Origin of the sequence: Duncaniella freteri (assembly GCF_004766125.1) — a bacterium.
Lineage (GTDB): Bacteria > Bacteroidota > Bacteroidia > Bacteroidales > Muribaculaceae > Duncaniella > Duncaniella freteri.
In genome coordinates this window covers 634,387-692,057 of sequence record NZ_SJSA01000002.1, presented here as the reverse complement: position 1 = coordinate 692,057, position 57,671 = coordinate 634,387, and the positions used below count along the sequence as shown (strand labels likewise).

Sequence of the window (57,671 nt, the reverse complement as noted above, 5' to 3'; positions counted from 1 at the left end):
CGCAGTGATATCGGCTGGATTATGCCGAATTCTGTCACGGAGCGGCTGAGCTCTTCGAGAGCCTCTTCGTCAAATATGCTTCGCGGCTGGTCGGGGTTGGGGGATATGCGCGATAGTTCGATCTCGTTGATCGCCGAGGCATCACGTGCCGGCGCGTCGTCCATTGCTATGAGTGAATCGAGTCCGCGTCCGAGCGCGGGTCGCTTGATTACTGCCATGATTGTTTGTTTAATCCGGATGGGTGGGTCAGTGGTCCCGGAGAGAAGGGGTTGTCGTTATGAATTTTTTGCGATGAGTTCTTTTGCGAGTGCGATATGTGATGTGGAGCCGCGCGACAATGGGTCGTAGAGTATCACAGGGAGCCCATGGCTCGGAGCTTCGCTCAGACGTATGTTGCGCGGGATCACGCTGTCGAATACCATTGAGCCGAAGTGTCCTTTAAGCTCCTCGTATATCTGGTTGGCAAGGCGCAGACGTGCGTCGTACATCGTGAGGAGGAAGCCTTCGATCTCAAGAGAGGGGTTCAGACGTGACTTTATGATGCGTATGGTGTTGAGCAGCTTGGTTATGCCTTCGAGAGCAAAGTACTCGGCCTGGACAGGGATTATCACGGAGTCGGCTGCCGTGAGGGCGTTGACTGTGATCAGTCCGAGCGATGGGGAGCAGTCTATGAGGATGTAGTCGTATTTGTCGGTCACCGATGATATCGCCCTCTTCAGCACGTTCTCTCGCGCAGGCTTGTTGATGAGTTCGATTTCAGCTCCGGCGAGGTCGATACGCGAGCCTACGAGATCGAGCCCTTCGCAGCAGGTGGCAACCTGGGAGCCGTCAATAGGATAGTCGTCCACGAGGCACTCGTATATGGACGACGGCATTGTCTTTGGGTCGATTCCGTAGCCTGAGGTGGCGTTGGCCTGAGGGTCGGCATCGATGATCAGGGTACGCTGACCCTCGGCGGCGAGAGACGCCGCCAGATTGATGGTGGTGGTGGTTTTGCCCACACCCCCTTTCTGATTGGCTATAGCGATGATTTTGCCCATATCTTCGGTATATCTGCCATGCTGACGTCAGGTAGGTGGCGAGTCATGGCAATTTCTTTGCAAAGTAACCAAAAATCTTCGGATAATCAATGCCGGGGAGTAACAAAACGTGTTAAAATGTTGAAAACTTTTTGATTTCCTGTCTAACCTCCTTGCGCAGAAGCAGCAGTGTGATCATGGTTGGAAATGCCATAAGGGCATAAAACAGGTCGCAGAATCCTACGGCTATGCCGAGTGGGATGACAGCGAATATCACCATTGTGGCTATGAAGAACCATGTGTAGGCGCGAGCGCGTTTCTCTCCGAACAGATAGGCGGCACACCGGCGTCCGTAGAAACTGTAGCTGAACATTGATGACAATGCGAAACAGAGCACTATGAGCATGAGCAGGTATTCGCCGTAGGGGATCGCCTTGCCGAATGCTCCCATAGCCACCTCAAGACCCTTTATGCCTCCTGCAGCCTCGATATCGCCGCACAGGAGTATGGCGAGAGCCGTGAGGGTGCACACAAGCCCGGAATCTATGCCCGGACCGAGCATGGCTATGAGCCCTTCGCGGGCAGGATTGGTGTTGGTCGATGCTCCGTGCATTATGGTTGCCGTGCCCACGCCTGCGTCGTTGACGAGGGCGGCGCGTCGGGCTCCGATGATGGCGATCCCTGCCAAGGCTCCCCAGCCGGCACGCAGACTGAATGCTTCAGTGAAGATGGAGCGGAACACTTCAGGGACTTCGGATATGTGGGTCACCACTATGTAGAGCACGCTCAGGAAATATAATCCTACCATGAACGGCACAAGCCATGTGGCGACATGGGCTATCCTCCTGACTCCGCCGATGACTACGAGGGTGACAACCACTGCGATTGACAGTCCGACAATGAGGCGGAACACGCTTAGGTGGCTCCAGCCTGATGCCGAAGCGAGTGTACTGATGAAGTGATTGCTCCCAAGCCATTGAGGGGTGGTGAATGTGGCGACTACTGCCTCGGTGAGCTGATTGGCGTTCATGATGCAGAGTGTACCGAACATTCCTGCCACAGCAAAAGTCACCGCAAGCCAGTGCCAGCGCGGACCAAGCCCCCTGTCGATTATGTGCATGGTGCCTCCTGCGGGAGTGCCGTCGGGCAAGGCTACTTTGTAGCGCGTGGTAAGGACTCCCTCGTGGAATTTGGTTGACATGCCGACGAGCGCGCTTACCCACATCCAAAATATGGCACCCGGACCACCCATGACCAGGGCGATCGCCACTCCGGCAATGTTGCCCATGCCTACAGTGGCTGCCACCACTGACGCAAGAGCCTGTAGAGATGATATCTGGTTGCCCGATTCGCGGCTATGCCTGTCGCGCAATACGCGCATCGCATCCGGGAGACGGCGCAGCGACACCATTCCTGAGTAGAAGAACAGGAAGAAACCTCCCCCTATCAGAAGGATGAAGAGCGGATAACCGCACAGAAAGTCAGCTATTTGTGTGATCAATGATTGGGCGTGTTACAGTGGGAGTATATTGGGAGTATATATTGTTGGATATTAGGGTATGGCATGCGGTTGTCACCATGAGCCGCCTGCGCCACCGCCACCGGTTGAACCTCCGCCAAAGGAGCCACCGCCGAAGCCTCCACCTCCACCGAAGCCTCCGCGGCGTCTTCCGAGCATGCTTCCGAGAACAGCTCCTGCGGCAGCCGCCTCCATGTCGGGTTTGCGCTGGATGCCGAAACGTTTCTGGTGATGGTTGCCACAGTTGCGGCAATAGTAGATATCGACACCTTCCCCTTCCCGGTGTGTGGTGGGTTGCCGGAGTATGCGACGGTCAGACAGGGTCATGGTGCGGGCGTGGCAGTTGGGGCACTCAATGTAGTTGGCGGAGCGGTTGACGTATGGGTAGATATCGGTCTGTGCGCATTTAGGGCAATGCCACACGTCATAGTCGACCGACTTTAGTTTCTCTTCAAGGTCCTGAGCCGGGGTGAGATAATCATTGTCGTGTACCTCATCGACAAGTTCCATACGAGCCCCGCAGTGCTGGCATGAGCGTCTGTGACGGCGCACGCGGTGCATCTTCCAGGAGAGTATGGCAAACGGTATGGCTCCGATGCCGAGAGTGGCGAACGCTACTATAGCAGCCGGGACCCAGAGGGTGTTGAGATATCTCCACCGCTCCACATCGTCCATGCGTCGTGATGACCGGATGTAGTATATGATTATTGCGAGCATGATGAGGGCTATTGCCAAAGCTCCCTTAAGGAAGAATGAGAACACCTCTTCTCCGTCAAAGCCGTCGGATATGGATTTTGGGGTGTCGTTCTTTTGTGCAGACATCAGCTCCTCGCGTACAGAGGGATCGAGGATCACTGCAGAGAGGCGGTTGACGGCTGCCAGTGTGCCACCGTCGTAGTCGCCGTTGCGGAACCTCGGGACTATCTCGTCGCGTATGACGCGGCCGGCGATTATGTCGGGGACCACCCCTTCAAGACCGTAACCGGTGCGTATCTGCACGGCGCGGTCATCGCGCGATATGAGCAGCAGCAGACCGTTGTCCTTATCGCTCTTTCCGATACCCCATTTCTCAAATAGGGCAGTGGCGAATTCCTCAGGAGTCATCGACGGATCGATCCTGTCGATCGCAACCACCACCATTTCAACCGAAGTCTTGTCCCATAGGCGGGCTATGGCGGCATCAAGGCTACTTACAGCTGATTCGGACAGAACACCCGATGGATTGGAGACGTAGCGCGCACGTGATGCGAGGTGCACATTGGGGACCTCGTCGACGGTCATTGCCGATGCGGTAAGAACTAAAACAATATTGACAAGTAATATGAAGTGACGCTTGATATGCTGTATCATAGTTAATTGTTGATTTTAAGACTCATCCCGTTAAGTCGGCGGTAAAGGTCGAGAGCATACACATCGGTCATTCCTGAGATGTGGTCGAGTATTGCCTGGATCTTTCCGTAGAGGGTGGGAGAGTTGATTTCGTACTGTTCGGGGACTTTTGCAAGGAGCAGCCTGGAGTAGTTGAGCGTGGGGTCGCTGACCGCATTGACAAGCTCGTCGATAAGGAATGATATGATGCGTGTGCCTGCCAGTTCGATCTCGACGACATCGCTCGCGCAGTATATCTTGTTCCAGGACAGTTCCTCGCACTTGCGGTAGCATTCCTTCTCAAGCGGGGTGATATGGTCGAGGAGCGAACCGCTGAATGAGCCGTCAAGTATTTCCTGCTCATGCGCCGCAAAGGCATCCGCACATTTCTCCACAAGTATCCCTATGATGCATGACCGCAGGTAGGCTATACGCTCGTTGGGATCATCGACGTTTGACATAACATGTTCGATGCGTGCCTTGCGGGTGTCATCGAAATATCCGAGCAGCAGAGGTATGATCTCGTCGGTCGACAGTATCTTCAGTTTGTGGGCATCCTCGATATCCATTATCTCGTAGCATATGTCGTCGGCAGCCTCGACTATGTATACGAGCGGGTGGCGAGCATATCTTATCTCTCCGTCCCCGGTGTGGAGCCGGGTCATGCCAAGCTCGTCGGCAACCTTTATGAAATCGTCCTTTTCGGATGTAAAGAAGCCGAATTTTCCATGGGAACCTGCAAGGGAGGATTCAAACGGATATTTGACAATGGAGGCGAGGGTGGAGTAGGTCATGGCGAATCCACCTTTCCTGCGTCCGTTGAATCTGTGGGTGAGAAGCCGGAATGCGTTGGCGTTACCTTCGAAGTGGGTCAGGTCATCCCATTCTTTTGGAGAAAGCTTGTCCCTGAGCGATCGGCCCGCACCCTCACTGAAATATGCCTGTATGGCTTTTTCGCCGGAATGTCCGAACGGAGGGTTGCCGAGGTCATGGGCGAGGCATGCCGCCGCCACGATATCACCGATGTAGCTGAGGCTATCGAGTATGGTGATGTCGTCAGAGTAGCGCGAGCGCAGACGGATGGCTACCTCACGAGCCAGCGATCGTCCCACACAAGATACTTCGAGGCTGTGAGTAAGACGGTTGTGGACGAAGATGTTGCCCGGAAGCGGGAACACCTGGGTCTTGTTCTGGAGCCGCCGGAAAGGGGATGAGAACACAAGGCGGTCAAAGTCACGCTGAAAATCATTGCGTGCTCCAGGTTTCGGGTCGTGGTAGTGTTCCAGACCGAGCCGTTTATCGGATATCAGGGTGTCCCAACGCATTGTCTATTGTTTTTTTGATTTGAGGATGCGGCGGTGGGAGAGATGCCAGGCGAGGAGTTTGCCGCTGTGATCGAGTGCCAGAAGTATAAGCAGTATTATAACAAACGGAGCGGTGATAAGTTTCAGCACATAGCCTGTGTTCGGGTCAAGTTTAGGAATAAGGCTACCAGGATCGGTCTCGGTGACGAATGTGTAACCGATTGACGACAGGGTGCGTTTCCATTGCACCGAGCCATGGTCGAGGTAGACAAGTGCGGCATGTCCGCGTGCCAGCTCCTTGAGCATTTTCGGGTCGGCCTGGTAAATGGGATAGGCGGCCATGGATATGTCCTTCCATCGCTCCAGCCCTTCCTCGTTGCTGTTTATGAGTGCCACGAGCGAGCCTCCGTGTCCGGAGATAAAATCGTTCAGTTCATTTATAAGGTAGGTATAAGAGAGATCGACGTTGTCAATGTCGGGTATTGTGATGATGAACTGTTCGGTATCGGGGTCGATTATGTCGGCGGTGATGTCCTCGCCGTCCTCAACAATGGTGAATCCGTCGGTGGACAGCACGTTCCCGCCGATGAGCCGACGGCTGACGAATGTCCATGTGGAGTCGGGCAGGGAATCGATGGTGAAAGTCCTTTCCTCGCCGTCCTTGGAGTAAGTGAACTCGTAGACGGTAGTACCGGAATCCTCGTCGTCGCTTTCGGAAGGGATGAGCGACGTGCCTATGGAATATTGACGGAAGTCGATGAGCGGCTGCACGTTGTAGCCGTAAAGTTCGATGGTGAGAATGTAGATTGTGACGAGTCCGCCAACGATCCACTGTATGTATGGGATGAATGCTCCGGAGACCTTTGTGTTGGATAGAATAAGACAGATGAGTCCGGCGGAGATGAAAAGATTTTTTATGAAAGTCGCAGTATTGGATATGATGAGGAAGTCGCCGAAGCATCCGCAATCGTCAACCGGAGATGCAATGGCGATGTAGAGGGTGAGAGGGAGCATGAATGCCATCATGGCGGACAGTGCCCATACCGATACTCTACGGTAGCACCCGAGCAGCAGCAGGAATCCCCATACGAATTCATAGGCTCCGAGAGCGAATGCCGCACAGGCGATGAGGGAGCGAGGAATGTCCAATCCCCACACAGTGAAATACTCGGATATCTTTATCACACTTCCCCACGGATCGATACCTTTGACGAAGCCTGAGAGGATGAATACCGCGCCGATGACGATTCGTAGAATCCATACAACGGCAGGATGTGAGAGCAGCTCCTTAAGATTGTGGCTCTTGTGTGAGTTTGATGACTGCAAAGACGGCATAGTTGATGATGTCGAGGTAGTTAGAGTCGATGCCTTCCGATACAATGGTGCGCCCGGAGTTTCCTTCGATCTCTTTGACGCGCTGTATCTTTGTGAGAATGAAATCAGTGTAGGAGTTTACCCTCATGCCACGCCATGCATCGCCATAGTCGTGGGTCTTAGCTGCCAGGAGCTCACGTGCCAACCTTACCTTTTCATCATATAGCTCCAGGGCGCGTTCAGGCGAGATGTCGGCAGAGTCGGCGTAACCGATCTGCAACTGAATGAGCCCCATTAGACCATAATTGATGATAGCCATGAATTCGCCGAGCACACCCTCGTTGACCATCGCTTCTTCCTCTTCAAGAGTGCGGATACGCTTTGCCTTGATGTAAAGCTGGTCAGTGATCGAGCGAGGGCGCATGATGCGCCATGAGGCACCATAGTCGCGAAGCTTCTTTGAGAAGATGTCACGGCAGAGGGAGAGGGCGGAGTCGAATTGGTCGAGTGTTGACATTTAACAGGGTAAGTGATGAAAGTTCAATGTATAGAAAAAAGGAGAGCGTGTCATCGATTAGCGGTATTTTTTAATTCCACAATATTCTGACACACCCTCCTTTTGAGTATTTAAATGTCGAGAGTATTCTCTGTCTTGTCGGATGTATTAGAGGAGAAGGTTCTCAACACGTTTGAGGTTCTCGCCGTCGTTAAGATTGTAGTAAACAATCTTGAGGTTGGTGAGGGCGTTGTTCATGGAGTCGTCGAGCTTATAGGCTTTTTCGAGGTATACTGAAGCCTCTTTAAGAAGGGGGTTCATGGTCTCGGCACGATACTTGTTGTAGTCGGCCTGGCTCATGTCGCCTGTCTTTTCGTCGAGACGCTCGTACTGCTGAATGAGTGATGTGCCGTAGCTGAAGTTTGCCATAGCGTTTTCGGGATCGATTTCGACAGCCTTCTTGAATGATTCCTGTGATTTCTCTTTTTCTCCCTTGTCGTCGTAGAGTACACCTATGAGATAGTAGTAGGTGCCGTTCTTGGGATCGGCCTGGATTGCTTTCTCAAGAAGCTCGCGGGCTTCATCGTACTTCTTATCGGTGATGTAGGATGAGATTATGCGCTGAAGGAAGTCGGGTTTTGCAGTGCCGAATTTTTCGAAAGCAATCTTTGAGTATTCGAGTTTCTTTGCCTCATCGTTCATCTGGTATGCGACTGAGTAGGCATAGTCGTAAGCTGATATGTCGTCATATCCGATACGCATCATTTCCTCGAATGCGGCAGCGGCTTCAGGGAGCTTTTCTGCCTGCCATGCTGCGAGTCCGGCATAGTAGGCCATCTGTGCGGCAATAGTGTCGGGGAGAGCCTTCGGTGTTGACTCGCCGAGGCTCTTGTTGTTGGGTATAGCGACATATGCCATGAAAGCCTCATAGGCTTTAGGATAGTTCTTGGAGTCCCAGAAAGCCGAGCCGGCGTTGGCAAAGTCATTGTGGTGGTTGGCGATAGTGCCTGCGATTTCCTTTGAGAACTTGGTCTTCGGTTTGCCTTTCTTGTCAATCACAGTGTCAACCTTAAGAGCCTTGAGGGCGTAGTTGTATCCATCGAGAAGAGCAGAACCCATGTCGTCGAGGTTGACATCCTTGCCTATAATTTTCTGACCGTACATATCATCATAGAGCTTGAAGCCTGCCTTGCCGGGTATCCAGTAGGTCTGTGCATTGCCCGATGTCTCGGGATCGGAGAATGCCGGAGTGATGGTCTTTACGGCATTCTGATAGCTGCTATAAGAGTTAACACCCTTAAAAGCTTTCTCAGCCTCCTTGACGGTGGCAGTCTGGGCTGACATGGACGCTGCGGCGATGATGCCGAGTGTCAGGACGCAGATCTTTTTCATAATAGTAGGGTTATTAGAATTGAGTAGATATATTAAGAATTCAGTTTTGGAGAGTGGAAATTTATTCTTCGGATTCGTCATCGGAAGCAGAGGTCTCCTCATCGTCGATTTCCTCAATCTCGTCGATCTCTTCGACGGTGGTATCGTCGATAAGGTCTTCGAGGAGTTCGTCCTGAGCTTCGACTTCGGTCACTTCCTCTTCGGGATCGGAATCGACGCAGCATACCGATGCGATTGAGTCGCCACGCTTGTCGAGGTTGATGATGCGCACGCCCTGTGTGGCTCTTCCCTGCACCTTGATGTCGCTGACATGGATGCGGAGGGTGATACCGCTCTTGTTGATGATCACGAGGTCGTTTCCGTCGTTGACGCTCACGATGGCAACAAGCTTGCCGGTGCGTTCGGTGATGTTCATTGTGCGTACGCCCTTGCCTCCACGGTTGGTGATGCGGTAGACGGGGACACGCTCGGTGTTTCCATCGACTTCTACGTCAACGTCGAGAGCAGTGCGCTTGCCGTAGCCACGTTCGCTGAGCACCATTACATTGTTAATGGTGTCGGCAGGCATGCATATGAGTCCTACCACTTCGTCGTTGTCTCCGTCGAGAGCCATGCCGCGGACACCGGTTGACATGCGTCCCATCTCGCGGACCTTGCTTTCGTGGAACCTGATGGCACGTCCGTTGCGGTTTGCCATGAGTATTTCGCTGTTGCCGTCGGTCATTTCCACGCTGAGAAGTTCGTCGCCTTCACGTATTATTATGGCGTTGACTCCCTTGGCGCGCGGGCGAGAGTAGGCTTTGAGGCTTGTCTTTTTGATAACGCCTTTCTTGGTGGCGAACACGAGATTGTGGGTGTTAACGAATTCCTCGTCTCCAAGGTTCTTGGTGCAGATGAATGCCTTGATGGCGTCGTCGGGCTCGATGTTGAGCATGTTCTGTATGGCACGGCCTTTTGAGTTTTTCGCTCCTTCGGGAATCTCGTAGACTTTGAGCCAGTAGCAGCGGCCTTTCTGAGTGAAGAAAAGCATGTAATTGTGCATCGATGCGGGGTAGATGTGCTCGATGAAATCCTCGTCGCGGGTGTCAGACCCCTTTGCTCCCACTCCGCCACGGTTCTGTGCGCGGAATTCGCTGAGCTGAGTGCGCTTGATGTAGCCGCGGTGGGATATGGTGATGATCATATCGTCGTCGGCATAGAAGTCCTCGGCGTTGAAGTCGCCTGCGGTATAGTCGATGTCGGTGCGGCGCGGCTCGCTGTACTTGTCGCGGATCTCGATAAGTTCGTCCCTTATGACGGCACGGCACACTGAGTCGTCGGAAAGGATGAGTTCGAGGCGTGCGATCTCTTTTTCAAGAGCCTCGTAATCGGCCTGTAGCTTGTCCTGTTCGAGACCTGTGAGCTGGCGCAGACGCATTTCAACGATTGCAGCGGTCTGCGGATCGGTGAGTGCGAAGCGTTCCTTAAGCCTCTCGCGGGCCTCGTTGGTGTCGGCGGCGGCGCGGATAATCTTGATCACCTCGTCGATGTTCTGTGATGCGATGATGAGTCCCTCCAGGATGTGTGCCCGCTCCTGGGCTTTCCTGAGGTCGAACTTGGTGCGTCGTATCACCACCTCGTGGCGGTGAGCTACGAACTCGCTGATGAGCTCCTTGAGGTTGAGTGTCTTGGGGCGGCCGTTTACGAGCGCGACATTGTTCACGCTGAAGGATGCCTGCATCTGGGTCATCTTGTAGAGCTTGTTGAGGACCACGTTGGAGTTGGCGTCGCTCTTGAGCTTGATGACTATGCGCATTCCCTTGTAGTTGCTCTCGTCGTTGATGTCGGCGATGCCGTCGAGTTTCTTTTCAGTGACGAGGTCAGCTATATAGGATATGAGTTCGGCTTTGTTGACGTTGTAAGGGATTTCGGTGACGATGATGTTCTCATGGTTGTCCTCCGCCTCGATTTCGGCTTTCGCACGAATCAGGATGCGTCCGCGTCCGGTCTCATAGGCTTCCTTCACACCGTTGTAGCCGTAGATGGTGCCTCCGGTGGGGAAGTCGGGTGCGGGGATGTATTTCATCAGCTCCGGAATGTCGATTTCGGGCTGTTCAAGATATGCGATACAAGCGTTGACCGATTCGGCGAGGTTATGGGTTGGCATGTTGGTTGCCATACCTACCGCGATGCCTGACGCTCCGTTGACGAGAAGGTTGGGGAAGCGAGTGGGGAGTACCACAGGCTCCTGCCGTGAGTTGTCATAGTTGGGCTGGAAATCAACAGTGTCGGAGTCGATATCGGAGAGCATCTCTTCACCGAGACGAGCGAGGCGCACCTCGGTGTAACGCATGGCGGCTGCGCCGTCACCGTCGACCGAACCGAAGTTGCCGTGTCCGTCGACGAGGCAGTATCTCATTGCCCATGGCTGAGCGAGACGCACTACGGTGCCGTAGATCGACGAGTCGCCGTGGGGGTGATATTTACCCATGACCTCGCCGACGCAGTTGGCTGATTTCTTGTGAGGTTTATCGGAAGTGTTGCCCATCTCGTTCATGCCGAAGAGCACACGCCTGTGGACGGGCTTCAGGCCGTCGCGCACGTCGGGGAGGGCACGCGACACAATCACCGACATTGAGTAGTCGATGTAGGCACTCTTCATTTCATTTTCTATGTCTATCTTAATGATACGGTCTGCTTCAATCATCGTTATAATTGAAATTGTGATGTTTTTTACGACAAATTTACCCACAAAGGTAATAAAATTTTTCCAATATACCGGCATGTGATGAGGAATTATTTTTTGTTGGAAATGGCGGTGAAGATATGGTTAAAAATAATTAAATTTAATATAAATAGGTTGGCGGAGTATTGCCTATTTTATACTTTTGCGGTAGATAAAACTGTGCATTCTCGTCGGATAATGGCTGAAAAAAGGCTGTTGCCGGCGAAATTTTTTCTGAGTAGACCGGATCTATTTCGCTTAGGGGTGTACAGGCTTCGTAGCACACTAAAGCCGGCGGTGTCACAAGGATTGCTTGGTGATACTGTGTATAGGGTTTTGGAGTCTACTGAGAATATTGAAATCAAATAAATCATTATCATAAATGAGCAGAAAACGTAAGGAACTCCCTGTGCTTGAGGGGGTGGAGATAATTGATGTGGCGGCAGAGGGGAATGCTCTGGCGCGTGTCAACGATATGGTGGTGTTTGTGCCGTTCGGGGCTCCCGGAGATGTGGCGGATGTAAAGCTCGACCGCAAGAAAAGCAGTTATGCCGAGGGGCATATAGAGCGCATGATCAAGCCTTCGGCTATCAGGGAGACTCCGCGCTGCGAGCATTTCGGGATATGCGGCGGATGCCGCTGGCAGCATCTGCCGTATGAGTTTCAGCTACAGTGCAAGCAGAAACAGGTGAAGGATGCTCTTGAAAGGATTGCCAAGATACCGTTCCCTGAGATCACTCCGATACTCGGATCTGAGAGTATATGGGAATACCGTAATAAGATGGAGTATACGTTCTCCTCAAAGATGTGGCTGACATTTGACCAGTTGCGCTCGGGAGAGGAGTTCCCTGACCGCCGTGCCGCTGGTTTTCATATCCCAGGGGCTTTTGATAAAGTGCTCGATATCAACGCCTGCCATTTGCAGGATGATTTGGGGAACCGTATACGCCGGTTCATCAAGGGGTTCGGCAAGGAGAAAGGGCTGGAGTTCTATGACCTGAGGGAGAACCGCGGATTCCTCCGCACTCTTATGATACGCATCGCATCGACCGGAGAGGTGATGGTGGTGATGCAGGTGGGCGAGGACGACCAGGAGAAGATAGGGATGCTTATGGATGCTGTGGCGTCGGAGTTCCCTGAGATAACGTCGCTACAGTATGTGGTCAACACCAAGGTGAACGATACTATCGGTGACCTCGACATTGTGTGCTACAAGGGGCGAGAGTACATCGAGGAGGAGATGGAAGGGCTGCGATTCAGGATAGGTCCGAAATCGTTCTATCAGACCAACTCACGCCAGGCCTACCGCCTGTACAGCGTGGCGAGGGAGTTTGCAAAGCTTAAGGGTGACGAGCTGGTGTATGACCTCTATACGGGGACCGGTACGATAGCTCTTTTCCTTGCTCGTGGATGCCGCCATGTGGTGGGGGTTGAGTATGTGCCTGAGGCAATAGAGGACGCCAAGATAAACGCCGGTGTCAATGGGCTGGATAACACTGAGTTCTATGCCGGAGACATGAAGAATGTGCTCACTTCCGAATTCATTGCAGAGCATGGACGTCCGGATGTGATGATAGTGGACCCTCCTCGTGCGGGTATGCATGAGGATGTGGTGAATGTGATACTTAATGCTGCTCCCGAGAGGATAGTCTATGTGAGCTGCAATCCTGCCACTCAGGCGCGTGACCTGGCTTTGATTCATGAGAAGTATGACGTGGAGGCGGTCCAGCCGGTGGATATGTTCCCTCATACGCAGCATGTCGAGAATGTGGTCGGGCTTAAGCTGAGATAAGGACAGTGGAAATGAAATAATGGGACACCCTCTGCATCGCGCGGAAGGTGTCCCGTAATTATAATCATCAATTCTAATTATCGGTATGCTTTGTGTCTTTATACATCTCAATCATTAGGTGTTGATGGAAAAAGTAAAATGTTTTAGGAGTCAGATTTAGATTAGTGATTGGTTTTTGTCTGTTGAAGTTGCTTATTATTGGCTGTGTACGTTTCTTTTGGTGATACAAAATTAGTGTATCGGACAGCTTCCCGCAATAGCTTTAACTCTATTTGATTAAAGGGTGTGGGGGTTTAACACATCCTTGTGCCAAAAGGGTGTGGACCGAATGAATTTTACTAAAAATAAGTGAATGGGAGAGGGGGATGGTAAGGTTGTGCTAGAGGATGCAGGTTATTTCCCTGAAGCGATTGCGTTGAAGAATTCTTCGCGAAGGGTGGTTGATTCGGTGAATGCTCCGGCGGTCTCGACTGTGGTGGTTGCGGGGAGCTGTTTCTCGACACCGCGCATCTTCATGCAGAGATGGTCGGCAGTGCATGCCACAATGACACCTTTGGCTCCGAGCTTCTTCATCACTATGTCGCATATCTGCGCTGTGAGACGTTCCTGCACCTGTAGGCGTCGGGCATAGAAATCCACAAGCCTGGCAAGTTTGCTGAGCCCTATGGTGCGTCCGTCGGGGATGTATCCGATGGAGACTTTGCCGAAGAACGGTAGTATGTGGTGCTCGCAGAGAGAGTAGAACTCTATGTCGCGGACTATTACCATATTGGACCCTTCGTGGGTGAATATGGCGTCATTGATTATGACATCGGGGTCCTGTCGGTAGCCTCGTGTGGCAAAGGCCATAGCTTTGGCGGCGCGCATCGGGGTCCTGACGAGCCCTTCGCGGGTTATGTCCTCTCCTAAAAGAGAGATGATTGCGGCGTAGTGACGAGCTATCTCTTCGATAGTTTCTTCAGACAGACCTGTTGTGGAGCTCATGGCAAGATATTGTGATGGTGTTTAGTCGTTGGGGAGGCTTATGCGATCGCGTACAACGCGTATCTCCTTGCTGTAGGCAGGGAATGCCTTGCGTAGCTCGTCGGCGGCATCGTTGGCTTCCTGCTGTGTGCGGAAGTCGCCTACCTTAAGCCTCCAATATGGGGATGTGTAGCGCACATATGTCTGGTACTGCGGGAATCGGGCGGAGATGATCCTCTGTTTTGATGCTGCCTCAGCCTTGGCTGTGCGCACGTTGTTGTCGCTGAACACCTGTACCCTGTAGCCTGCCATGCGTCCGCCTATGGGGCGTGAGTGCTCATCGTGGGTCGATTCCTCGTTGTCGGAGTCGACTATGGGCATAAGACGCTTGAGCAGAGCCTCGGGCTGGTTGATGACATTGGATGTCCCGGCTGTGATGTGGTTGACAATGGTGACGGCGACGGCTGTCTCCTCGGCGCGCACGGTAGCGGCAGAGATGACTGTGAGGCATAACGCTATGGGGAGTAGGCGCATAGTGGGGGTGCGGGGTGGTAAGATTTTGATTTGACGGTGAGGCGAGATGAGGAGGTTACGGTGGTGAATTGCAGAGGTGCGACCATAGTGCGGCACCTCTGCAATTGTTATTGGACAGTTATGTGTCAGAATGCGTTGACTATGCCCATGAATGACTCGGCCTGGAGGGCTGCGCCACCGATGAGACCGCCGTCAACGTCGGGTTTTGCGAAAAGTTCCTTTGCATTGGAGGGCTTGCAGCTGCCGCCATATAGGATTGAGGTGTTGTCGGCAACTTCGCATCCGTATTTGTCGGCGATGGTCTTGCGGATGAAAGCATGCATCTCCTGAGCCTGGTCGTCAGTTGCGGTCTTGCCTGTGCCGATCGCCCATACGGGTTCGTAGGCGAGGATGATCTTGCCGAACTCCTCTGCTGAAAGGTTGAAGAGACCTTCTTCGATCTGAGCCTTCACTACGTCGAAGAATGTGCCGTTCTCACGCTCCTCAAGCACTTCGCCTATGCAGAAGATGGGGGTGAGGCTGTTGTCGAGAGCGAGGCGAACTTTCTCGCGGAGAGTCTCGGATGTCTCGCCGTAATACTGGCGACGCTCTGAGTGACCGAGGATCACGTAGTTTGCTCCGGTCGAGGCTACCATGGGGGCGGACACTTCGCCGGTGTATGCGCCGCTCTTGTGGTCGGCACAGTTCTCGGCTCCGAGACCGAGCTTATTCTTGTCGATGACGTTGTTGATGGATGCGAGGTGAGTGAAGGGGACGCAGATGATTACGTCGCACTTGGGTGTGGCAGCAGCGAGGGCGGCGTTTACCTCCTCGGCGAGCTTGATGCCTTCGGGCAGGGTGGTGTTCATCTTCCAGTTGCCTGCAACGATGTTCTTTCTCATTTTTACCTTAAATTAGATATTGGGTTGTTTTTTCGGTGGCAAAATTAGCTAATTTATTCAACTTTCGCAAGAGAGTGAATAGCGAAAAGATCGAGGGAGGGAAAATGAGGGCAGGTGAGAGCTGCTGTCAGGCGAAGAGAGTCCGCAGGGCTTCCTCTACTTTGGCAATTTCGATTATACGTATGCTGAACGAGGAGGTGTCGATGCCTTTGAGATTGCCTCGCGGAATGAGAATGGTGTCCATGCCGAGCTTTTCAGCCTCACGTATGCGCTGCTCTATGCGCCCTACAGGACGGATTTCACCTGATAGCCCTACTTCGCCTGTGATGCATGTGGTGTGTGGTATGGGGATATCGATATTGCTTGAGAGCACTGAGCATATCACCGCAAGATCGAGAGCCGGATCGTTGACTTTAAGGCCACCGGCTATGTTGAGGAACACGTCTTTGGCTGCGAGCTTGAATCCGGCACGTTTTTCGAGGACAGCAAGGAGCATGTTCATACGTTTGGAGTCGAATCCGTTGACCGAACGCTGCGGGGTGCCGTATGCTGCTGTAGAAACGAGGGCCTGGACTTCGATGAGGAATGAGCGGATCCCTTCCATGGTCACGCCGATGGATATTCCCGAGAGGTCCTCGCCGTCGGTGTGGGTGGAGAGAAGCATCTCGGAGGGGTTCTTGACTTCGCGCAGTCCGCGCTGGCACATTTCGTAGATGCCAAGCTCGGATGTGGAGCCGAAGCGGTTTTTGATGGCACGGAGCAGACGGTATATGTGTTGTCCGTCACCTTCGAAGTGTAACACGGCATCAACGATGTGTTCGAGCACTTTGGGTCCTGCGAGGTTGCCGTCCTTGGTGATGTGGCCGATGAGCATTATGGGGACGGAGGACTCCTTGGCGTATTTTAGGAGGCGTGAGGCGCATTCGCGGACCTGGGATACGCTTCCTGCCACGGATTCAAGATCGTCGGAGGCGATGGTCTGGATGGAATCGATGATCACGAGCCCCGGTTGGATGTTGGAGATATGTTCTTCGATATTTTGCAAGGATGTCTCGCAGACAATGAACACGTTTTCGCTCGGACGCCCTATGCGGTCGGCTCTCATCTTGATCTGTTTCGCGCTCTCCTCGCCTGACACGTAGAGTATGGTGCGCGACTTGATGGATAGGATGTTCTGTAGCACGAGGGTTGATTTGCCTATGCCGGGTTCTCCGCCGATGAGTATGATGCTTCCGGGAACGAGACCTCCGCCCAGGACGCGGTTGAGTTCTGAGGATGGCATCTTGATGCGAGGCTCTTCGTCGCTGGCTATTTCCGAGACAGGCACAGGCGAGGATATGCGTGAGCACGAGGAGGGTCCGAGTGTACGAGACTTCTTTTCGGGGCGTATTTTTTCCTCGACCATTGTGTTCCATTCCCCACAGGCCGGGCAACGTCCTGACCATTTCGGTGATTCGGCTCCGCAGCTGTTGCAGAACCATGCTGTCTTGACGGCTTTCATCGTTTTGAACGGAATTTAGAGATGGTTATGGCTGTGGCTATTGCGGCGTTGAGCGACTCGCCTGTGGGACGGTCGGGAGGGAATGACGGAATGGTGAGGCGTGAGGTTACGGTGGAAGCCACAGGGTGTGATATGCCGTTGCCTTCATTGCCTATGATGATGATGCCGCAGTCGGAGAGGGTGGCGGTGTCGATATCGTCTCCGTTGAGAAACGTGCCGTAGACATGCGGCGGGTTCATCTCCTGTATGGTGGACGGTAGATCGCAATAATGGACTGAGACGCGTGATATTGAGCCCATTGTGGCTTGTATTACTTTTGGGGAGTAGCAGTCGGCTGTCTCGCGCGAGCATATTATGTCGGTGATTCCGTACCAGTCGGCTACGCGTATGATGGTGCCGAGGTTTCCGGGGTCCTGAATGGTGTCGAGGGCGAGAACGAGGGCTGATGAGGCACAGCCGGGGTCGAGAGTCCGCTGTGGTATGTCGTAGACTGCGATGACATCGGCAGGAGTAGTGAGAGAGGACATCCTGCGCAGGTCGGCGCGTGATGCCTTGACTGACAGGGGTGTTGATGCCTCGGGATGCTCTATGAGCCATTCTTCGGTGGCATAGAGAGCACGAAGGCTGAAATGGGGGAGGGTGTCAAGGACGCATTTTGTGCCCTCGGCTTTAAAGCCTCCTTCCTTGCGGCGGTGTTTACGCTCGTCAAGCGAAGCCACATATCTGCATATATTATTGGTGATAGTTTCCACAATGCAAAATTAAGGAAATTTTCATAGCCGCCAAAATAGAGTGTGCAACGGCAGGGGGTATCGTTTAGAGAGCCGAACATTATTTCACTAACGAGCGACATTTTATTGCCGATGATTTTATGAATAGTTTGATGATGTTTAACAAAAGGTAGAATGTAAATATGGGGCATAAAACGAAATGTGCATAATTGAATGTTGGAAGTTTGATGGTTATTTTGGTATGAATAAGAGAGTTATGTTTTATTTCGTGTACATTTTGTTTCAAAACGAAACGTGCAATTTTTTACATGGCTTTTACATACCTTTTACAAAGAATGGGTTTTAGAGGGGAGATCGGAATAAATTTTTTACATCGCGATAAAATATTGCCTGTTTTAATGATCTCGGTGCTGATTCTAATGTGATATTGGCTGTCATCGGCGGGAGGATAAGGGGGGTGGGATGAGTGGGAGTTTTGTGTGGGTGTATGATTTATATTTGTTTAGATTATTCCATATAATGATTATTCTGCATATTTGCGGTGTAATTATAGGTTAAGGCAAAGGTTATTCATGTGCATCAGACAAAGCCGATAGAAGGATCGAGGCAGAGGTACTGGTATTTCAGCAGCATCTCTGCGGTGTATACTGTGCTGTCGGCTGAACAGGTGGGCGCAAGCAAGGGTTATCTGCTTCATGCAGGTCTTTCAGGGAATGGGTCAATTATGACTAAACACGCTATAATCAAGCAGTCTACGCTTATTTCAAAAGTGATAAGGGGGCTGGCTGAACGGCTTTAGAAAGGAGATATAACGATATTGGAAGGGTGTCATCGAAAAAGGCTCGATGGCACCCTGATTTTATGTCGTAACTTGCAGTTTTAAGCCAAATTTTAGGGTTAGACGGTCGCTTAATTCAACGGTCGGTTATACTTACCATGTCGATTTTTTGTAACTTTGTGCGGCTAAATGGCTGATTGTTTTATTGTCGATTTTGCAGAATCCTTATATCGAACTCACGTTAAATACAGGGAAGCTAAATATTGTGAGTGAAAATTTTTGATTTTTGTTGTTTCTGGTTTACAGTATGACCAAAAATCGTTATTTTTGTGGATATGAAACAGCTGAATGAACTATATAGAAGATATACCGGCAAGGATGCTGCGCAAGTGAAGCTGCTTACTCCTGCCGGATCGAGCAGGAAGTATTACAGGCTTTCCGGCGGAGACGGAGAGGTGTCGCTGATAGGTGTGGCAGGCACTGACTGTAAGGAGAATGAGGCTTTCATTTATCTTTCGCGACATTTTTATGAGAAAGGCTTGCCTGTGCCCAGGGTGATTGCTGTGAGCGATGACGGAATGTGCTATCTTGAGAGCGATCTCGGGGATGTGTCGTTGTTTGCGCTAAAGGGTGATGAGGGCCTGCTTGAGAAGGCTGTGAGGACGCTTGCTCGATTTCATTATGAGGGGTCGGACGGGATGGATTATACGAAGTGTTTTCCGGTGGATGCTTTTGACCGCCAGTCGGTGATGTGGGACCTCAACTATTTCAAATATTCGTTTCTTAACACTTCAGGCATCTCTTACAGCGAGCCGAGGCTTGAGGCGGATATGGTGAGGCTTGCAGAGGATGTGGACCGTGTCACAAGGGACGAGAGCCGGTTTATGCTTCGCGATTTTCAGTCGCGCAATGTGATGGTGAAAGACGGAGAGGTGTACTTTATTGACTATCAGGGGGGACGACGTGGGCCTTCGGCTTATGATCTGGCTTCTTTTCTGTGGCAGGCAAAGGCCGGTTTTTCACATGAGTTGCGCGAGAGGCTGATTGAAGTGTATGCCGATGAAGCTCGCAGATATGATGATGTGGATGCGGAGATGCTGAAACAGCAGGTGAGGAGCATGGCTCTCATACGTACGCTGCAGGTGCTGGGGGCATATGGGCTGAGGGGACGGTTTGAGCGGAAGCCGCATTTCCTACAGAGCATTCCGCTTGCGCTTGGCAATCTGAGGTCTCTTCTGGATGAGGGGATAGGGGATTACCCTTATCTCAATGAGATGTTGCCGAGGCTGATTGAGGCAGGCAAAGGGATCGGCGTGGGTGACGACGGTTTCGAAGGGCTGACAGTGAGGGTGAGCAGTTTCTCTTTCAAAAAAGGTATTCCTGAGGATCCTTCCGGGAATGGCGGAGGATATGTGTTTGATTGCCGGGCCATGGATAATCCTGGACGGTATGAGGAGTACAGAAGCCTGACAGGGCTTGACCGTGAGGTGATTGAGTTTCTGGAAGCCAAAGGGGAGATAGGCCGTTTCCTTGATTCATGTCACAGCCTTGTGGATGCTGCTGTCGGCAACTATCTGAACCGCGGGTTCAATTCGCTTATGGTGAGCTACGGATGCACTGGCGGACAGCACAGGAGCGTATATTCGGCTCAGCATACGGCGGAGCATATCAAAGAGAGGTTCCCTCAGGTGAGGGTGTTGCTGTGCCATAGGGAACAGGGTATAGAGGTGACTTTATGAAGGCTATGATATTTGCTGCGGGCCTGGGTACACGCCTGGCTCCGCTCACGGATAGTTGTCCGAAGGCTCTGATTGAGGTAGGAGGAAAACCTATGCTCAGGCGCGTGATAGAGCGGTTGCGAGATGCCGGAGTGGGGGAGATGGTGGTGAATGTGCACCATCATGCCGATATGATCAGGAGGTATCTTGAGGAGAATGATTTTGGAGTGAGGGTGATGATAAGCGATGAGAGCGACATGCTGCTTGATACAGGCGGTGGCGTAGCTCGTGCATCAATCCTGCTTGAGGGTGATGAGCCTGTGATGCTGTATAATGCTGATATATTTACTGATTTCCCGATTGCAGAAATGGTGGCTGTACATGAGAGATCAGGGGCTGATGTGACGCTTCTTGCAGATAGCCGCGCTACCTCAAGGTATCTTATGTTTGATGAAGCGGGTTATATGCGAGGGTGGAAAAATGTCAGGACCGGAGAGGTGAGATCCCCTTTCCCTAAGGAGGTTACGGATAGATGTAGACTGTTGGCATTCGGGGGGATACACATCATCAGCCAGTCGGCGATGAGGGATATAAGCGGATACCGTCCGGGGGAAAAGTTTTCGATAACCCCATTCTATATAGACCGATGCGGGGTGCTTTCGATCCAAGCCTATACCCCGACATCTCCCTACAAGTGGATAGATATAGGCAAGCCCGAGACATTGCAGCAGGCAAGGGAAGAATATATCTCTTTCAAAAAACGCACAGAGTGATGCCGATTGTGCATCACTCTGTGCGCAGCTAAATAGCAGTCATATCGTCATGTGCTCACATGCAAGAGTCTCAATATCTTTTCGATTATCCTGTCGGCATATCTTATCCCTTCAAGGAATATGCATGAGTGCACGTTGTTCTTTCTGTAAGCCCTCATGTGGTCCGCAAAGATCCTTTTATGACTTTCAAGCCCGGATGTCGACACTCCTCCGACCCTCATGGTGACAAAATCTTTGCTGACATATCTTATGGCTATCCTGTTTATGAATATCAGCCGCAGCAACTGTTCGAAATCAGCGGCGACTTTAAATGAGGTGTCAAATTCTCCATACAGGCTGTAGACCCTGCGTCGGCAGTAGAACGACGGATGCGCAGGCATGTATCCCATACGCATCTTCCATGGACGGAATGCCCTGGAACTGTAATAACGGATGCATCTGTCAAGATCGGGGTCCTTCACATAGTGAATGTCGCCGTATACTGCGTCAAAGCCTTCGATCTCTCGTTCCACTGTGGAAAGTATGTCGTTCGAGGTATAGAAGTCGTCGGAGTTCAGTATCCCTATCACATCGCCTGTCGCCATGGCTATGCCCTTGTTCATCGCGTCATACAGCCCGCTGTCCTTCTCGGATACTATCACCAGTGATTTCCCGGCATCCGCATACCTCTGGCGGAAACTCCCGGCAATCTCCAGAGTGTTATCACTGCTGCCACCGTCCTTGATAATGTGTTCAACGTCATTGTGAGTCTGACTGAGGACGCTTTCCAATGTGTCACGAAGTGTCGCGCCACTATTGAAAGTGGCGGTGATGATGGAGATTTTCATCGGGCTATATTCAATAATCGATTGTAAAGACAGATGTAATCATTCGCCATTTTTTCCCAGGAGAAACGTTTAGAGTTCTCCAATCCGTCTGTTATGGTCTGGTTGCGCAAAGACGTATCATGCAGCCTTGACAGCATCCATTTGAATTCAGATTCGTCAAGCCGGTCCATCATGCCCCATGTGTTTCCCATTACTTCTGGAATTGATGATGATTTCAAGGCAATTACCGGACATCCTGCTCTCTGTGCCTCCAGTACCGGGATGCCGAATCCTTCATAGGAAGAGGGGTATGCGAGGCAATGCACGGAATTATATATTCTGTTCAGTTCTGTATTGTCGGGGTGTTTTATAAAATCGTATCGACCTGGGATATGGGTGTCAAGAGATTTTTTCTCAGCCATTGTTATTTCTGCGCCACATATCAGCAATCGATAATCAGTGCCTGACAATGCCTTTACAACGAATTCAAAATTTTTGTAACCGCTTCTTCCTCCTATGAATAATACCGAATTCCTGTATCTGTCATAAGGTTTGTGTTGTATTGGACGATAGTCATCGGACACGCCATTGTAAATCACATGGATCTTACTCGGATCGATGTCAGGGACAATCCTCAACAGGTCATTTTTCGTGTTCTCGCTTACACATACCACGGCATCGCTATGGGAGATGGCTCTCTTGTTGAGGTAGAGCCTTAGTTTGTTACGGACAGACTTCGCCTGAAAGAAATCGGTGAAGTCATGAAGGGTGGTAACAGTTATAGCGTCAGGGTTTGAGCACAGTCTGAAATATGATGAATGGAATATGAATGGTCTATGTTCCCTGATGTCTACTTTTTGAAATTGGGAGAGGATTCGGTTAAAATGACGAGAGTTGATTATGTCTTGATGTGCTATCTCAACCTGTTTTCGGAATATATTGTCTAAGGCATCAGGGTATTCTATGAACTTTGCGTCAATATTCTGTCTGATTACCTCAGAAATCAGGTTTTGCCAAACCGCAGAGATCCCACCTGCTTTCTGAAGAGAAAAAATAATATTGTCAAAAAATAACATGTCTTTTCAATATACTGTATAATTGGGTAGAGACCCTAATCTATAATAATAGAAGCAGTTAAATTATATGTGTGTTGTGACATTACAGGAGAGATGTTTTTTTATTAAAATTTTATCTGAACAATAGATAATATTGCCAATCACAAAGCCTATTAGCGAATTACTGAACGGCATTGCATTTAATAAAACTATTAAAAACATCAAACAAAAGAGAAAAGAAGACTGTCTTTTTCTTCCAATAATGATAAAATCATGTATAATTATATATACTAACAGTATTGCTATAAAACCCAACTCAAAAAATATGGATCCAAATCCACTCATTATTCTTGAATTATTTCTAAAAAATGAAATGTATTCAGAGAACTCCCCACTATTATAAATCGTATTCAGATATTCCTGAAAATTGCCATAAAAATGAGGCAATCCATAATTTGTACAAAAACCGTGAATAGGGAAAAATGCGTGCGTAAATCGCTCATTAACACTATCGTCAGAAGTTATAAATAATGCTGGATTCTCAATAAATAATGAAAGCAATTTGCCTACTCGATACTGTGTAATATAAGGTAATAATATTGGGACTATAATAACCATTATTGCTGTAACAATTATAACAGACATAAAAGAGGCTAGATTACGTCTCATCAAAATAAATATGCAATAGACCATGATTGCAAATCCTCCAAACATTATTATTGTAGCAGAACGCGATAGCAGAACTATTTGTATTAGAAGTAGGATTTGAATTCTTTTATATTCTTTTTCATTACTGAAATTAAGGAAACAAATAATTGAAAACAGGACACAAATAATTGCATAAAATGTTGGTTCTGGTGCCAATGCGCTCATACCTCTATCCCCATATCCAACCCATAGACGAGAAATAAGAAAAGAGCCAAATGGCCTATATACAAATTGCTGAACAAGTCCAAATACTAACCATACATATACACATTTTTTAAAGAGATTGAACGAAAAAGATTCTCTGTCAGATAATACAATATATGTAGCCCAGGCAATAATAAAGATGGAGATATAGTTAACAAGAGATCTAATTGAATTAAAATCAAAAGGAGAAAAAAAGAATATAAATATAGATGTTATAGCAATCAAAAAAAGCATAAATAAATCTTTATTTAACTTCCAAGATTTATTCAGAAAAACTATTAATCCTCCAAATATAAGCCCATATGGTTGACTGTCAGTCGACAACGGTACAATCTGTATATATGGAAAAAAACAGAAAAATAAAAAAATATATTTCAAAGCCATATATTCCTTTACAACTGAGGAATGATTTTGAACATAGAATAGATTAATTGGTTTTATCTATTTGAATACAATCATATCATTAATTTTCTTCATATTTAATATAATCTTTATCCAATTATCAATTCTTAATTTTTCCAATATTGTATTATTTGGTTTATCACTGCTATAGTTTTGTGATATTGCTTCAGTATTGATAATTGGATTATATCGATCAATGACAATTATATTTGGATTATTCTGAAATAAGACATCATTTTTAATTTTAAAATTTGTTGTGATAATTTTTTTCTGATAGCCCAATCCTTGAATTGTTCGATTAGTCAAACCACTTTGTTCTGGAATTTCAATATCTATAATACATCGAGATGCATTAATAATGTTTTGTGCTACTATTGGATCTACATAATTGAATGAAATTATTGGATCAATAATTTTTCCATACAAAAGATCATATCGATAATCAATTTGTCCTCGATTTTTTAATTTAAATAATAGATGTTTTATATACTCAATTATGTTTGAACCTCGGTTTGTGATGATAATTTTGAAATAATAATTAATCCCATTATTTCTACAATATTTTTCAATTTTCTTAATGACCTCATATCTATCACTATGGAGCTTCCCAATAAAGCTAAGATCGTACTTTATCTCAGAATGGTTGCCATTTTTGTTTTCAACCCAAAACAACGGTAGATAATCAATATTATATTTGATGGAATCCTGATAATCAAAAGTGTAAACTTTATCAAAGAATGGAAATAAACAATTAAATCTAAAAGTTTTCAAAGAATCCCATAAGTATAATATACATTTGATGTTTGGATTTAATGTCTTTATTTTTTTTAATAGGATTGGATCTATAGACCAACCATTAATGCATAATAAATAATCCCATTCTTTATCCCATTGATCAAACTGTGAGTGATATTTTATATTTAAATTATTTAATTTATAATAGCACTTTCGTATGATTCTAAAAGATGATTTGATAAAATTAGGATTGAATTTTTGACATTGATCATAAATGATCTCAACATATGCTCCTTGTATCTCTAATTCATTCATTATTTGTGAATCTAATGGTGCGAATTTTGGAACTACAAGCAGTATTCTCTTTCCACTTATAGATGTCATTTATACAGTCCTTTATCTTTCATTTCTTTGATCGATTCATCGTATCTGTCCTCCTGTACACTCTGTGAGTCTACCCATGAGGCGAATCGAGAGATGCCTGTTGGGAAGTCGACCTTGGGCTGGAATCCAAGTATCTCCCGGGCCAGGGTGATGTCAGCATAGTTGTGACGGATGTCGCCGAGTCGGTAATTGCCTGACACACGGAGCGGGACCTCTGTCCCATAGCTCTCCATGAGCGTCCTGGCAACAGTCAGCACATCGGTGGCTACACCAGTCCCGACATTGAACACATGGCCTGCTGCCCTGGGGACTTCGATGCCTCGGATCGTGGCGTCGACGACATCATCGATGTACACAAAGTCCCTGGTCTCAAGTCCGTCCTCGAATATATTGATCTCATTGCCATTCTTTATGCGAGTGGAGAATATGGAGAGGATGCCGGTGTAGGGGTTGGACAAAGACTGGCCAGGACCGTAGACATTCTGATACCGGAATGTGACCGCATCAATTCCTATCGCCTTGCAGCAGAGATGTATAAGCTGTCCCTGGACCTGTTTTGTGATCCCATACACACTTGTGGGATGGATAGCCGAATCCTCAGTGGTGGCCACAAGCTCCAGCGGTGTGTCACAGCCCTTGAACTTGACCTCGAAATCGCCGTTTGACATATCCTCGTCTGTGCGCTCGTCGGGGTATACGTATGAATTTAGGTCGGGCGACCAGTAACGTCCCTCTCCGTATATGGCCCTGCTCTCCGCGGCAACTACCCGTTTGACGTCCAGGGTCCTGACGTTGGTCAGGATGTCGAGCATGATAGCTGTGCCGCCGATATTGGTGTTAACGTAGTTCTCAATATCATACATCGACTGTCCGGTGCCGGTCTCTGCTGCCAGATGCAGCACCGTATCAATCCCATCGAGAGCCCTGAGCCAGTCTTCACGTGATGTGACAGAGCCTCTGATGAAGTCGACCTTCCCGATTATCGACCTGTAAAGAGGGGAGGTCTCCTCGGGATTGTCCCCATGAATCTGCTTTGAGAGGTTGTCAAGAACTCTTACATAGTAGCCCTTTTCAATGAGCTTGAGTGCCACATTGGAGCCTATGAACCCAGCTCCTCCGGTTATAAGTATATTCTTCATATCTGGTTGTTTCCTATTTGAAATGTCCGTCAGGAGTGGTCTTTCGCCACTCCCTGCTATCGAAATCATATCTCTTTATTATTCTTGCCGGTATGCCGGCTGCAACGCAATAATCCGGGATGTCCTTTGTGACAACCGCATTCGCCCCGATGACACAATGCCTGCCGATGTTTGCCCCGAGAACTGAGACTCCCACCCCCAACCATGATCCCTCTCCGATGCGCACCCCGTCGCCATTCTGCACGATAGGCTGCCGGTGTATGGGAGTGCCTATGTCCTCATAGCCGTGAAGATTGTCCGATATGTACACCCGGTCGGCGGTCAGCACGTCTTTCTCTATTATTATGGATCTTGTTGCATAGATCTCATTGAAGTGACCGATGATGCAGCTGTCATGAATCTCAAGACGGCAATCGTGAGCACCTGTCAGGGGTTCGGCCGCAAGCCAGCTCCTGTACTGTATAATGACATTCGAACCGATTGAAATACCCCCCCCGCCAATGATTTGCAATGGTTTATGTATCAGAGAATTATTACCAAAATGTGACAGCCTGAACTTCCATTTAAAGGACATAATTCGTTTATATATCCCAAGATGGATTTGATTTAAATTATACATTGCAACTTAGATTATATAAATATTCCATTGGGAGATGTTTTTCTCCATTGTTTTTTTGTAAAGTCGTATCTTTTTACAATTCTGGCAGGCACCCCGACTATTATTGAGAAATCAGGAAAGATGCCTTTCACAACAGAGTTTGCTCCCACAACACAATGGTCTCCAATAATAGTCCCCTGAAGGATAACAGCGTTATTGTATATTTTACAATCTTTGCCTATTCTTACTGGCTTTACGATAAGATCTTGACTCTCTATCGGAATGCTGATATCAGTGTATGGATGATCAATATCCGTAACTGTAACATTATTTGCCAATGCTGTATTTGATCCGATTTCAATTCTTTGTGCACAAGTAATATGGCAATTCTGTTGAACAGAGACACCAGAGTGTAAAATTATAGATGGAATATAGTTCTGAGATCCATAATGGGATATTCCTTCAACTCTGCAATTCGAGAATATGGATACATTTTCCTTAAGGGTGATAAATTTCTTTGTAAATCTTATCGGTCGATATATTATCGTTTTCCCAGAAGATTCTTTATTGAATAAAGAAAAATATATGCCTCGTAGATGAGGAATGAAAGATCCATTATATATGGATGAAAATATAGAGCAAATAATGTTACTCATTTTATCTTATTCAAGCATAATCCTATGGTACTCATCTATTCCCAGTCCGACAGCGTACCTCAGTGCCTTGTCGATTCCGGTCTGGTAGTCAGCCAACGGCAGGTCCTTTATCCGGAGTATTAGCCCGGAGTATTGCTCTGGGGTGGAGAACTCGTCGTCGTATCCGGCCAGGGGTGTGTAGTTGCCGTCATAGTATCGGAGGCATGGGACGCCGCGCATCAGTGCTTCGTAATATGTGGTGGAGTTTATGGCTATAGCAAAGTCGAACGCGGTGTTGTCGATGCATTCATTTACGGTTGTTGACTTCGGGATTATCCGCATGCCGTTCTCGGATGCCAGTCTGGAATATTCGTCGTAGTCAAGGGATGGATGAAGCTTAAGGTGGAATTCCTGCCGGTCGGAGAACCTGCCGAGCATTCGGATCAAATCGCGGTTCTGCTTGTCCATGATGTACTGTGACAGCAGGACGACCCCTCTGCGCATGGGATTGTCAGCCTTCATTGGCCTGCATTCGACATTCTTGGGATAGCCTGCCACTTCCATGCGACCCTCCTCATATCCGTATTTTATGAACTCGTCCTTGGAGTACTGCCCCCAGCACAGCTGGATGTGGGAGGTCAGGTTCTCAAATGGGATGTCATTGATCGGGATGTCCCCGCCCTGTACGAAATATGTGCCTTCCATCAGCGAGTATGTCTTCGCTCCGAGATTCCTCAAATGCTGTGTGAGTATGTTCTCAAGGTTCAGGGTGTTGGCAAGGCATAGGAACTTCCTTATGTTCGAGAGGTCGACCTTAAGGAGCTCATCGATTGTGTTGCAGTAGAATGTGACCTGAGACGACAGTATGAGTCTGTCCTTCAGTGAGAGCCCGCATCCTTTCATACCGCACAGACCTGTGCGCAGACCCTTGAGTATGTTCCTGGGTGAGAACTTTATTTTCCGGTCGCTCCACCGGCTCGTGTCAATGTATGTGTTGCCTTCGCCGAGCCTTGATGCCACAGTGCTCATGAGCTCTCTGTGGTCATTGCGTAACGGATAGAACCCAAACACTGTCAGGACTGGTTTGAGCTCCGTAGTTTTCAGTTCTGTCACATCGAATGTGAACAGGAGTTTTGCGATGGACCTGACAGTCCCGAATGGGTCTGTGTTGCCTCCGGCTTTCCACATCAAATTAGCGCAAAGCACCTTGTTGAGCACTATGCCCCGATGCGTCGCAGTCAGTTTGCTGTGGAGGAGACGGTATCGTTCTTTATTAGTCATAGCTTGAATGAAAACAGGTGACGCCACGGCATGGGATATACCCTGACGGCAAGGAGCGTAACGGATACGAATATGGCGAAACTCACGAATGCCGAAGCCATAGAGACCCCCACCGGACCAAACAGCCTGATGCCTGCCCATGCAAGCACGCAGGCAATGAGGCTCCACGTGAAAGTTATGATGCCGAGAGGCTTGGTCCTGAACGTGTAGTGCGAGAAGCACACGAACATAAGATATCCACCCTGAAACATCTGTGCCAGCATTACCCATGGGAGGAATGACAGAGACCCGAGATAGTCGGCAGGATAGATGGACCTTATCATCACTATCGAAACGAGGTATGACAGGACCACGAACACCACAGTCCCTAACAGGCATAGCCTGATGAGCCTTATCAACGAGTGCTGTTGATGGACGGTCTCATTGGGGGCTTTATCGAATGCCGCCAACTTTTTATAGAGATATGGGGCATATGCGTTGTTGAATGCTGTCAGGAACATCATGACCACCGATCCCCATGTAAGGGCCACTGAATAAAGGCCGTTTTCTGAGAGGTCGCACATGTTTGTGAGAAGGATCTTTTCGACCCCGCCCCTGAACCAGAACGAAAGCGCATGCGGAATTATGGGCACTGCAAAGGACAGTGTCTGCACCAGGAACTCTTTGCGTATCCTCGCTTCAAGGTAGCCGCGTCTGTACAGGATGTAGAGGCTGATGATGCCGAACACAATGACGGAACACATCATGCTGTACACCCTTCCTTGCCAGCCGAGAAGCAGTATTATCACGAACACTACGGTGGTGGCTGCGTTCACTGCCGACTGGGATATCTGGTAGACCCCGAATGCCACAGGCCGTTCCTCGCATCGCCACAAAAGCATGTTTATGTTGGTGATGCCTGTGAACCATACCACCACAATGGCATACATTTGAAATGTGGGGCTTATGTTCAGGCCTCTGTCGATCCACCGGAATATAAACATGTTTATTATCAGGCATACGAATGTCACAACCGTGTTCAGTAGCATCATGTTGGAGACATACGATCGGATCTCGCTCTTGTCTAACTTATTGAACATGACAGGCAACGCCCCGGCTGTGCACAGAAAACAGAATACCGAGAGGATCTGGACATACACATTGAAGTTAGTCACCACACCATAGTCGCCTGGTGTGAGATAGTAGGTGATAAATGGCAGAAGCAGGAATGGAATAGCCTTGTTTATGCCGTCACATACGACATAAACAAAGGAATTCCTCACCAGTGATGAACCGAGTATCCGGTTTATAGACATTTACAGATCCTTATTTTTTACCTATGATGTAGGGGTCTATCTGACTGACGGATTCGTCCATGTCGAGCCAGGCTCGGGCGCATGCCAGGTCGAGTCCGTCGTCGATGTCACATCCGGTTCTCTTGTCCACCACGAATTTGTATGGATTCCTGCCATGGAAATATGCCCATTCGATCATCTTTTCACGCGGAGCCATGAGGATGCCGTCAGTGACGAAGTACAGTGTAGGCAACTGCTGGCTTGGGACGTGCTTCAAGCCGAGCTCGTAGTTGAGCGGGCCATCCTCATTCCAGATGTAACGCTTGAAGCTCTCCACACTCATCAGTGAGTCAAATCCCTGTTCCAATGCCGGATAATATGCTTCGATAGCCTCTCTGTAGTCCTTTGGGAACACCAATGGCGATGTGCATGTTGCCCACAGTATGGTGTCACCGTCGACACTCTCTGCAATATGACGGACCACTTCCCCAAAGGTCTTTGTCTTTTCATCACAGTACTCCGGCGCACGCTTATGGGTGTCAGCTCCGGCTGCTTTTGCCATCTCCAGCATCAGGTCGGAATCGGACGATACCACTATCTTGGTGATATCTTTCACCTGTTTCAGCTGGTTGATTTTATTCACCAGTAGATTTGTGCCTGCAAAGGGTGCCACGTTTTTGTTTTTCAGGCGTGTGCTGCCTGCCCTTACCGGGATGATCGCTGTAATTGTTTTCATATGAGTCATTAATGTTATGTCCTGGTCAATTACAGTGCATCGGCGCGGCAGCGGCAGGCAACGGTCTATTCCAGCAACTCCAGCTTTTCTATCACCGTTTTTCGGTATATCTGCTCGGCAATATAGAAATCCAATGGAGTGTCAATGTCGATCGCCTCAATGTCAGAGGTCACTACAAATCTGGGGTTCTTGCCTATTATATTGCGGTTGTTGATCAGATCCTGCCTTCCGATGACAGTGACACCGAAATTGAGGGCCACCATGTCCGGCAGGTCCTGTGAATTGGGAGCGTTGGACGGATCATAGTTCAACGGCTTGCCGTCAAGCCATAGGAACTCCTTGATCTGGCTTACTGTCGATACGCAGTCGTTTTCGCCACGTTCCGCATAGGCTCGTATGCACTGGGATATGGTTTCTGGTTTTACGAATGGAGAGGTGCAGGGGCAATACATGAACACATCCGTGTCAGTGACCTCACCGAGATTGCGGAAGAATTCACTGCCTGAACATTCGGACGAGGCGTAATACTCCTCCCTGCGGTATGTTTTTACCCCCCCCACTGCATAACATTCGTTAACAATTCGGATGGCGTCCTCACTGTTCGTATTGACGATGATCTCATCAATCTCTGGCACTTGCATCAGGGTGCGGATCTTTAGCTCCATGAGGCATGTGTCGCCGAATGGGCGCAGGTTCTTGTCCTTTACGCGCTGAGATCCCCGTCGGATAGGGATGACAGCAGTGATCTTTTGTTTTGGGTTGGAGACAATCATAAATATGGTATTTGATGACTATGAGAGAGGGTTTGCAGGCTGTTTTTATAATATGCAGAATCTGCGATTGGTCAATATGAAAGCCGCCGGGACTACCTGTCCCGGATGCCGATTGAATATGATGTCAATGTGAGTTTTTGTCATCTGTCAAAGCATTGATGAGGGCTCGACATTCAGTCTGTCTATGCGGAGGCGGGCGCAGCCGAGCACGGAGAGCTCTATCAGCAGCTCGCTGTCTCCGCCGGTGAGGTCGACGATCTCTCCCTCAAGGCCTCGGAGACCACCGCGGACGACTCGTACGCGGTCGCCGCGCCGAAATGCGCGCTCCTCTATGCTGACAGGGGTATCGGAGTTCCCCAGGATGAAGCGTAGGGTCTGCATCTGGGGCTCTGGGATGACGGCAAGGCGGCCTGTGCCTGTGGCGGCGCGGTCGGTCATGAATCGCTTGATGAAAGGGTATGAGACTATCAGACGGCGCTCCGGCTCGCTGCACCTTACGAAGACGACCGAGCGGATGACCACCTGCTCTGATCGTGCGCGCCTGCCGTTCTTCCAAACCTTCACCTGCTCCTGGGTGGCTACGTAAGATGTGTGACCTAGAGACGTGAGCTTATCGCGAACGCTTTTCTCGCTGTTATTATTTACTACAGCTACATACCACTTGGGAGAGGACACGCCTACGGCGTCGCCAACGCCTGGAAGCACTGCCGCAACGCTCGTGTCTTTCGATTCCGATGCCATCTGACAAAATAGCACTAAGTGATGCCAGTATCTCTTGCTTAGAGTGCATCACTTTTTTAAATCAAATGCAAAATTAACAAAAATCCTTATATGAGGCAAATTTAGTGAATAAAATTGGTCGGATTGTTAAACCACGGATATAACAATGGTGGCTATTGTTTTAAGATTTCAGTGTGTATTTGCAGCAATGAATTATCTATCAATTTATTATCTGATATCCGCATCTCTAAGCAAGAGATACTGACATCACTTAGTGCTATTTTGTCAGATGGCATCGGAATCGAAAGACACGAGCGTTGCGGCAGTGCTTCCAGGCGTTGGCGACGCCGTAGGCGTATCCTCTCCCAAGTGGTATGTAGCTGTAGTAAATAATAACAGCGAGAAAAGCGTCCGCGATAAGCTCACGTCTTTAGGTCACACATCTTACGTAGCCACCCAGGAGCAGGTGAAGGTTTGGAAGAACGGCAGGCGCGCACGATCAGAACAGGTGGTCATCCGCTCGGTAGTCTTCGTAAGGTGCAGCGAGCCGGAGCGTCGTCTGATAGTCTCATACCCTTTCATCAAGCGATTCATGACCGACCGCGCCGCCACAGGCACAGGCCGCCTTGCCGTCATCCCAGAGCCCCAGATGCAGACCCTACGCTTCATCCTGGGGAACTCCGACACCCCTGTCAGCATAGAGGAGCGCGCATTTCGGCGCGGCGACCGCGTACGAGTCGTCCGCGGTGGTCTCCGAGGCCTTGAGGGAGAGATCGTCGACCTCACCGGCGGAGACAGCGAGCTGCTGATAGAGCTCTCCGTTCTCGGCTGCGCCCGCCTCCGCATCGACAGACTGAATGTTGAAGCCGCTGTATGATCTATTGATTATTTAATAAACGAAATTGGTTCATAACCTATTTTTAGAGGTGAAGATTGTAAAAATCATTAATATAGATGGTATCAATCAGACGTAATTTTCTGTATAATATATTGTTAAATGTGTCAAGGGTTGTATTCCCATTGATCACAGCACCATATATATCCAGAATACTTGAACCGACAGGTGTTGGATTGTATAATTTTGCAAATACATATTCTGGATATTTTGCATTATTTGCTCTTCTTGGGATACCAGTATATGGAGTAAGAGAGGTGTCAAAAATCCGAGAGTCAAAGGAGGATCTTTCTGAATTTGTGTCTGATATGTATTCAATCTCGATCGTAACAACTGTTATGATCAGCATTGTGTATGTGTTTACAATTTTCTGTATTCCACAACTTACGCAAAACAATATAATATTTTTAGTTTCAGGATTTATTCTATATGTGGCACCATTAAGGGTTGATTGGTATTTTTCTGGATTGGAACGGTTCAAATATATAACAATTCGTGTGCTCGTTATACGATTTATCTCTATTATATGTATGTTTGTGTTTGTTAGGACAAAGCAAGATCTACTCATATATGTGATAATAGGAGTGTCAGGGACCATAGGTGGAGATATTTGGAATTATATAATGCTGTGTCGTGAAGGCATAAAGCCAAAGTTCAGGATACAAAAACTGAAAAGGCACATCAATTCTCTATGTATACTTTTTGCGTCGTCATTAGCTGTATCGGTTTATTCCATGCTTGACACGATAATGTTAGGATTTATGACAGATTATAGTGAAGTGGGATATTACAATAATGCAAATAATCTATCAAAGTCTCTTTTAGCAATAGTCACAAGCCTTTCGGCAGTTGCAATACCTCGTATCTCATATTATGCCAGTAACAGCAATTATAAAGAGATTGATATTTTGCTACAAAAATCATTTTCTATAGTATCTTTCCTGTCGATTCCAATGATGATTGGGGTAATTTGTGTGGCATCACAGTTTGTGCCATTGTTTTTTGGTCCTAATTTTGAGGGTTCTATAATCCCTTTAATCATAATGAGTGGAGTGATATGTGTGATTGGATTCAATAACATTACAGGGGGGCAAATATTAATTGGCTTAGGTTGTGATAAGCTTTTTTTAAAAGGAATTCTTACAGGTTCCGTTTGCAACGTTATATTAAATATTTTTATGATCCGTCATCTTGGTGCAATAGGGGCATCTATTTCTTCATTGACAGCCGAGATTATAATTTTTATTATTTCTTTTTTATATGTAAAATATCGTACGCCAGTCAGGTTGATTATTCCGAAAAAGGACATATGTAAAACCATAATATCATGTGGCGTATTCTATCCTTTAATATTGGGGCTGTCAAAGTTATTTAGTGGCTGGTTGCTGATCATATCCTATGTGGCAATCGGGTTTTGTGTATATATATTGTTACAGATTCTTATGAAAAACTCGACTCTCAGGTTGCTACCTGTCAACCGATTTATTAAAATGAATATTTGATGAGATTTCCGTTCAAGAATTATCTAAAAAAGATATATCTTCGATATCGGTATAAAGTGAAATTTAATGGGCGTGCCTTTATATCCGGTTGTACATTTGAGGGATTTAATATGATTGCAGATAATGTTTTCTTAATGTCTGTGGTATTAGGAAGAGGGTCCTATATCTCGTTTGATTCGCATATTTGTTGGGCTAAAATTGGTCGTTATTGCAGTATTGGAGATAATGTGAGGATCGGTTTGGGTCGGCATCCCGTGTCTGAAAATATATCAACACATCCTGCGTTTTATTCAGATGTTTCAAAAGTCTGCGGCTACTCATTTCATAAAGGAAAGCCGGAACTGTTCAAGTCACTACAATATGTAGACCGGTATAATAAATATACTGTTGAGATTGGTAATGATGTGTGGATAGGATCCAATGTGCTAATAATGGATAATGTAAAAATAGGGGATGGAGCAATTATTGGAGGAGGAGCAGTAGTGACAAAAAATGTTGAGCCATATTCTGTAGTTGTGGGTGTCCCTGCAAGAGTAATTAGATATCGTTTCCCAAAGGACAGACGTGATCATTTAATGAGAATCAGATGGTGGGACAATGACTGGAACTGGATTGAACAGCATTACACAGAATTTTCACGTGTTGATGAGTTTATGAATAAATATGGGAGTAAGGGCAATGATTCATGATGTATTATACACTATAGTAAAATGGCTTGCCAGGATATGTCATTACATATATCCATATAGATTAGCTGTTGTACAGAAGCGAGTAGTTGATCAATTTTATAATGCATGGATTAGCAAATCGTTCGTTAATTTTGGTGCCTCTTCACAAATATGTCGTCCATGTACCTTGGTCGGAGAAAGATATATAAGTATAGGTAAAAATGTCAAGATAGATCACCACTCAGTATTGACTGCATGGGATAATTATGCTGGAGACACATTTTCTCCGAATATAGAAATTGGGAATGATGTCCAAATAGGAGAATATGTTCACATAACAGCCATAAATTCCATTAAAATAGGACGTGGAACATTGACCGGACGATGGGTAACCATTACAGACAACAGTCATGGAGATACAGGTGTTGGCACATTGCATATCCAACCAACACAACGCAAACTCTATTCAAAAGGTCCTGTTGTAATAGGTAATAATGTATGGATTGGTGATAAGGTCACAATCTTGCCTGGAATAACAATTTCAGATGGAGCTGTAATCGGAGCAAATGCTGTGGTCAATAAGGATATACCCCCATATTCGTTAGCAGTAGGGAATCCTATAAAAATAGTATCATTATCAAAATGAAAACACTCAACATAACGATGCTTTTTCACTATCTTGACTCAGGAATTGTCGGGAAAGATATGTTTTTGGTGTCAAAATATCTTGGAGGAATGCTTGACGCGAATGTTGACTATGTATTTCCAAAAGCAGAGCATAATAAGCAATTTTCAGGGGTATATAGAGGTGTCAATATGATCCCAATAAAATCCAAAAGCAAATATGAAGCTACTATTTGGAGTGAGAAAGAGATGTTTTGGTATCTCATAAAAAATGCTAAGAAAATAGATGTCTTGCAGCTTTTTTGGATGAATCGAAGGAACTTGGTTTTCTCTTGGGTCTATAAAAAAATTAATCCTACAGGGATAGTATATATAAAAGCTGATATGAATTCTGTCCCTGTCTTGGGTAATGGTTTAAAAGGTTGGATAAAAGGCATGTTATATAAGTCCATTGACATACTTTCTGTTGAGACAAAGAATAATTATGATGAAATAAAAGCAGGGTGTTGTGGCGATTACTTAAAGAATGTAGTGGAATGGATGCCAAATGGGCATGACTCCGAGTTGCGACAAGACTTGCATGTGATTAGAAAAGGTTATGACAAAAAAGAGAACCTGATTATCACGGTAGGAAGGTTGGGGAGTAAACAGAAAAACACTCAAATGTTGTTGGATGCTGTTGCAAAGTGTAATTTACGGGATTATAAAGTGGTATTGATAGGACCTGTGGAACATGATTTTGAGCCGTATGTCAATAAATATTTTAAGGACAATCCAAGGCTTGCCGAAAAAGTTTTGTTCACTGGTCCTATTTATGATAAGAAAGAACTTTGGGAATGGTATAACCGGGCTAAGATATTCTGCCTAACATCCACATTTGAATGTATGGCACAGGTATATAGCGAAGCTCTCGCCTTTGGTAATTATATATTGACAACACCGGTTACAGGAGCAAAAGAAATTACTGATAATGAAGAATTAGGTAAATTCATTGCATTTGATTCTTCAACCCAATTGTCGAATGAGCTTCAGAAACTTATTGATGATGACAGTAGACTAAAAAACACTATACCTAAAGCATTTAAACTGTCGGATGAAGTGTTTAATTGGCCTTCACTCGTGGTGACTATATCTGATAAAATAAAAAAGATCATAAAAAATCGGGAAAAATGACAAACTGTGCATTCACAATTGTCGCCAAGAATTATATCGGCTTGGCAATGATACTTGAAAAGTCTATAAAGAGATATTACACAGATTTGGACTTTTTCATTGTGGTGGCTGATGAGCCATCATCAGAACTATCAGATATGCCTGAAAATATCATTTTTGCCAAAGATGAATTAGGCATTGATAATAAGAAATGGTATGAGATGGCATTCAAGTATGACTTGACGGAATTCTGCACGGCAATAAAGCCTGATTCTATACTATATATTCTTTCCCAAGGATATGAGAAGGTTATTTATCTTGATCCGGATATATATTTTTTCAGTTCGATAGCACCGATATTTGAGAGTCTTGACAGGTATCAAATCATACTGACACCACATATTACTACAATTCCTCGTTTGGGGGAGACTGATTCACCTGAAAACATATGGTTGTCATGTGGAATATTCAATTTAGGGTTTATGGGGGTGCAAGATAATCCAAAGGTGCGCAAGATGTTGAGATGGTGGAGCGAACGCCTGAGAGATCAATGCTTTGTCGATTTTGAAAAAGGAGAATATACTGATCAAAAATGGATGAATTTTATACCTTCCTCTTTTGATTCGACAGAACTTTTAATCTCAAATAATTTAGGATGTAACCTCGCGCCATGGAACTTTTTTGAGCGCAGAATTATGATGAACGGTGATGCTGCTTTTGTGACACTCAGAGAAAATAATGGTTCTAATGAGGTTTTCCCATTAATTTTTACGCATTTTTCAGGTTATGATTATTCGAAATTGAAGGATGGTATAATATTTCAGAAGAACATAGCTGACATTCGTGAATATAAAGATATAAATCTGATTCTTAATGTCTATGCCGATGCCATTCGGTCGAATCAAGAGTTATTTGATGTCACTATTAAAAGCGAATATTCCTATAATAGATTTGACAATAATATCCCTATAGAACAATATCACAGACGTTTGTACCGTGCTTATTCTGAAAACATCCAATCATCGATCTCTCCTTTTGACATAAAGTCACAATTCTACACATTGTTAAAGAATAATAGGCTATTGAATGTCAGGAGGGATAGTAATGTTAGAATTCAAAAAACAGATGTGCCTAAGGTCGGGCATAAAGTTAGGATAATTAATGCTGGATTTCGGATGCTTCATAGGCTTATCGGTACATCACAATACTTTTTGTTTTTGAGATTCCTACGAGGATATTCTCGGCCTGAAGATCAGCTCCATATTTTAGGTTATAAATCCAAGTTTGAAAATCTGCGAAAACATTAAGTCAAATATTTATGAAGGTCTTATATATATATCCTAAACCACAGGAACAACAGGCTGGGCTTGAGCGAGTAAATATTAGGAATAGAGAGCTTCTTGAACAGTCAATGGCAGAAGTAAAGACTTTTGAAGTACCATTGACAACAAAAGTACAAACATTTATAGGACTACTTGAGGGCTATTGTGGAGGTATACGGTATAAGCGGGTTAAAGAAATCTTTTCAATACTAGACGAAGAGCCGGTAGACGTTGTGTTTTTATGGAGCTCAAAATCAGGGAAGCTTGCTAAGAAAATAGCTAATAGATTCCATCAAATCAAAATTGTGACATTTTTTCATAATGTAGAGATTCAATATGGGGAAGAGGAGCTCAAGATCGCACCGTCTTTAAAAAACAGGTTCATAAATTTGGTTGTCAGATCAAATGAGCGACACGCTGTAGAAAACAGTAATTCTCTTATAACGATGAATCAGCGTGACAACATGCTTTTAAAAAGATATTATAATAGGACTGCCGATCTAATATTACCATTGGGGATGTCGGATGTTTATCTGAAGTCAATTAGTCCTGACAGATTCAATAATCCTAATATCATGTTGAAATTGATTTTTGTTGGGTCGGCATTCTTTGCAAACATAGATGGATTAGAGTGGCTTCTTCAAAATGTGTTCTCAAAACTCTCTAATGTAGAGCTGCTAATTATTGGTAAAAACATGGATAAACATTTCACGCAGTCTTATGACGATGCTCGGAATGCTCGTGTAAAGGTTTCCGGTTATGTAGAGGATCTTGAAGAAGTATATGAGCAATGCCACATTGTGATCAGTCCGATTTTTCATGGAGGAGGTATGAAGACAAAGACTGCTGAGGCAATGATGTATGGATGTCCTATAATTGGTTCGAAAGAAGCTTTTGAAGGATATGATGTGGATTATAATCAGATAGGTGCTCAATGCAATACTGCTAAGGAGTTTATTGATGCGATAAATAGGATGCGAACATCAGAAGTGTTAATCCAATGCGCCAGGTACGCTCGCAACATATTCCTTAGAAAGTATGAAACCAATGCCCTCAGTGACAAGATGTCTTATTTCTTATCATCAATGGCTTGATAATATAAAATATGGGAATCTCAAAAAATAGAAAAATCGGGCTTGTTTATCTTGGTCGAAAAGGAGGTGGAGCCACATATTCTTATGAAATGGCACAAGCCTTGATTGAAAAAGGATTAGAGATATTTGCTGTAATAGCAAAAGATATAGAGAATCGAGATCGTTGGGAAAATCTTTTTCAGAATAATGGGATGAGAATTGTATTTTTACCGACATATTCATCCAAATTTGGATTTCTGAAAAGCTTTTTACCAAATAGAGAATATATGCGATGCGTATATGATCTGAAGTCATGGGGACTTGATGTGATATATATTCCAATGTTGAGTTTGAATGCGCGAAAGATTATCAAGCATTTCAAGGGAATAGATATTGTGACAACAGTTCATGATTTGTATCCACATCCTGGCGAGCAGAATCCGATACAATACAATATATTTGAGCAAATAAAGAAGAAAAGTACAAAATTCATTGTTCTGACAAAGAGCTTTAGAAATAAGGTGGCTCAAATGTATAATGTCTCTCAGGAACGAGTGTGTTTTATACCACATGCCGGATTCTGTTTTAATAAAAACGGAGATTTGCCGAACTTCTCAACGATTAAAAATACAATATTGTTTTTTGGAAGGATCACCCCATACAAAGGTTTGGGAATCCTGCTCAAAGCTATGGAACATGTGAAAGAGACATTGCCGTCTCTTAGGCTTGTGATTGCAGGGAATGGAGATATAACAAGTAGTGAAAAAGATCTGATAAGACAAAACGCCAATGTTACATTTATCAATGATTGGATATCGGAAGATAAGATTGTAAGGCTTTTTGCGGAGTCAGATATGACCATTTTGCCATATGTGGAAGCATCTCAATCAGGTGTTGCTGCAGCGTCATTCAGTGCCGGGAGATCTGTTATAGCAAGTAATGTGGGTGGCTTAAAAGAGCAAGTTGAAGCTGGAGGCGGATTGATTGTCGATCCAGGTAATATTATAGAACTGGCAAATGCCATAACCAATTGTTATAAGCACCCCAATACTATTCGTGAAAGGAATAGACGAGCGTATGAATACTTTAAAACAGAACTTACATGGTCGGCTTCTGCAAGTAAACTTATAGAATTTTTATAAACGGATGTATTCCCAATAATAAATGCTGTTTTATTTTGCCCTAAATATTCTATTTGCATTATTTTCTATAATTGAACTTTTATCAAGGAAGTGTGGGATTACAAAGCTTCTATTTGGTACAAGTGTTTTCATTTTATTCATCCTTTCATTTATACGATGGGAGACCGGTACTGATTGGGAACATTACCTAAAAATGTATTTTTGGATTCGTGTTCCATGGGAAGATTTTGACTCTGGAATGGAATACGGATTTTTATTTGTAGAGAATTTAGGGAAATCAATATTTGATGACTATACTGGAGTCCTGTTTATATTTGCCTTGATCATATATGGTTGTATCTGTTATGCATATCCGAGGCTTTGTCGTTACCCAATGGTTGCCTTGTGGGTTTCTTTTTGCGTCACATTTGCAAGCATGTTGTTTGTTAGACAGAATGTGGCGGGAGCTATTCTCCTTATATCATTGATGTGTGCTTATAGGCATGATTTTAAAGGTTTTATATTCTCAGTATTCATAGCCTCATTGTTCCATCGAACGGCATGGGCTTTTATTATAGTTTATCCCTTATTCAATAGAGTTTACACTCAGAAAACAATAACCATTGGCTTATTGGTGAGTGTCGTAGTCGGATTAGCAATGTCCAAATTTATATTAGGGACATTAGGGGTATTGTTTTCCGGAGTGATAGAAGCGAAAATCAATACATATCTTGAGCTTGGTACAAATGACAATTCAATGAGCTACTCAACATCATTTATACTCCTAAAAGGCTTTGCTAATCGGTGTGTGCTACTAATTTTATTTCTATTTGAATTCAAGGAGTCAGTAAGAAAAAATGACCGGCTATTAAACGGACTTTTAAATGTATATGTGTTTGGGACCATACTATATTGCTCATTATTACCATTAAGCATATCCTTAGCTCGCGTTGCAGTATATATGGATATTGTTCAAATTTTTTTGATCTCAACAATTTTGGTCCATCAAAAACGAATGGCAAATCGATTGTTATTGTTCTTTGTGCTTTGGTGCTATTACATAATACGTTTCTATACATATTTAATGTCATATGAACATGAGTTCATGCCTTTTAATACCATATTTTCATAATTGGTTTAATTAAATTAAAAATATATGCGGATTTTACAGGTAATAACCCTTAGCGAATTAGGCGGAGCGCAGTCCGTAGTCATCAATCTAGCCAACAAGCTTTGTGAAAATCATGAGGTGATTGTTGCTGCTGGGGAAGGGGATGGGAAAATGTTTGATGGGCTTAGTTTAAAAGTAACTACTGAGCGAGTTCCATCTCTTATGCGGAGACTGTCTCCGATAAATGAATTAAAAGCAATGTTGCAATTGAAAAAAATATATCGTAAATATCATCCGGATATAATTCATTTGCACTCTTCTAAAGCTGGAATTCTTGGGCGTATCGCTTTCCCCAAAAGTAAGATTGTTTATACTGTACATGGTTTTGATTCTATCAGAATTGCATATAGAAAGTTCCTTCCATTAGAGAAAATTTTGCAGTATCAATGTGCATATATTGTTGGAGTTAGTAGGTATGACGAGCGTAATCTTCTTGACGAAGGAATTAATCAAAATGTGTCAGTTGTATATAATGGTATTTTTAAACCAAAAGAATTAGATGCTGACCCATTTAAAGATTTTAAAGGATATAAAGGCAAAGTGTTATGTATAGCAAGGTTGTCTCCTCAAAAAAATACTAAACTATTTATTGATGTTGCAAGATTGCTTCCTGAATATGCATTTATTTGGATAGGGAATCAGTCTTTGCCAAATTTTGATTATCCTAAAAATGTTTATTTTATAGGTAATATTCAAGGGGCTGGATCATATGCTAAATATGCCGACGTATTTATGCTTCCAAGCAATTACGAAGGCTTGCCTATGGTGATTATTGAGGCTTTATCGAATGGAACACCTGTTGTTGCTTCTGATGTGGGTGGTATATCAGAGCTACTCGATTGTGACAATGGGTATGCGTTGAAGAATGAAGCTGGTATAATGGCAGAAAAAATCAAGGAGATTATAACTTTGCCGACACAGAAGAAAGAAGCAATGTTCCGGCATTGTGTGTCAACGTATGAGAATCAGTTTACAGTTGATAAGATGGTAAATGGATATTTGAATATATATGAAAAAATTGTAAATCGATGATTGATTCTATGAAAATCGCAATGATAGGGGCCAGCGGATTTGTTGGCACGAGGCTTCTGGGGCTTCTGAGTGAATACCCGCAGCAATATGACTGCAGGAACATCGACCTCCTTCCGAGCCACTTCTTCAATGAGATCACCACAATAGGCGACGTGCGCTCTCAGGAGCAGATGGACCGCGGGCTCCAGGGCGCCGATGTCGTGATACTTCTCGCCGCTCAGCACCGCGATGACATCTCGCCTGTCTCCCTGTACTACGACACCAACGTAGGAGGCATGGAGGTCACGTTGAAAGCCATGGAGAAGAACGGCTGCAAACGCATTATATTTTTCTCGTCCGTGGCTGTGTATGGTCTTGACAAGCCCAATCCAGCAGAGAACTATCCTGCTGATCCGTTCAATCATTACGGCAAATCCAAATGGCAGGCAGAGCAGGTGTTGCAGAGATGGCACGAGTCACATCCGGAGTGGAACATCGACATCGTGCGCCCTACAGTGATCTTCGGCGAGCGCAACCGCGGCAACGTCTACAACCTGCTCAGGCAGATCTCATCCGGTAAGTTCCTGATGGTCGGCAAGGGCGAGAATAAGAAGTCGATGGCCTATGTCGGCAACATCGTGGCTTTTGTGAAATACCTTATCGACAATGTCACAGAGGGCTACAACGTGTTCAACTACATCGACAAGCCTGACAACAACATGAACCAGCTCGTATCCCATGTCAGCAAGGTCCTCGGCAAGCACATCCCGGCAACGCATTTCCCATACTGGCTCGGAATGATGGGCGGCTACTGCTTCGACCTCCTTGCCAGGATTACGGGACGGAAGCTCACTGTGTCATCGGTCCGCGTAAAGAAATTCTGTGCCACCACCGAGTTCGACGCCACAAAGGCACACTCCTCAGGTTTCAAGGCTCCATACACCCTTGACGAAGGCCTCGCCCGCACACTCGAATTCGAATTTGTGCATCCACGCACCGACGACATCACGTTCAAATCAGAGTAGGAGAGATCTGTATCAGTCATACAACTTAAATTAATTGTGGTGGTGTCTAAGATATGTATTAGGATATCACCGCAGTTTTTATATATGATATAATATTAAAGTATTTGGAGAAAATCTTTTTTGGAATTTCTGGGAAATGCGAGGAAAATTTGCTAATTTTGCGAAAATTTTTAAGACTATGGGTGATTCCGCGCTGAAAGGACGGCGGTTTTGCCGATGAAATAAAGTAAAAATCATCTCATTATGGCGAAGAGATTCAAGGAATATGGCGGGCTGAATCTGCCCGAAATCAATCAGAGAGTGCTCGGACAGTGGAGTGACGAGGATGTGTTCCGCCGTACCATGTCGGAGCGCGAAGGTTGTCCGTCGTTTGTGTTTTTTGAGGGTCCCCCTTCTGCTAACGGCCGTCCGGGCATCCATCATGTGCTTGCCAGGACTATCAAGGATATTTTCTGCCGTTATAAGACTATGCAGGGATTCCAGGTGAAGCGCAAGGCTGGATGGGACACCCATGGGCTTCCTGTGGAGCTTGGCGTTGAAAAGGAGCTCGGCATCACCAAGGAGGATATCGGTAAGAAGATATCTGTTGATGAATACAATGCTGCATGCCGTCGAGAGGTGATGAAGTACACTGACCAGTGGGAGGACCTCACCAAGCGTATGGGATATTGGGTGGATATGCCTAATGCATATATCACCTATGACAACCGGTATATCGAGACTGTGTGGTGGCTGCTGAGCAAGCTTTACGAGAAGGGCTACCTTTATAAAGGGTACACCATCCAGCCTTATTCTCCCGCTGCCGGTACAGGACTGAGCTCTCACGAGCTCAACCAGCCCGGATGTTACCGTGATGTTAAGGACACTACCTGTGTGGCCCAGTTCAAGGTGGTTGACGACAATTCACCTGCACTTGCTCCCTACAGGGATATTCTTTTCCAGTGGGGTACACCTTATTTCCTGGCATGGACCACCACTCCATGGACTCTTCCGTCAAATACCGCCCTGGCTGTAGGCCCGGAAATTGCTTACAATATCGTACGCACCTACAATCCATATTCGGGCAAGCCTATCACTGTGGTTGCCGCTGATGCGCTTATGGGCTCGCTTTTCAATGCAAAGGCCTGCGAGCTCAGACTCGATGAATATAACAAGGGTGACAAGCTTGTGCCTTATGAGGTGGTGGCAACAGTGAAGGGTGCCGACCTTGTGGGTATAAATTATGAGCAGCTTCTTCCTTGGGTTAACCCGGGAGAGGGCGCGTTCCGTGTGATACCTGGAGACTATGTGACCACTGAGGACGGAACAGGCATTGTGCATATAGCCGGCACGTTCGGTGCCGATGACCTCCGCGTGTCAAAGCAGAGCGGAGTGCCGCCGCTACATCTTATAGACCGTGACGGCAATATCCGTCCGATGGTCGACATGACAGGCCGTTTCTATCTGATGAGTGATCTTGATCCGAAGTTTGTCAGCGAGATGGTTGATGCGGAGGCTTACAAGGCATGGGAAGGTAAGTATGTCAAGAACGCTTACGACCCTGCTGCCACAGAGGAGACCGAGACTCTTGACGTGCAGATATGCATGGAGCTTAAAGCCACCGACAAAGTGTACAAGATAGAGAAGCATACACACAACTATCCTCATTGCTGGCGTACCGACAAACCGGTGCTCTACTATCCGCTTGACAGCTGGTTCATAAAGACCACAGCAGTGCGTGAGCGTCTGATGGAGCTTAATGAGGGCATCAACTGGAAGCCTGCGTCCACAGGTTCGGGCCGTTTCGGAAAATGGCTTGAGAACCTTCAGGACTGGAATCTGTCACGCAGCCGTTACTGGGGGACACCTCTGCCCATATGGCGTACAGAGGACGGAGCCGAGGAGATGTGCATCTCGTCGGTAGAGCAGCTCTGTGCCGAGATGGACCGTGCGGTTGAAGCCGGACTCATGAAGGAGAACCTTTATCGCAAGGCTGGATTTGAGCCCGGAGTATATGCAAAGGAAAATTACGACAAGATAGACCTGCACCGTCCTTATGTCGATGATATAGTGCTCCTGTCGCCGTCCGGCAAGCCGATGTATCGCGAGAAAGACCTCATAGACGTGTGGTTTGACTCCGGATCAATGCCTTATGCACAGATTCATTATCCGTTTGAGAACAAGGAGGCGTTTGACAATCGTGAGGTATATCCCGCCGACTTCATCGCCGAGGGTGTCGATCAGACCCGCGGATGGTTCTTCACTCTCCATGCGATCGCCGGAATGCTCTTTGACTCTGTAGCTTACAAGGCTGTGGTATCCAATGGGCTTGTCCTTGACAAGTTTGGCAACAAAATGTCAAAGCGTCTTGGCAATGCGGTGGATCCTTTCGGGCAGATTGAGAAATTCGGTGCCGATCCGGTGCGCTGGTACATGATATCCAATTCATCACCATGGGATAATCTCAAGTATGATGAGAACGGAGTGGCGGAGACTTCGCGCAAGTTCTTCTCCACGCTATACAATACATATGGTTTCTTCGCACTGTATGCCAACCTTGACGGATTTGATCCGACTGCTCCGGCAATTCCTGTTGCCGAGCGTCCCGAGATAGACCGCTGGGTGCTCTCCCTGCTCAACACTCTGGTGGGGACTGTCACCGAGTCGCTTGACGATTATGAGCCCACACGTGCAGCACGTGCGATATCAGAATTTGTCGACTCGCTCTCCAACTGGTATGTACGCCTCAACCGCAAACGTTTCTGGAGTGGTGATAACGCCGCTTATCAGACTCTTTATCAGTGTCTGGAGACAGTATCGCGTCTCATCGCTCCTTTTGCACCGTTCTATGCCGACGAGCTGTATCGCGCCCTCACAGCATCCGGCACATCAGTGCATCTTGCAGAATTCCCCAAGATGGATCAGTCACTCTCGGCTCCCGAGCTTGAGAAGCGTCAGCAGTTGGCTCAGGATATCACATCCATGACACTTGCTCTACGCAGAAAGGTCAACATTAAGGTGCGTCAGCCGCTCGGCTCTCTTATGGTGCCTGCGCTTGACGATGAAATGCATTCGATGCTTGACGCGATCTCCGGGCTTGTGAAGGATGAGATAAATGTAAAAGAGCTCAAGATTGTAGGCAATGATGAAAACATCATTGTAAAGAGTGCGAAACCTGACTTCAAAAAGCTTGGTCCGAAGCATGGCAAGAATATGAAGGCTGTTGCAGAAGCCATCAAGTCGCTTGATTCAAAGGCCGTGGCAACTCTTGAGGGGCAGGGATATATTGACCTGAATATAAATGGCGCAGAGATTCATGTTGACGCTTGCGATGTTGATATAGTTTCGGAGGATATCCCGGGCTGGCTCGTCGCAAACAACGGACAGGTGACAATCGCACTCGATGTGACTGTCACACCGGAGTTGAAGCGCGAAGGCATAGCTCGCGAGATAGTCAACCGTGTGCAGAACATACGTAAGCAGAGCGGATTTGAGGTCACCGACCGTATTTGCCTTGTGTTCTCACCCTGCGATGCTACTGATGAAGCTATCAGGGAGTATTCATCTTACATATCTCGTCAGGTACTTGCCAATTCTCTTGAGATCGCACCTGTTGCAGCCGGAGAGGAAGGAGTCAGCGAACTCGCCATAGATGATGTGAACCTTTATGTGAAAATTTCGTTAAATAAGTAAGGAATTAACACGTTTCATATAATTACCTAACTCACACTATTATGAGCGAGAAAAATAGATATAGCGACGAGGAGCTTCAGGAGTTCAAAGCGATTATTCTGGAGAAGCTCGCCAAGGCACAGAAGGAGTATGATACTCTTCGTGCCAATATAAATAACACCGATGGAAATGACATCGCCGACACATCGCCGACATTCAAGATTCTTGAGGAGGGGGCCACGACCCTCTCCAAAGAGGAGGCCGGGCAGTTGGCTACCCGTCAGTTGAAATTCATTCAACACTTGCAGAATGCATTGATCCGTATCGAGAACAAGACTTACGGAGTATGCTGCGAGACAGGAGAACTTATACCTAAGGAGCGTCTACGCGCTGTGCCGCACGCCACACGCAGTGTGGAGGCAAAGAATATGAAAAGAAAATAACACATATGCGTTCACGAGGCACTATTGTAGCCATCATCATTATTGTAACGGTACTCCTCGACCAGATAATAAAGATAGCTGTAAAGACATCTTTCTATCTGGGCGAGGATATGCCTGTTTTTTCATGGTTTCATCTGCTGTTCATTGAGAACAATGGGATGGCATTCGGAATGACCATAGGCAGCAAGCTTGCGCTTACACTTTTTCGTATAGTGGCTGTATCGGCATTAGTATGGTATATCCATAGCATAATTCGTATAAGAGTGGTGCCGAAAGGGTATCTGATATGCCTTGCTTTGATTACTGCAGGGGCTGCCGGAAACATTTTTGACTGTGTATTCTACGGATTGATATTCAATAATCCTATGCCTCCGCAGGTGGCGAGCCTCTTTCCGGAGGGCGGGGGGTATGCGCCTGTGTTTATGGGTAAGGTGGTCGATATGTTCTACTTTCCGTTGTTCTCGTTCACATGGCCTGATTGGGTGCCGTTTGTCGGAGGTCAGTTCTTTCTGTTTTTCCAGCCTGTGTTCAATCTTGCCGATGCTGCCATTTCGTGCGGAATATTCGTGCTTATAGTCTTTTATCACAAGTATGTTCTTTCCCCTTCGGGACTGCGTGACCTTTCGCTCCGCAGTTATTCGAAGAGAGGCAGGATGTAATTACACCCATTATCCTGAAAATGTGCCGTATACCTGTCATACTGCTTTTTATAGTAATGTTCATGTCGTGCAGCAGGACCCCCGATTATGTGATTTCGGAGGACAAGATGGCACGCCTCATGGCGGACATATATATAGGGGATGCGGTGGTAGAGACCGAGCACCGTACGTTCGGCAATGATTCGCTCCGTAAGGTGTTGCAACAGTCGATATACGCTAAGCATGGTGTGACTCGCGAACTTGTGGACACCTCGCTATACTGGTACGGCCATAATATACAGGCATATATGGAAATGTGCGACAAGACGGAAGAGATTCTTCAGAAACGTATCGAAGAGGCTGAGCGCGCAGGTGGCAAATCGGATGGTGCTCCACGGCATATGAGCCTTGACGGTGATTCTGTGGATATTTGGTCAGGCATAAAGATGCGTAGAAACACTGCCAACATACCTTCGGATTTCATATCGTTCAATGTGTCGTCGGATAAGAACTGGGATCGTGGTGACCGTTACACCCTGTCGGTCAAGGGTGTGAATACACATAATCTTGTGACACTCAATATGGCGGTTGATTATAATGACGGAACAACCGAGTACCGATGGTACAATGGACCTGCCGACGGCATGAACCGTCTGCTGCTTGTGCTGGATTCGGCTAAAGTTGCGTCAACGGTGTATGGAGCCATACATTATGCCGCGTCTCCCAAGGAGATTTCCTATCTGGATTCGATAAGCCTTGTGCGTACGCGTGGCAGAAACGACAATGTAAGGGCCCGAGAGGGGCAGAATGTTGTCAAAAACCGATAAACGGATCAGGTCATGGCTTCAGTGAGATGCCACATGGCTGTTGTTAATGGCAGGAGGTGCCGGAATGTCATAGTGACATATTCCGGTGAGACTGTGCCTTCAGACCGCGGACTTGACGTCGGGAAGTGTGAATGTTCGGTAAGAGAATTCACAGGAGAATGCCACTCCACCGTTGATTTCAACGGCGTAGCGGTAATCGAAAACAGTTTTTTGAGGTTTATACCGTTAAACAGTTATCATGGCTGAGGCTTAACGCTTCAGCCTTTTTGCTATAGCTCTGTGGCGGGCTGCTTCCTCGGAGTCGCCTGTCTCTTCGAATATGTGGGCAAGGCATGTGTGCAGTCTGCATTGCAACTGGCGCGGACATTCGATATCGTCGAGCATGTCAAGAGCAAGCATGCATCGGTCCATGGCATTGTGGATATCCCCTTCAGCCATATAGCATGATGCCATTTCGATAACGGCCCTTATGTCGGCTCTGTCATTGTCAAGGATTGTTTTATAGTCATCAAGAGCTTTATCCGTTTCTCCGAGCATAGCGTGTGCTTTTGCTCTGCCGTAGAGAGCCGGGATAAGAGTAGGGGACAGGGTGAGGGCCTTGCCGTAGTTGGCTATTGCCGGAAGCGGCATTTCATCTTGCAGGCAATCATCCCCTAAGGAGATATATTCTTTTGCCATATCGGCAAACCGTTCGGCATCGGCTTTGATTTTGGCTTCAAGATGAGCTATGCGGTCGCTCATGAGTTTCACCACATTGAGTTTCCTGCGGGCAAAACGCATAAGTGCAGGATTATTAAGGATGGAACGGTTACGCAATCCTTCGGCAAACATGTCAAACGCTTCAGGCAACTCACCTTTATCGGCAAGTTTTAGGGCTTTATCGTAGCAACTGTCGGCACGAGCTTTCTCCAGGGCTTCATTTATCAGCGTCTGGTCATTGAACGAACGAGAGAATTGTGTCACCGCGGGATTGACAAATATATCCCTGTCAGCCACCGTAGAGGCTAACGTGAGCCCTTCGAAACTTCGGCAACGAGAGAGAGCCACGTAGGTCTGCCCTCCGGCAAATGCGCCATGACCGAGATCGATTATAGCATTATTGAATGTCAGACCCTGGCTCTTGTGCACGGTCAGAGCCCAGGCAAGTTTGATGGGATATTGTGTGAAACTTCCCAATTCCTCCTCTTTTATCTCTTTGGATGAAGGGTTGAATGTGTATTTGATATTGCTCCATATCTCTTGGCGGACCCGATGAGTTTCTCCAGATTCGAGGGTGATCTCAAGAAGGTCGGCAGCGAGAGCTGACACTCTTCCCACCGTGCCGTTTACCCACCGGCGTTCAGGATCGTTCTTTATGAAAACAACCTGTGCCCCTTCCTTCAGGCATAGGTCCAGATCGGTGGGGAGGGAGTTATCGGGGAACTCACCTTTGATGGTGCCGGTGAAAGTGACTGTGGGTTTCTTTATTGCGCTGAGATGGGCTTCATTGATGTTGTCGACCATGTCGCGGCGAGTCGCGAGTGTCATGGTGAAATCCTTGTCGGATCTTTTTGTGCTGCTGGTTCCTGGCAACTGCATAGGTGCCACACGAGAATTCAGTCGTGCAAGGTCGTCGGGGGTAGATATGCCGGCACGTATACGGTCGAGGAGTGAAATGAAGTCAATATCGGTCTGCCTATACACTTTCCTGAGCTCGATAGGTACAATCTTTATGTCGCGGAAAGCATCGGCATTGAAGAAATAGAAGTTCCGGTAATAGTTGCGCAGAATGTCGCGCATATCACCGGTCACCACAGGCTCAAGCTGGAACACATCGCCTACGAGCAGCAGCTGCTTGCCACCGAAAGGCTGCCGCTCATTGTGGGTATAGAATCGAAGAAGCTTGTCGATGAAGTCGATTATATCGGCACGCACCATCGATATCTCGTCGATGATGATCAATTCAAGATTTCGTATAAGTTTGATGAGTGATGCCGGATATTTCATTCGCTGTCTCAGGCGGTCACGCTTAAAGTCGGGGTCATCGCGCGTGATGGGCTTGAACGGTATACGGAAAAATGAGTGGAGGGTCTGTCCTCCGGCATTCACCGCCGCAATGCCTGTAGGTGCGAGCACCACATAAGGCTTGCTTGTGTGGCGGGTGATGTAACGTAGGAATGTGGATTTGCCTGTGCCTGCCTTTCCGGTCAGGAACACGGACTGACTGGTATATTGCAACAATTCCCAAGCCTTCTGGAACTCGGGATTGTCAAGGTCAATCACCTCCTCCGCGTCATTCTGACGTGAAGGAGGTGAAGCGGTCTTTTTTCTTGCCATTAAAAAAGATGTTTTTTAGAAGCGGACACCAAGAGTGAGCACTAACTGGCTATTGTTGTATGTTACTTTAGCTTTAGGGGCATAGACAAAAGAGCCGGGATTCATAAGTTCCTCATAATTGGTGAATGCCTGATAGTCGCTTTCGCGGTGACGGTATACGTATGCGAGGTCAGCGTAGAAATTCTTGTAGCGATAACCGAGTCCGCATGTGATATAATTTGTGCTGCGGTCGAGTGTGAATGATGGCTGAGTCTCGGTGTCGTAAGCACCTGATGTGGGGACATAGATCACTTCGCTGTTATTTGCGGGATCAATGAGCTGTGTCTGTACCGGACTCGACTCATAGCTATAGCCGGCACGGATGCTGAATGCGGGAGTCACGCGGTATTCGGCTCCGAGGCGTATGATGTTTACACCCTTATAGAAGGTCTTTATGTTATCATTGTAGGCATTATAGTTGTTGCCGTTCCAGTCCTTGACTTTCATGTCGCTGTAAGCACGGTATTCGTAATCGGCACTGATTATTGCGCGTCCGCCGATCACACCGGCAGCTCCCACCATGAAACGCCATGGAGTCTGGAGCTTCCAGTCGAAATCTTCCCATTCGGTGCTTGTCTGACCGTTGTTGAATTTATTAGCTTCATTCTGAGTGTACTGTGGCGAGTCATAACCGAATGCCATAGTGGCGTTGCCCTCATATGAGAGATTGTAGTAGGTAGGGGTGTGGACTGCAATACCAAGTCGGAATTCATTGACCGGTTTTATAATGACGCCGGCCTTGAAGTTGAATCCGCTTCCCCAGATGTGCTTGTAATTGGTCAAGCCGTAATCCCCTGTGTTCTGAGGATAATCTTTTCCGGAATAGTAGCCATAGTCTCCGGCATTTGGATCGTCAGGAGTGGGCTTAGGTGTGAAACTCGGCACATTGGGAGCATTGAACGCTTCCCCATAATAGGCATATTGCTTAAAATCTATGTCGGTTATTCCGAAACCTATGCCCCAGTACAGGATGTTCATTACATTGCCGCCGAAATTGAGAGAGTACTCATCGACATGTCCTTTCTCTTCAATATCGTACCATCCTTCGCCTGTGGTGCTGCCGTAATTGAATAGACCTGTATAACTGTTGGCTCCTGGACCTGTAGGGTTTATGCCGAATCCGTCAAACATCAGTATGCTTGACCATGGGGCATCCGAATCGAAATACGGATTATTGTTTAAGAGATCGCCCTGAGTGAAACCGTCATAGGTAGTGTAATCGGCAACCATATTGGTGTAGGAAGTGCCTATCTCGCCGAGGCGACCGCCGTAACGGCGATCAAATGATGCTGCACGAGAAAAGCTGACACCCCAGTTGAAGAATGGCATTGCGCTGCTGCCGGTGTTGACTGAGCCGATATATCCGAAGTTGTTGACTCCGAATTTGGTCTGGCTGTTCTTGTCGGTAAGAGAGCCTACAGAGGACTTTGTGGACTGAGGTTCGAGATCAAGAGTCAGCGATATGTCGCTGCTGCGATACACTCCTATGCCGCCGGGGTTTTGGTTCAATGTAGATATGTCTCCGCCAAGAGCTGTGAAGGCTCCGCCCATCGACATAAAGCGTGCTGATCCGCGCAGGTCGAGCTGGGATGCGGAATAAGCGTCCACAGCTGTCTGGGCATAAGCACATGCCGGGAGAGTTATGGCGAGTGCTAAGAGATGATGCTTGTTCATAAATGTGCTGTTGAATAATGTGAGTATTATTTAATTACAACATTATTGGTTGCGAAATAGTTGAGAGAGGATGGGGGGATAATGGTTATGAAAATAGAACCATCGGGCAAAAACGCCTGATGATTCTATTGTTCATTATGGATTAATGGCGTCCACGTCCGCCTGAACGTCCTGCGCCACTTGAGCGTCCGCCGCCTCCGTATGAGCCGCTGCCAATGGAACTGCCACGTGACGAGCCTCCGTTATAGTTGCCAAATCCGGAACTGCGCCCGCCATTTGTGTTGTAAGGACGAGTGTATCCGTCATTGTTGTTATTGTAGGATGGTCGTGTGGTGACACCCCGGTTCGGACGGCGGTTGGAGTTGCCGGAGTTGGTTGATACGCCGGGTCGGCGACCGTTTGTAGACGGGCGGTTGTATGATCCGGAATTGCTGTTGCGTATCTGCTGGCGACGGCCTCCGTTGATTATGCCTGAAGTGTTGTTGCCATATGCCGGGCGGTTATTGCCGGGACGATATCCGGGTACATTTGGCCGATTGACCGGGTGGCTTGGTCCCCAGCCGGGATGTCCCCAGCCCCAGGACGGACCCCACGCAGGGCCCCATCCCCAACTGGGATGTCCCCAGCCCCAGGATGGTCCCCAAGCAGGACCCCATCCCCAGTTCCAGGACCAATACAGATCATGCCAGCTGTCCCAATACCAAGGTGAGTTCCATCTCCAGTTGAAGCTCCAATAAGGAGAGTACCATGAGAAGTGAGGATAGAAATAATCATAGCCCCAGTAGGCTGATGGTGTGTTGACATATATGTTGACACGCTCAGGCTCCATGTAGTATATGTTGGCAAGTTCCTGATCGCCGGAACCGCTCACGATTTCGGGGTTGTAGAATTGCTCTATGCGACGAGTGTATGCAAAGTCAGTAGCAGTGGTGTCGTTGGACAGGGAATCCTTGGCGAATATACCGCGGCGGTTATAGTCGTCAATGCTTATCCTGCGTGTGCCGTTTACAGTATAGGTGTCAGCAGAAGGGTATTCGGCTACTATGACTGTTGATGGAGTGGAATATGTCTGACGAATTGTCTTGGTCGTTTTTGGCGTAGACTTATCCTTCGAGGCATCATAATAGATGTCGTCATCGAAGAACGACTGGGCAGTGGCTGCCGAAGTGACTGCCACTATGCCTGCCAGGGTGAGAAGTATGCGATTGATTTTCATCGGAAGAGATAATTAACTATTGTTGTAATCTGCTTTTAATATATTAGACATCCGGGAGGACAAAAGGTTTAAACCCATTGACGTATTGGATCTTATTTGTCGCAAAACGCCGAATATTCTCCTGGACTGATACAAAAATAGTCAAAAAAATCAAGACTGTCAACACATCGAGCTGACTTTTTCACTAATTTTGCCATCGATATGGAAGAAAAGAACAGTTTTATGATTTTTTCAGCACCCATCCAAGGGTTGACTGATCCTGTATGGCGACATTTTCATCATCAGGTGTATGGTGGTGGTTCTGTCGCAGCTTATCACACTCCGTTTATGCGTGTGGAGCGTGGAGAGGTAAGGCGTCGTGATGTCAGAGACCTGAAATCGGAGTTCAATCAAGGGCTTACACTTGTGCCGCAGATCATATTCAGAGACATCAAGGAGTTCAGAATGCTTTGTGATGAGATCCGGATCGCAGGTTATAGTGTAGCGGATATGAATATGGGGTGCCCTTTTCCTCCACAGGTCCATCACGGACGAGGAGCCGGCATATTGGGTAATATAGAGCTTTTGAGAGAGGTGTCGGCGGTCATTACGGCAGAGTATGGCGACTTGTCGTTTTCAGCAAAGATGCGTCTCGGTGTCGAGTGTCCCGATGAATGGCGAGATGCGCTTGCTGTCCTGAACACCATACCTCTACGGCATGTGACTGTGCATCCGCGCACAGCTCGCCAGCAGTATTCCGGGGATTTGTTTATGGATGAGTTTGCAATGGTGCTCGGCGCGTCGGCACATCCGGTTATATATAACGGAGATATAGTGCGCCCCGAACAGATAGATGAAGTGATGTCGGCATATCCCGGTGTGGCTGGTGTGATGATCGGCAGGGGATTGTTCTCTCGTCCGTCGATAGTTGAAGAATGGCGAAATGGGGTCGAGTGGGATCTCGATAAGAAGATGGAGGCTTTCGTCAGGCTGCATAATTCCATATATTCCCATTATTGTGACACCCTGTGTGGTGATGTGCAGATACTTGGCAAGATGAAACCGTTCTGGGAGTACATGGCTCCTAATGTTGACCGAAAGGCTTATAAGGATATAAAGAAAGCGTCGTCATTACGTAAATATGACGACGCTGTGGGACGCTGTATGCGGATTAATCACTAATCATCATGCAGCTATTTATAGAATAGTTTGTTTTAGCCGCGGATAGCTGCTATGCCGGGGAGCACCTTGCCTTCGATGGCTTCAAGGAGGGCACCACCACCGGTGGATACATAGCTGACCTTGTCAGCAAGGCCGAACTTGTTGATGCAGGCCACAGAGTCGCCTCCACCTACGAGAGAGAATGCACCGTTTTCGGTAGCTTCAACGATGGCATCAGCGATAGCGCGTGAGCCGGCTGTGAAGTTGTCGAATTCAAACACTCCGGCGGGTCCGTTCCAAAGAATGGTCTTTGCGCCCTTGATAGCATTGGCAAAAGCCTCACGTGTGTTGGGACCAGCGTCAAGACCTTCCCATTCAGCAGGGATCTCCATGCACGGTACCACCATGGTGTTGGCATCGTTGCTGAAATCGTCAGCGGCAACGCAGTCAGTTCCGATCACGAGGTTGACACCTTTCTGCTTGGCTTTTTCGATGATGTCGAGAGCGAGCTGGAGCTTATCCTCTTCGCAGATTGACTTGCCAACATTTCCGCCAAGAGCTTTGGCAAATGTGTAGGTCATACCACCGCAGAGGATGAGGTTGTCCACCTTGTCCATGAGGTTTTCGATGATGCCTATTTTTGTGGAAACTTTCGATCCGCCCATGATAGCGGTGAAAGGACGCTTGATGTCAGAGAGGATGTTGTCAACGGCATTTACCTCTTTCTCCATGAGGTAGCCGAGCATTTTGTTGTCAGCGTCGAAATAATCGGCGATCACAGCAGTGGATGCGTGGCGGCGGTGAGCTGTTCCGAATGCATCGTTGACATATACGTCAGCGTAGGAAGCGAGGGTCTTGGCAAACTCTTTCTGCTTCTCTTTCATTTCTTTCTTTGCAGCCTCGTAAGCGGGATCTTCCTTGTCGATGCCTACAGGCTTGCCTTCCTCTTCGGGGTGGAAGCGAAGGTTTTCGAGCAGGAGCACTTCGCCGGGCTTGAGAGCAGCCGCAAATTCTGATGCGTTGGCGCAATCATCGGCAAATTTTACCTCTGTGCCAAGGTGATTGCCTACGGCTTCTTTTATCTGGCTGAGTGACATCTTGGGGTTGACTTTTCCTTTGGGCTTGCCCATATGGCTCATGATAATGAGGCTTCCACCGTCATTGAGGATTTTTTTGAGGGTGGGGAGGGCACCGCGGATACGGGTGTCATCAGTGATGTTGCCGTTCTCGTCCAGGGGAACGTTGAAGTCAACGCGCACGATAGCCTTTTTGCCGTTGAAATTGTACTGATCAATAGTCATTGATGATAATATTTTGGGTTTCTTTTTTACGGATGCAAATTTACGGAAAAATTTCTTTAATTGTATAATTTTAGAAGCTTTTTTATTGTCTTTGTTCATTGTGCGTGGCAGATGTTGTGCCGGGCGCTATTGCATTTGCGCTTTTTGGAAGAGTGATGCGCAGAAGCATATAGCCCAACAGTCCTGCTGTGAGGGAGCCGGCGACGATACCGAGTTTGGCGTTGTCGAGCATCTCAGCCCCTATCGGATATGAGGTGTCGAATGTCAGTGACGCGATGAAAAGGGACACCGTGAACCCTATGCCTCCGAGAAGTGATATCGCACTCATCATCTTCCAGTTGGATTTTTCCGGCATCGGGGCTATGCCTGTTTTGACTCCTAACCATGAGAACAGGAATATGCCAACGAACTTTCCGACAACGAGAGATACCATTATTGCCAGGCTTATGCCGCTGACAACAGCTGTTGGCTCGATGTCAAGAAGGTATATTCCTGCATTGGCGAAGGCAAACAGGGGGATGATCAGATAGTCGGTGAGCGGGTGCAACTGGTCCTCCATGTCCTGGAGCGGAGATATCACACGGTCGGATGCTGTCTCGATTTCCTTGAGCCAGTCCATCTGCTC

At 47.1% G+C, this 57,671-nt stretch carries 52 protein-coding genes (2 of these 52 only partly in view); 21 read left to right on the top strand and 31 right to left on the bottom strand.

Annotation, left to right across the window (positions count from 1 at the left end):
- From EZ315_RS13120 to gyrA, 9 genes are all read right to left on the bottom strand, one after another.
- On the bottom strand, nt 1–218 hold the 5' end (the start) of the coding sequence (locus tag EZ315_RS13120) for a ParB/RepB/Spo0J family partition protein (protein ID WP_135472480.1). 670 nt of this gene lie to the left of the window's left edge; only the first 218 of its 888 coding nucleotides appear in the window; it begins with the start codon at nt 216–218; its stop codon lies off the left edge, out of view.
- 57 nt (nt 219–275) lie between these two features.
- Nucleotides 276–1,040, bottom strand: a complete 765-nt coding sequence (locus EZ315_RS13115) for a ParA family protein (RefSeq protein WP_135472479.1) — start codon at nt 1,038–1,040, stop codon at nt 276–278.
- A 112-nt stretch (nt 1,041–1,152) separates the two neighbouring features.
- The gene (locus tag EZ315_RS13110; RefSeq protein ID WP_135472478.1) at nt 1,153–2,520 is read right to left on the bottom strand and encodes an alanine/glycine:cation symporter family protein; all 1,368 of its coding nucleotides are present in this window, start codon (nt 2,518–2,520) and stop codon (nt 1,153–1,155) included.
- A gap of 72 nt (nt 2,521–2,592) precedes the next feature.
- Nucleotides 2,593–3,888, bottom strand: coding sequence for a TPM domain-containing protein (locus EZ315_RS13105; RefSeq protein WP_135472477.1), 1,296 nt, complete (start codon nt 3,886–3,888; stop codon nt 2,593–2,595).
- 2 nt (nt 3,889–3,890) lie between these two features.
- Nucleotides 3,891–5,231, bottom strand: coding sequence for a dGTP triphosphohydrolase (gene dgt, locus EZ315_RS13100; RefSeq protein WP_135472476.1), 1,341 nt, complete (start codon nt 5,229–5,231; stop codon nt 3,891–3,893).
- Nucleotides 5,232–5,234: 3 nt separating this feature from the next.
- Complete coding sequence (locus EZ315_RS13095) at nt 5,235–6,545, bottom strand: BT_3928 family protein (RefSeq protein WP_135472475.1); 1,311 nt, start codon at nt 6,543–6,545, stop codon at nt 5,235–5,237.
- Complete coding sequence (locus tag EZ315_RS13090) at nt 6,499–7,041, bottom strand: DUF1599 domain-containing protein (RefSeq protein WP_135472474.1); 543 nt, start codon at nt 7,039–7,041, stop codon at nt 6,499–6,501. The genes EZ315_RS13095 and EZ315_RS13090 overlap by 47 nt, the downstream gene beginning before the upstream one ends.
- Nucleotides 7,042–7,188: 147 nt before the next feature.
- Complete coding sequence (locus EZ315_RS13085; protein ID WP_170957550.1) at nt 7,189–8,412, bottom strand: tetratricopeptide repeat protein; 1,224 nt, start codon at nt 8,410–8,412, stop codon at nt 7,189–7,191.
- Between the two features lie 61 nt (nt 8,413–8,473).
- The gene (gene gyrA / locus EZ315_RS13080) at nt 8,474–11,098 is read right to left on the bottom strand and encodes a DNA gyrase subunit A (RefSeq protein ID WP_135472472.1); all 2,625 of its coding nucleotides are present in this window, start codon (nt 11,096–11,098) and stop codon (nt 8,474–8,476) included.
- A gap of 400 nt (nt 11,099–11,498) precedes the next feature.
- Here gyrA and rlmD point away from each other — a divergent pair, with 400 nt between their 5' ends.
- Nucleotides 11,499–12,908, top strand: a complete 1,410-nt coding sequence (rlmD, locus tag EZ315_RS13075) for a 23S rRNA (uracil(1939)-C(5))-methyltransferase RlmD (RefSeq protein WP_135472471.1) — start codon at nt 11,499–11,501, stop codon at nt 12,906–12,908.
- 393 nt (nt 12,909–13,301) lie between these two features.
- On the opposite strand, the gene folE is transcribed toward rlmD, so the two are convergent.
- The 5 genes from folE to EZ315_RS13050 all read right to left on the bottom strand — a co-directional run bounded on the left by folE (nt 13,302) and on the right by EZ315_RS13050 (nt 17,539).
- Entirely contained in the window at nt 13,302–13,892 is a 591-nt protein-coding gene (gene folE, locus EZ315_RS13070) for a GTP cyclohydrolase I FolE (RefSeq protein WP_135472470.1), read from the bottom strand.
- A 21-nt stretch (nt 13,893–13,913) separates the two neighbouring features.
- A complete protein-coding gene (locus EZ315_RS13065) occupies nt 13,914–14,405 on the bottom strand; it encodes an SPOR domain-containing protein (RefSeq protein WP_135472469.1) in 492 nt (163 codons plus the stop codon).
- Nucleotides 14,406–14,530: 125 nt separating this feature from the next.
- Nucleotides 14,531–15,286, bottom strand: coding sequence for a triose-phosphate isomerase (tpiA, locus tag EZ315_RS13060; RefSeq protein WP_135472468.1), 756 nt, complete (start codon nt 15,284–15,286; stop codon nt 14,531–14,533).
- A 127-nt stretch (nt 15,287–15,413) separates the two neighbouring features.
- A complete protein-coding gene (gene radA, locus EZ315_RS13055; protein ID WP_135472467.1) occupies nt 15,414–16,787 on the bottom strand; it encodes a DNA repair protein RadA in 1,374 nt (457 codons plus the stop codon).
- On the bottom strand, nt 16,784–17,539 hold the full coding sequence (locus EZ315_RS13050) for an RNA methyltransferase (RefSeq protein WP_135472466.1): 756 nt from the start codon (nt 17,537–17,539) through the stop codon (nt 16,784–16,786). Before EZ315_RS13050 ends, radA begins: the two co-directional genes overlap by 4 nt.
- A 553-nt stretch (nt 17,540–18,092) precedes the next feature.
- Between EZ315_RS13050 and EZ315_RS13045 the strand changes: the two genes are divergently transcribed.
- The 3 genes from EZ315_RS13045 (at nt 18,093) to EZ315_RS13035 (ending at nt 20,787) form a co-directional block, all read left to right on the top strand.
- Nucleotides 18,093–18,317: a hypothetical protein gene (locus EZ315_RS13045; protein ID WP_242452604.1), complete on the top strand. Its 225-nt coding sequence runs from the start codon at nt 18,093–18,095 to the stop codon at nt 18,315–18,317.
- 308 nt (nt 18,318–18,625) lie between these two features.
- On the top strand, nt 18,626–20,035 hold the full coding sequence (locus EZ315_RS13040) for a RapZ C-terminal domain-containing protein (RefSeq protein WP_135472464.1): 1,410 nt from the start codon (nt 18,626–18,628) through the stop codon (nt 20,033–20,035).
- The gene (locus EZ315_RS13035) at nt 20,032–20,787 is read left to right on the top strand and encodes a nucleotidyltransferase family protein (RefSeq protein ID WP_135472463.1); all 756 of its coding nucleotides are present in this window, start codon (nt 20,032–20,034) and stop codon (nt 20,785–20,787) included. Before EZ315_RS13040 ends, EZ315_RS13035 begins: the two co-directional genes overlap by 4 nt.
- Nucleotides 20,788–20,834: 47 nt before the next feature.
- Here EZ315_RS13035 and EZ315_RS13030 read toward each other — a convergent pair whose 3' ends face one another.
- From EZ315_RS13030 to EZ315_RS12975, 12 genes are all read right to left on the bottom strand, one after another.
- Nucleotides 20,835–21,614, bottom strand: a complete 780-nt coding sequence (locus tag EZ315_RS13030) for a glycosyltransferase family 2 protein (RefSeq protein WP_135472462.1) — start codon at nt 21,612–21,614, stop codon at nt 20,835–20,837.
- Nucleotides 21,611–22,669: a glycosyltransferase family 4 protein gene (locus EZ315_RS13025; protein WP_135472461.1), complete on the bottom strand. Its 1,059-nt coding sequence runs from the start codon at nt 22,667–22,669 to the stop codon at nt 21,611–21,613. The genes EZ315_RS13030 and EZ315_RS13025 overlap by 4 nt, the downstream gene beginning before the upstream one ends.
- 63 nt (nt 22,670–22,732) lie before the next feature.
- Entirely contained in the window at nt 22,733–23,944 is a 1,212-nt protein-coding gene (locus EZ315_RS13020; protein WP_135472460.1) for a hypothetical protein, read from the bottom strand.
- A 57-nt stretch (nt 23,945–24,001) separates the two neighbouring features.
- Nucleotides 24,002–25,012, bottom strand: a complete 1,011-nt coding sequence (locus EZ315_RS13015) for a hypothetical protein (RefSeq protein WP_135472459.1) — start codon at nt 25,010–25,012, stop codon at nt 24,002–24,004.
- Between the two features lie 65 nt (nt 25,013–25,077).
- On the bottom strand, nt 25,078–26,220 hold the full coding sequence (locus tag EZ315_RS13010; protein ID WP_135472458.1) for an NAD-dependent epimerase/dehydratase family protein: 1,143 nt from the start codon (nt 26,218–26,220) through the stop codon (nt 25,078–25,080).
- A gap of 13 nt (nt 26,221–26,233) precedes the next feature.
- Nucleotides 26,234–26,731: an acyltransferase gene (locus tag EZ315_RS13005; protein ID WP_197731918.1), complete on the bottom strand. Its 498-nt coding sequence runs from the start codon at nt 26,729–26,731 to the stop codon at nt 26,234–26,236.
- Between the two features lie 119 nt (nt 26,732–26,850).
- A complete protein-coding gene (locus EZ315_RS13000; RefSeq protein ID WP_135472456.1) occupies nt 26,851–27,474 on the bottom strand; it encodes an acyltransferase in 624 nt (207 codons plus the stop codon).
- A 6-nt stretch (nt 27,475–27,480) separates the two neighbouring features.
- A complete protein-coding gene (locus tag EZ315_RS12995; RefSeq protein ID WP_135472455.1) occupies nt 27,481–28,734 on the bottom strand; it encodes a hypothetical protein in 1,254 nt (417 codons plus the stop codon).
- Nucleotides 28,731–30,029: a lipopolysaccharide biosynthesis protein gene (locus EZ315_RS12990; protein ID WP_135472454.1), complete on the bottom strand. Its 1,299-nt coding sequence runs from the start codon at nt 30,027–30,029 to the stop codon at nt 28,731–28,733. Before EZ315_RS12990 ends, EZ315_RS12995 begins: the two co-directional genes overlap by 4 nt.
- Before the next feature lie 10 nt (nt 30,030–30,039).
- Nucleotides 30,040–30,744, bottom strand: coding sequence for an acylneuraminate cytidylyltransferase family protein (locus EZ315_RS12985; RefSeq protein WP_135472453.1), 705 nt, complete (start codon nt 30,742–30,744; stop codon nt 30,040–30,042).
- A gap of 65 nt (nt 30,745–30,809) precedes the next feature.
- Entirely contained in the window at nt 30,810–31,517 is a 708-nt protein-coding gene (locus EZ315_RS12980; RefSeq protein WP_135472452.1) for an acylneuraminate cytidylyltransferase family protein, read from the bottom strand.
- 147 nt (nt 31,518–31,664) lie between these two features.
- On the bottom strand, nt 31,665–32,258 hold the full coding sequence (locus EZ315_RS12975; RefSeq protein WP_135472451.1) for a UpxY family transcription antiterminator: 594 nt from the start codon (nt 32,256–32,258) through the stop codon (nt 31,665–31,667).
- Nucleotides 32,259–32,511: 253 nt separating this feature from the next.
- On the opposite strand from EZ315_RS12975, the gene EZ315_RS12970 reads away from it, so the two are divergent.
- From EZ315_RS12970 to EZ315_RS12895, 16 genes are all read left to right on the top strand, one after another.
- Nucleotides 32,512–33,114, top strand: coding sequence for a UpxY family transcription antiterminator (locus tag EZ315_RS12970; protein WP_135472450.1), 603 nt, complete (start codon nt 32,512–32,514; stop codon nt 33,112–33,114).
- 77 nt (nt 33,115–33,191) lie between these two features.
- On the top strand, nt 33,192–34,634 hold the full coding sequence (locus tag EZ315_RS12965; RefSeq protein ID WP_135472449.1) for a flippase: 1,443 nt from the start codon (nt 33,192–33,194) through the stop codon (nt 34,632–34,634).
- 110 nt (nt 34,635–34,744) lie between these two features.
- Complete coding sequence (locus tag EZ315_RS16930) at nt 34,745–35,323, top strand: CatB-related O-acetyltransferase (protein ID WP_170957549.1); 579 nt, start codon at nt 34,745–34,747, stop codon at nt 35,321–35,323.
- Nucleotides 35,298–35,948 carry an acyltransferase gene (locus EZ315_RS16925; protein WP_286052629.1) on the top strand — a complete coding sequence of 217 codons (651 nt, stop codon included), beginning with the start codon at nt 35,298–35,300 and terminating at the stop codon, nt 35,946–35,948. Before EZ315_RS16930 ends, EZ315_RS16925 begins: the two co-directional genes overlap by 26 nt.
- The gene (locus EZ315_RS12950) at nt 35,945–37,099 is read left to right on the top strand and encodes a glycosyltransferase (protein WP_135472447.1); all 1,155 of its coding nucleotides are present in this window, start codon (nt 35,945–35,947) and stop codon (nt 37,097–37,099) included. Before EZ315_RS16925 ends, EZ315_RS12950 begins: the two co-directional genes overlap by 4 nt.
- On the top strand, nt 37,096–38,385 hold the full coding sequence (locus EZ315_RS12945) for a putative nucleotide-diphospho-sugar transferase (protein WP_135472446.1): 1,290 nt from the start codon (nt 37,096–37,098) through the stop codon (nt 38,383–38,385). The genes EZ315_RS12950 and EZ315_RS12945 overlap by 4 nt, the downstream gene beginning before the upstream one ends.
- Nucleotides 38,386–38,396: 11 nt before the next feature.
- A complete protein-coding gene (locus EZ315_RS12940) occupies nt 38,397–39,494 on the top strand; it encodes a glycosyltransferase (RefSeq protein ID WP_135472445.1) in 1,098 nt (365 codons plus the stop codon).
- Nucleotides 39,495–39,505: 11 nt separating this feature from the next.
- Nucleotides 39,506–40,615, top strand: a complete 1,110-nt coding sequence (locus EZ315_RS12935) for a glycosyltransferase family 4 protein (protein ID WP_135472444.1) — start codon at nt 39,506–39,508, stop codon at nt 40,613–40,615.
- A gap of 22 nt (nt 40,616–40,637) precedes the next feature.
- Nucleotides 40,638–41,726 carry an EpsG family protein gene (locus tag EZ315_RS17000; RefSeq protein WP_135472443.1) on the top strand — a complete coding sequence of 363 codons (1,089 nt, stop codon included), beginning with the start codon at nt 40,638–40,640 and terminating at the stop codon, nt 41,724–41,726.
- 24 nt (nt 41,727–41,750) lie between these two features.
- Entirely contained in the window at nt 41,751–42,797 is a 1,047-nt protein-coding gene (locus tag EZ315_RS12925; protein ID WP_135472442.1) for a glycosyltransferase, read from the top strand.
- A gap of 8 nt (nt 42,798–42,805) precedes the next feature.
- Nucleotides 42,806–43,801, top strand: a complete 996-nt coding sequence (locus EZ315_RS12920; RefSeq protein WP_135472830.1) for an NAD-dependent epimerase/dehydratase family protein — start codon at nt 42,806–42,808, stop codon at nt 43,799–43,801.
- Between the two features lie 243 nt (nt 43,802–44,044).
- Nucleotides 44,045–47,473 (top strand): isoleucine--tRNA ligase, encoded by a 3,429-nt coding sequence (gene ileS, locus EZ315_RS12915; protein ID WP_135472441.1) that lies wholly within the window; start codon nt 44,045–44,047, stop codon nt 47,471–47,473.
- Nucleotides 47,474–47,514: 41 nt separating this feature from the next.
- A complete protein-coding gene (locus EZ315_RS12910; RefSeq protein ID WP_135472440.1) occupies nt 47,515–47,895 on the top strand; it encodes a TraR/DksA family transcriptional regulator in 381 nt (126 codons plus the stop codon).
- Between the two features lie 5 nt (nt 47,896–47,900).
- Nucleotides 47,901–48,554 (top strand): lipoprotein signal peptidase, encoded by a 654-nt coding sequence (locus EZ315_RS12905; protein ID WP_370463783.1) that lies wholly within the window; start codon nt 47,901–47,903, stop codon nt 48,552–48,554.
- A 20-nt stretch (nt 48,555–48,574) separates the two neighbouring features.
- Complete coding sequence (locus tag EZ315_RS12900; RefSeq protein WP_135472438.1) at nt 48,575–49,360, top strand: DUF4296 domain-containing protein; 786 nt, start codon at nt 48,575–48,577, stop codon at nt 49,358–49,360.
- A gap of 33 nt (nt 49,361–49,393) precedes the next feature.
- Nucleotides 49,394–49,606, top strand: coding sequence for a hypothetical protein (locus tag EZ315_RS12895; protein ID WP_207104621.1), 213 nt, complete (start codon nt 49,394–49,396; stop codon nt 49,604–49,606).
- Between the two features lie 3 nt (nt 49,607–49,609).
- Here EZ315_RS12895 and EZ315_RS16920 read toward each other — a convergent pair whose 3' ends face one another.
- The 3 genes from EZ315_RS16920 to EZ315_RS12880 all read right to left on the bottom strand — a co-directional run bounded on the left by EZ315_RS16920 (nt 49,610) and on the right by EZ315_RS12880 (nt 54,605).
- On the bottom strand, nt 49,610–51,676 hold the full coding sequence (locus EZ315_RS16920; RefSeq protein WP_135472436.1) for an AAA family ATPase: 2,067 nt from the start codon (nt 51,674–51,676) through the stop codon (nt 49,610–49,612).
- A 15-nt stretch (nt 51,677–51,691) separates the two neighbouring features.
- Nucleotides 51,692–53,389 (bottom strand): OmpP1/FadL family transporter, encoded by a 1,698-nt coding sequence (locus EZ315_RS12885; protein ID WP_135472435.1) that lies wholly within the window; start codon nt 53,387–53,389, stop codon nt 51,692–51,694.
- 142 nt (nt 53,390–53,531) lie between these two features.
- Nucleotides 53,532–54,605, bottom strand: a complete 1,074-nt coding sequence (locus tag EZ315_RS12880; RefSeq protein WP_135472434.1) for a hypothetical protein — start codon at nt 54,603–54,605, stop codon at nt 53,532–53,534.
- 201 nt (nt 54,606–54,806) lie between these two features.
- Here EZ315_RS12880 and EZ315_RS12875 point away from each other — a divergent pair, with 201 nt between their 5' ends.
- The gene (locus EZ315_RS12875) at nt 54,807–55,766 is read left to right on the top strand and encodes a tRNA-dihydrouridine synthase family protein (RefSeq protein ID WP_135472433.1); all 960 of its coding nucleotides are present in this window, start codon (nt 54,807–54,809) and stop codon (nt 55,764–55,766) included.
- Nucleotides 55,767–55,798: 32 nt separating this feature from the next.
- Here EZ315_RS12875 and EZ315_RS12870 read toward each other — a convergent pair whose 3' ends face one another.
- Together EZ315_RS12870 and nhaA are read right to left on the bottom strand one after the other, a co-directional pair.
- A complete protein-coding gene (locus EZ315_RS12870) occupies nt 55,799–57,046 on the bottom strand; it encodes a phosphoglycerate kinase (RefSeq protein WP_135472432.1) in 1,248 nt (415 codons plus the stop codon).
- An 82-nt stretch (nt 57,047–57,128) separates the two neighbouring features.
- Nucleotides 57,129–57,671 carry the 3' portion of a Na+/H+ antiporter NhaA gene (gene nhaA, locus EZ315_RS12865; RefSeq protein ID WP_135472431.1) on the bottom strand. Its footprint extends 912 nt past the window's final position, so the window shows 543 of its 1,455 coding nt (coding positions 913–1,455); the start codon falls outside the window, past its right edge — the gene reads right to left on this strand; it ends in the stop codon at nt 57,129–57,131.

Bases quoted from the DNA above. Each gene is read 5' to 3' on its own strand.
- EZ315_RS12905 (WP_370463783.1), top strand. From the start codon at position 47,901: ATGCGTTCACGAGGCACTATTGTAGCCATCATCATTATTGTAACGGTA.
- EZ315_RS12935 (WP_135472444.1), top strand. From the start codon at position 39,506: ATGGGAATCTCAAAAAATAGAAAAATCGGGCTTGTTTATCTTGGTCGA.
- EZ315_RS12940 (WP_135472445.1), top strand. From the start codon at position 38,397: ATGAAGGTCTTATATATATATCCTAAACCACAGGAACAACAGGCTGGG.
- EZ315_RS12945 (WP_135472446.1), top strand. From the start codon at position 37,096: ATGACAAACTGTGCATTCACAATTGTCGCCAAGAATTATATCGGCTTG.
- EZ315_RS12985 (WP_135472453.1), bottom strand. From the start codon at position 30,744: ATGAAAACAATTACAGCGATCATCCCGGTAAGGGCAGGCAGCACACGC.
- EZ315_RS12950 (WP_135472447.1), top strand. From the start codon at position 35,945: ATGAAAACACTCAACATAACGATGCTTTTTCACTATCTTGACTCAGGA.
- EZ315_RS13065 (WP_135472469.1), bottom strand. From the start codon at position 14,405: ATGCGCCTACTCCCCATAGCGTTATGCCTCACAGTCATCTCTGCCGCT.
- rlmD (WP_135472471.1), top strand. From the start codon at position 11,499: ATGAGCAGAAAACGTAAGGAACTCCCTGTGCTTGAGGGGGTGGAGATA.
- EZ315_RS12870 (WP_135472432.1), bottom strand. From the start codon at position 57,046: ATGACTATTGATCAGTACAATTTCAACGGCAAAAAGGCTATCGTGCGC.
- EZ315_RS12980 (WP_135472452.1), bottom strand. From the start codon at position 31,517: ATGATTGTCTCCAACCCAAAACAAAAGATCACTGCTGTCATCCCTATC.
- EZ315_RS16930 (WP_170957549.1), top strand. From the start codon at position 34,745: ATGATTGCAGATAATGTTTTCTTAATGTCTGTGGTATTAGGAAGAGGG.
- EZ315_RS13085 (WP_170957550.1), bottom strand. From the start codon at position 8,412: ATGAAAAAGATCTGCGTCCTGACACTCGGCATCATCGCCGCAGCGTCC.
- EZ315_RS17000 (WP_135472443.1), top strand. From the start codon at position 40,638: ATGCTGTTTTATTTTGCCCTAAATATTCTATTTGCATTATTTTCTATA.
- EZ315_RS12895 (WP_207104621.1), top strand. From the start codon at position 49,394: ATGGCTGTTGTTAATGGCAGGAGGTGCCGGAATGTCATAGTGACATAT.
- EZ315_RS12995 (WP_135472455.1), bottom strand. From the start codon at position 28,734: ATGACTAATAAAGAACGATACCGTCTCCTCCACAGCAAACTGACTGCG.
- EZ315_RS12875 (WP_135472433.1), top strand. From the start codon at position 54,807: ATGGAAGAAAAGAACAGTTTTATGATTTTTTCAGCACCCATCCAAGGG.
- EZ315_RS13095 (WP_135472475.1), bottom strand. From the start codon at position 6,545: ATGCCGTCTTTGCAGTCATCAAACTCACACAAGAGCCACAATCTTAAG.
- tpiA (WP_135472468.1), bottom strand. From the start codon at position 15,286: ATGAGAAAGAACATCGTTGCAGGCAACTGGAAGATGAACACCACCCTG.
- gyrA (WP_135472472.1), bottom strand. From the start codon at position 11,098: ATGATTGAAGCAGACCGTATCATTAAGATAGACATAGAAAATGAAATG.
- EZ315_RS13090 (WP_135472474.1), bottom strand. From the start codon at position 7,041: ATGTCAACACTCGACCAATTCGACTCCGCCCTCTCCCTCTGCCGTGAC.
- EZ315_RS12910 (WP_135472440.1), top strand. From the start codon at position 47,515: ATGAGCGAGAAAAATAGATATAGCGACGAGGAGCTTCAGGAGTTCAAA.
- EZ315_RS13105 (WP_135472477.1), bottom strand. From the start codon at position 3,888: ATGATACAGCATATCAAGCGTCACTTCATATTACTTGTCAATATTGTT.
- folE (WP_135472470.1), bottom strand. From the start codon at position 13,892: ATGAGCTCCACAACAGGTCTGTCTGAAGAAACTATCGAAGAGATAGCT.
- EZ315_RS13010 (WP_135472458.1), bottom strand. From the start codon at position 26,220: ATGAAGAATATACTTATAACCGGAGGAGCTGGGTTCATAGGCTCCAAT.
- EZ315_RS12925 (WP_135472442.1), top strand. From the start codon at position 41,751: ATGCGGATTTTACAGGTAATAACCCTTAGCGAATTAGGCGGAGCGCAG.
- EZ315_RS12885 (WP_135472435.1), bottom strand. From the start codon at position 53,389: ATGAACAAGCATCATCTCTTAGCACTCGCCATAACTCTCCCGGCATGT.
- EZ315_RS12975 (WP_135472451.1), bottom strand. From the start codon at position 32,258: ATGGCATCGGAATCGAAAGACACGAGCGTTGCGGCAGTGCTTCCAGGC.
- EZ315_RS13015 (WP_135472459.1), bottom strand. From the start codon at position 25,012: ATGAATGAATTAGAGATACAAGGAGCATATGTTGAGATCATTTATGAT.
- radA (WP_135472467.1), bottom strand. From the start codon at position 16,787: ATGAAAGCCGTCAAGACAGCATGGTTCTGCAACAGCTGCGGAGCCGAA.
- EZ315_RS13025 (WP_135472461.1), bottom strand. From the start codon at position 22,669: ATGTTATTTTTTGACAATATTATTTTTTCTCTTCAGAAAGCAGGTGGG.
- EZ315_RS13020 (WP_135472460.1), bottom strand. From the start codon at position 23,944: ATGGCTTTGAAATATATTTTTTTATTTTTCTGTTTTTTTCCATATATA.
- EZ315_RS12965 (WP_135472449.1), top strand. From the start codon at position 33,192: ATGGTATCAATCAGACGTAATTTTCTGTATAATATATTGTTAAATGTG.
- dgt (WP_135472476.1), bottom strand. From the start codon at position 5,231: ATGCGTTGGGACACCCTGATATCCGATAAACGGCTCGGTCTGGAACAC.
- EZ315_RS13115 (WP_135472479.1), bottom strand. From the start codon at position 1,040: ATGGGCAAAATCATCGCTATAGCCAATCAGAAAGGGGGTGTGGGCAAA.
- EZ315_RS13000 (WP_135472456.1), bottom strand. From the start codon at position 27,474: ATGAGTAACATTATTTGCTCTATATTTTCATCCATATATAATGGATCT.
- EZ315_RS16925 (WP_286052629.1), top strand. From the start codon at position 35,298: ATGGGAGTAAGGGCAATGATTCATGATGTATTATACACTATAGTAAAA.
- EZ315_RS13035 (WP_135472463.1), top strand. From the start codon at position 20,032: ATGAAGGCTATGATATTTGCTGCGGGCCTGGGTACACGCCTGGCTCCG.
- EZ315_RS12880 (WP_135472434.1), bottom strand. From the start codon at position 54,605: ATGAAAATCAATCGCATACTTCTCACCCTGGCAGGCATAGTGGCAGTC.
- ileS (WP_135472441.1), top strand. From the start codon at position 44,045: ATGGCGAAGAGATTCAAGGAATATGGCGGGCTGAATCTGCCCGAAATC.
- EZ315_RS12920 (WP_135472830.1), top strand. From the start codon at position 42,806: ATGAAAATCGCAATGATAGGGGCCAGCGGATTTGTTGGCACGAGGCTT.
- EZ315_RS12900 (WP_135472438.1), top strand. From the start codon at position 48,575: ATGTGCCGTATACCTGTCATACTGCTTTTTATAGTAATGTTCATGTCG.
- EZ315_RS12990 (WP_135472454.1), bottom strand. From the start codon at position 30,029: ATGTCTATAAACCGGATACTCGGTTCATCACTGGTGAGGAATTCCTTT.
- EZ315_RS16920 (WP_135472436.1), bottom strand. From the start codon at position 51,676: ATGGCAAGAAAAAAGACCGCTTCACCTCCTTCACGTCAGAATGACGCG.
- EZ315_RS13030 (WP_135472462.1), bottom strand. From the start codon at position 21,614: ATGAAAATCTCCATCATCACCGCCACTTTCAATAGTGGCGCGACACTT.